Origin of the sequence: Chelatococcus reniformis (assembly GCF_014640075.1) — a bacterium.
Classification (GTDB): Bacteria; Pseudomonadota; Alphaproteobacteria; order Rhizobiales; family Beijerinckiaceae; genus Camelimonas; species Camelimonas reniformis.
On record NZ_BMGG01000002.1, the window covers coordinates 1 to 56935 of the forward strand.

At 67.6% G+C, this 56935-nt stretch carries 53 protein-coding genes and 2 tRNA genes (1 of these 55 cut by a window edge); 23 read left to right on the top strand and 32 right to left on the bottom strand.

Annotated features, from left to right (window positions below):
- The 4 genes from IEW34_RS04620 to IEW34_RS04635 form a co-directional block, all read left to right on the top strand.
- A partial coding sequence (locus IEW34_RS04620; protein WP_188608000.1) for a transposase occupies positions 1-316 on the top strand: 316 nt, incomplete at its 5' end.
- A gap of 927 nt (positions 317-1243) precedes the next feature.
- The gene (locus IEW34_RS04625) at positions 1244-2122 is read left to right on the top strand and encodes a glycoside hydrolase family 108 protein (RefSeq protein WP_188608001.1); all 879 of its coding nucleotides are present in this window, start codon (positions 1244-1246) and stop codon (positions 2120-2122) included.
- A complete protein-coding gene (locus IEW34_RS04630; protein ID WP_188608002.1) occupies positions 2119-2622 on the top strand; it encodes a hypothetical protein in 504 nt (167 codons plus the stop codon). The genes IEW34_RS04625 and IEW34_RS04630 overlap by 4 nt, the downstream gene beginning before the upstream one ends.
- A gap of 14 nt (positions 2623-2636) precedes the next feature.
- Positions 2637-2930, top strand: coding sequence for a hypothetical protein (locus tag IEW34_RS04635; protein ID WP_188608003.1), 294 nt, complete (start codon positions 2637-2639; stop codon positions 2928-2930).
- 141 nt (positions 2931-3071) lie between these two features.
- On the opposite strand, the gene IEW34_RS31215 is transcribed toward IEW34_RS04635, so the two are convergent.
- From IEW34_RS31215 to IEW34_RS04650, 4 genes are all read right to left on the bottom strand, one after another.
- A complete protein-coding gene (locus IEW34_RS31215) occupies positions 3072-3221 on the bottom strand; it encodes a hypothetical protein (RefSeq protein WP_505625267.1) in 150 nt (49 codons plus the stop codon).
- A 129-nt stretch (positions 3222-3350) separates the two neighbouring features.
- Entirely contained in the window at positions 3351-3629 is a 279-nt protein-coding gene (locus tag IEW34_RS04640; RefSeq protein WP_210324447.1) for a hypothetical protein, read from the bottom strand.
- A gap of 148 nt (positions 3630-3777) precedes the next feature.
- Positions 3778-4548, bottom strand: coding sequence for a helix-turn-helix transcriptional regulator (locus IEW34_RS04645; RefSeq protein WP_188608005.1), 771 nt, complete (start codon positions 4546-4548; stop codon positions 3778-3780).
- Between the two features lie 215 nt (positions 4549-4763).
- Entirely contained in the window at positions 4764-5552 is a 789-nt protein-coding gene (locus IEW34_RS04650; RefSeq protein ID WP_210324448.1) for a hypothetical protein, read from the bottom strand.
- Positions 5553-5954: 402 nt separating this feature from the next.
- Between IEW34_RS04650 and IEW34_RS04655 the strand changes: the two genes are divergently transcribed.
- Together IEW34_RS04655 and IEW34_RS04660 are read left to right on the top strand one after the other, a co-directional pair.
- A complete protein-coding gene (locus tag IEW34_RS04655) occupies positions 5955-6380 on the top strand; it encodes a low affinity iron permease family protein (protein WP_280516261.1) in 426 nt (141 codons plus the stop codon).
- Between the two features lie 127 nt (positions 6381-6507).
- Entirely contained in the window at positions 6508-7797 is a 1290-nt protein-coding gene (locus tag IEW34_RS04660) for an acyltransferase family protein (RefSeq protein WP_188608008.1), read from the top strand.
- A 50-nt stretch (positions 7798-7847) separates the two neighbouring features.
- Here IEW34_RS04660 and IEW34_RS04665 read toward each other — a convergent pair whose 3' ends face one another.
- Positions 7848-8426: an NUDIX hydrolase gene (locus IEW34_RS04665; RefSeq protein ID WP_188608009.1), complete on the bottom strand. Its 579-nt coding sequence runs from the start codon at positions 8424-8426 to the stop codon at positions 7848-7850.
- A 391-nt stretch (positions 8427-8817) separates the two neighbouring features.
- On the opposite strand from IEW34_RS04665, the gene IEW34_RS04670 reads away from it, so the two are divergent.
- The 7 genes from IEW34_RS04670 to IEW34_RS04700 all read left to right on the top strand — a co-directional run bounded on the left by IEW34_RS04670 (position 8818) and on the right by IEW34_RS04700 (position 13085).
- The gene (locus tag IEW34_RS04670) at positions 8818-9186 is read left to right on the top strand and encodes a hypothetical protein (RefSeq protein WP_188608010.1); all 369 of its coding nucleotides are present in this window, start codon (positions 8818-8820) and stop codon (positions 9184-9186) included.
- 169 nt (positions 9187-9355) lie between these two features.
- Positions 9356-9727: a hypothetical protein gene (locus IEW34_RS04675; protein ID WP_188608011.1), complete on the top strand. Its 372-nt coding sequence runs from the start codon at positions 9356-9358 to the stop codon at positions 9725-9727.
- Between the two features lie 317 nt (positions 9728-10044).
- The gene (locus tag IEW34_RS04680) at positions 10045-10296 is read left to right on the top strand and encodes a hypothetical protein (RefSeq protein ID WP_188608012.1); all 252 of its coding nucleotides are present in this window, start codon (positions 10045-10047) and stop codon (positions 10294-10296) included.
- A 312-nt stretch (positions 10297-10608) separates the two neighbouring features.
- Entirely contained in the window at positions 10609-12018 is a 1410-nt protein-coding gene (locus tag IEW34_RS04685; protein ID WP_188608013.1) for a class I SAM-dependent methyltransferase, read from the top strand.
- Positions 12019-12250: 232 nt separating this feature from the next.
- Positions 12251-12327 (top strand) — tRNA-Pro (locus tag IEW34_RS04690).
- A 363-nt stretch (positions 12328-12690) separates the two neighbouring features.
- Positions 12691-12900, top strand: coding sequence for a Thivi_2564 family membrane protein (locus tag IEW34_RS04695; RefSeq protein ID WP_244641794.1), 210 nt, complete (start codon positions 12691-12693; stop codon positions 12898-12900).
- 113 nt (positions 12901-13013) lie between these two features.
- Positions 13014-13085: transfer RNA gene (locus IEW34_RS04700), tRNA-Gln, on the top strand.
- Here the strand turns inward: IEW34_RS04700 and IEW34_RS04705 are convergent.
- Positions 13055-13438 (bottom strand): hypothetical protein, encoded by a 384-nt coding sequence (locus IEW34_RS04705; RefSeq protein WP_188608014.1) that lies wholly within the window; start codon positions 13436-13438, stop codon positions 13055-13057. The two genes, IEW34_RS04700 and IEW34_RS04705, sit on opposite strands and share 31 nt — an antisense overlap.
- A gap of 679 nt (positions 13439-14117) precedes the next feature.
- Positions 14118-15923, bottom strand: coding sequence for an IlvD/Edd family dehydratase (locus tag IEW34_RS04710; protein WP_188608015.1), 1806 nt, complete (start codon positions 15921-15923; stop codon positions 14118-14120).
- 605 nt (positions 15924-16528) lie between these two features.
- Here IEW34_RS04710 and IEW34_RS04715 point away from each other — a divergent pair.
- Complete coding sequence (locus tag IEW34_RS04715) at positions 16529-17176, top strand: L-2-amino-thiazoline-4-carboxylic acid hydrolase (protein ID WP_188608016.1); 648 nt, start codon at positions 16529-16531, stop codon at positions 17174-17176.
- Between the two features lie 19 nt (positions 17177-17195).
- Here the strand turns inward: IEW34_RS04715 and IEW34_RS04720 are convergent, their stop codons facing one another.
- From IEW34_RS04720 to IEW34_RS04735, 4 genes are all read right to left on the bottom strand, one after another.
- Positions 17196-17900: a nitroreductase gene (locus IEW34_RS04720; RefSeq protein WP_188608017.1), complete on the bottom strand. Its 705-nt coding sequence runs from the start codon at positions 17898-17900 to the stop codon at positions 17196-17198.
- 83 nt (positions 17901-17983) lie between these two features.
- Entirely contained in the window at positions 17984-18796 is an 813-nt protein-coding gene (locus IEW34_RS04725; protein WP_188608018.1) for an enoyl-CoA hydratase/isomerase family protein, read from the bottom strand.
- Positions 18797-19051: 255 nt separating this feature from the next.
- Entirely contained in the window at positions 19052-19297 is a 246-nt protein-coding gene (locus IEW34_RS04730; RefSeq protein ID WP_244641795.1) for a hypothetical protein, read from the bottom strand.
- Between the two features lie 131 nt (positions 19298-19428).
- Positions 19429-20223 carry an SDR family oxidoreductase gene (locus IEW34_RS04735; protein ID WP_188608019.1) on the bottom strand — a complete coding sequence of 265 codons (795 nt, stop codon included), beginning with the start codon at positions 20221-20223 and terminating at the stop codon, positions 19429-19431.
- Between the two features lie 65 nt (positions 20224-20288).
- Here IEW34_RS04735 and IEW34_RS04740 point away from each other — a divergent pair, with 65 nt between their 5' ends.
- Together IEW34_RS04740 and IEW34_RS04745 are read left to right on the top strand one after the other, a co-directional pair.
- Positions 20289-20900 (top strand): TetR/AcrR family transcriptional regulator, encoded by a 612-nt coding sequence (locus IEW34_RS04740; RefSeq protein WP_188608020.1) that lies wholly within the window; start codon positions 20289-20291, stop codon positions 20898-20900.
- Between the two features lie 268 nt (positions 20901-21168).
- On the top strand, positions 21169-21615 hold the full coding sequence (locus IEW34_RS04745; RefSeq protein ID WP_188608021.1) for a host attachment protein: 447 nt from the start codon (positions 21169-21171) through the stop codon (positions 21613-21615).
- A gap of 139 nt (positions 21616-21754) precedes the next feature.
- Here the strand turns inward: IEW34_RS04745 and IEW34_RS04750 are convergent, their stop codons facing one another.
- The 3 genes from IEW34_RS04750 to IEW34_RS04760 are packed head-to-tail and all read right to left on the bottom strand — an operon-like array spanning position 21755 to position 26713.
- On the bottom strand, positions 21755-22870 hold the full coding sequence (locus tag IEW34_RS04750; RefSeq protein WP_188608022.1) for an ABC transporter permease: 1116 nt from the start codon (positions 22868-22870) through the stop codon (positions 21755-21757).
- 1 nt (position 22871) lies between these two features.
- Positions 22872-25649 (bottom strand): ribosome-associated ATPase/putative transporter RbbA, encoded by a 2778-nt coding sequence (rbbA, locus tag IEW34_RS04755; RefSeq protein ID WP_188608023.1) that lies wholly within the window; start codon positions 25647-25649, stop codon positions 22872-22874.
- Positions 25646-26713, bottom strand: coding sequence for an HlyD family secretion protein (locus IEW34_RS04760; protein WP_188608024.1), 1068 nt, complete (start codon positions 26711-26713; stop codon positions 25646-25648). The genes rbbA and IEW34_RS04760 overlap by 4 nt, the downstream gene beginning before the upstream one ends.
- A 537-nt stretch (positions 26714-27250) precedes the next feature.
- On the opposite strand from IEW34_RS04760, the gene IEW34_RS04765 reads away from it, so the two are divergent.
- Complete coding sequence (locus IEW34_RS04765; RefSeq protein WP_188608025.1) at positions 27251-27943, top strand: CBS domain-containing protein; 693 nt, start codon at positions 27251-27253, stop codon at positions 27941-27943.
- A 531-nt stretch (positions 27944-28474) separates the two neighbouring features.
- Positions 28475-29308: a universal stress protein gene (locus IEW34_RS04770; protein WP_188608026.1), complete on the top strand. Its 834-nt coding sequence runs from the start codon at positions 28475-28477 to the stop codon at positions 29306-29308.
- Between the two features lie 97 nt (positions 29309-29405).
- Here IEW34_RS04770 and IEW34_RS04775 read toward each other — a convergent pair whose 3' ends face one another.
- The 7 genes from IEW34_RS04775 to IEW34_RS04805 all read right to left on the bottom strand — a co-directional run bounded on the left by IEW34_RS04775 (position 29406) and on the right by IEW34_RS04805 (position 37033).
- Entirely contained in the window at positions 29406-29867 is a 462-nt protein-coding gene (locus IEW34_RS04775; RefSeq protein ID WP_188608027.1) for a DUF4010 domain-containing protein, read from the bottom strand.
- A complete protein-coding gene (locus IEW34_RS04780) occupies positions 29807-30235 on the bottom strand; it encodes an MgtC/SapB family protein (protein WP_188608028.1) in 429 nt (142 codons plus the stop codon). The genes IEW34_RS04775 and IEW34_RS04780 overlap by 61 nt, the downstream gene beginning before the upstream one ends.
- A 41-nt stretch (positions 30236-30276) precedes the next feature.
- Entirely contained in the window at positions 30277-30741 is a 465-nt protein-coding gene (locus tag IEW34_RS04785; RefSeq protein ID WP_188608029.1) for an NUDIX hydrolase, read from the bottom strand.
- A gap of 160 nt (positions 30742-30901) precedes the next feature.
- Complete coding sequence (locus IEW34_RS04790; RefSeq protein WP_188608030.1) at positions 30902-32452, bottom strand: AMP-binding protein; 1551 nt, start codon at positions 32450-32452, stop codon at positions 30902-30904.
- Between the two features lie 201 nt (positions 32453-32653).
- Positions 32654-34204 (bottom strand): AMP-binding protein, encoded by a 1551-nt coding sequence (locus IEW34_RS04795; protein ID WP_188608031.1) that lies wholly within the window; start codon positions 34202-34204, stop codon positions 32654-32656.
- Between the two features lie 194 nt (positions 34205-34398).
- On the bottom strand, positions 34399-35631 hold the full coding sequence (locus tag IEW34_RS04800) for an ABC transporter substrate-binding protein (RefSeq protein WP_188608032.1): 1233 nt from the start codon (positions 35629-35631) through the stop codon (positions 34399-34401).
- A gap of 295 nt (positions 35632-35926) precedes the next feature.
- Positions 35927-37033 (bottom strand): AraC family transcriptional regulator, encoded by a 1107-nt coding sequence (locus IEW34_RS04805; RefSeq protein WP_188608033.1) that lies wholly within the window; start codon positions 37031-37033, stop codon positions 35927-35929.
- Between the two features lie 367 nt (positions 37034-37400).
- On the opposite strand from IEW34_RS04805, the gene IEW34_RS04810 reads away from it, so the two are divergent.
- From IEW34_RS04810 to IEW34_RS04820, 3 genes are all read left to right on the top strand, one after another.
- A complete protein-coding gene (locus tag IEW34_RS04810; protein WP_188608034.1) occupies positions 37401-38624 on the top strand; it encodes a thiolase family protein in 1224 nt (407 codons plus the stop codon).
- Entirely contained in the window at positions 38621-40234 is a 1614-nt protein-coding gene (locus IEW34_RS04815; protein WP_188608035.1) for an AMP-binding protein, read from the top strand. The genes IEW34_RS04810 and IEW34_RS04815 overlap by 4 nt, the downstream gene beginning before the upstream one ends.
- A 110-nt stretch (positions 40235-40344) precedes the next feature.
- Positions 40345-41574, top strand: a complete 1230-nt coding sequence (locus IEW34_RS04820) for an ABC transporter substrate-binding protein (protein WP_188608036.1) — start codon at positions 40345-40347, stop codon at positions 41572-41574.
- Between the two features lie 270 nt (positions 41575-41844).
- Here IEW34_RS04820 and IEW34_RS04825 read toward each other — a convergent pair whose 3' ends face one another.
- From IEW34_RS04825 to IEW34_RS04870, 10 genes are read right to left on the bottom strand one after another with little or no spacing between them, the layout of a single operon-like run.
- Positions 41845-42669, bottom strand: coding sequence for an ABC transporter ATP-binding protein (locus tag IEW34_RS04825; RefSeq protein ID WP_188608037.1), 825 nt, complete (start codon positions 42667-42669; stop codon positions 41845-41847).
- Between the two features lie 11 nt (positions 42670-42680).
- Positions 42681-43934: an ABC transporter substrate-binding protein gene (locus IEW34_RS04830; RefSeq protein WP_188608038.1), complete on the bottom strand. Its 1254-nt coding sequence runs from the start codon at positions 43932-43934 to the stop codon at positions 42681-42683.
- A gap of 50 nt (positions 43935-43984) precedes the next feature.
- Positions 43985-45055 (bottom strand): branched-chain amino acid ABC transporter permease, encoded by a 1071-nt coding sequence (locus tag IEW34_RS04835; RefSeq protein WP_188608039.1) that lies wholly within the window; start codon positions 45053-45055, stop codon positions 43985-43987.
- A 2-nt stretch (positions 45056-45057) separates the two neighbouring features.
- Positions 45058-45945 carry a branched-chain amino acid ABC transporter permease gene (locus tag IEW34_RS04840; RefSeq protein ID WP_188608040.1) on the bottom strand — a complete coding sequence of 296 codons (888 nt, stop codon included), beginning with the start codon at positions 45943-45945 and terminating at the stop codon, positions 45058-45060.
- Positions 45945-47966, bottom strand: coding sequence for an AMP-dependent synthetase/ligase (locus IEW34_RS04845; protein WP_188608041.1), 2022 nt, complete (start codon positions 47964-47966; stop codon positions 45945-45947). Before IEW34_RS04845 ends, IEW34_RS04840 begins: the two co-directional genes overlap by 1 nt.
- Positions 47963-48778, bottom strand: coding sequence for an ABC transporter ATP-binding protein (locus IEW34_RS04850; RefSeq protein ID WP_188608042.1), 816 nt, complete (start codon positions 48776-48778; stop codon positions 47963-47965). The genes IEW34_RS04845 and IEW34_RS04850 overlap by 4 nt, the downstream gene beginning before the upstream one ends.
- 9 nt (positions 48779-48787) lie before the next feature.
- The gene (locus IEW34_RS04855) at positions 48788-50392 is read right to left on the bottom strand and encodes an acyl-CoA carboxylase subunit beta (protein WP_188608043.1); all 1605 of its coding nucleotides are present in this window, start codon (positions 50390-50392) and stop codon (positions 48788-48790) included.
- 1 nt (position 50393) lies between these two features.
- The gene (locus IEW34_RS04860; RefSeq protein WP_188608044.1) at positions 50394-50906 is read right to left on the bottom strand and encodes an acyl-CoA carboxylase biotin carboxyl carrier protein subunit; all 513 of its coding nucleotides are present in this window, start codon (positions 50904-50906) and stop codon (positions 50394-50396) included.
- The gene (locus tag IEW34_RS04865) at positions 50906-52393 is read right to left on the bottom strand and encodes an acetyl-CoA carboxylase biotin carboxylase subunit (protein ID WP_188608045.1); all 1488 of its coding nucleotides are present in this window, start codon (positions 52391-52393) and stop codon (positions 50906-50908) included. The genes IEW34_RS04860 and IEW34_RS04865 overlap by 1 nt, the downstream gene beginning before the upstream one ends.
- Before the next feature lies 1 nt (position 52394).
- Complete coding sequence (locus IEW34_RS04870; protein ID WP_188608046.1) at positions 52395-53027, bottom strand: TetR/AcrR family transcriptional regulator; 633 nt, start codon at positions 53025-53027, stop codon at positions 52395-52397.
- 436 nt (positions 53028-53463) lie between these two features.
- Here IEW34_RS04870 and IEW34_RS04875 point away from each other — a divergent pair, with 436 nt between their 5' ends.
- Together IEW34_RS04875 and IEW34_RS04880 are read left to right on the top strand one after the other, a co-directional pair.
- Positions 53464-54447 carry a helix-turn-helix domain-containing protein gene (locus IEW34_RS04875; protein ID WP_188608047.1) on the top strand — a complete coding sequence of 328 codons (984 nt, stop codon included), beginning with the start codon at positions 53464-53466 and terminating at the stop codon, positions 54445-54447.
- A gap of 48 nt (positions 54448-54495) precedes the next feature.
- Positions 54496-54972, top strand: a complete 477-nt coding sequence (locus tag IEW34_RS04880) for a nuclear transport factor 2 family protein (protein WP_188608048.1) — start codon at positions 54496-54498, stop codon at positions 54970-54972.
- 26 nt (positions 54973-54998) lie between these two features.
- On the opposite strand, the gene IEW34_RS30275 is transcribed toward IEW34_RS04880, so the two are convergent.
- On the bottom strand, positions 54999-56935 hold the 3' portion of the coding sequence (locus IEW34_RS30275; protein WP_210324449.1) for a hydantoinase B/oxoprolinase family protein. It continues 1972 nt past the right edge of the window; the window shows 1937 of its 3909 coding nt (coding positions 1973-3909); the start codon falls outside the window, past its right edge; the stop codon is at positions 54999-55001.

Consider the following 56935-nt stretch of genomic DNA (forward strand, 5'->3'; position numbering starts at 1 on the left):
CCACCTGGCCGAGATCGCGACCGAGATCGCGCCGGGCAAGCATGCCGTTCTTCTTCTCGATCAGGCCGGCTGGCACCTCTCCCGCCACCTCGTGGTGCCGCCGACCATCACACTGATGCCTCTCCCACCCAAATGCCCCGAGCTGAACCCCGTAGAGAACGTCTGGCAGTTCATGCGCGACAACTGGCTCTCAAACCGCGTCTTCCAGTCCTACGACAATCTCGTCGACCACTGCTGTGAGGCCTGGAACCGCCTCGTCGATCAGCCGTGGAAGATCATGACAATCGGCGTGCGCGAATGGGCTCACCGGTACTGATCAACGGGACTTGGTATAAGCGATGATTTAAGCAATGATGTATTATTGTTGGCTATTCTCGCTTTTGCTCTCCGTTATATCTTATTTATTCGACAAATTTACTAGTCTTCGTCATTTAATTGTTTTGCATAGAAGAGTACCAATAGTAAGATTGCAAGTGACACTGTGGCGACGAATCCGGGAAGTATTAGAGAGTTTAGGTTCATTTTATCACTTCAAGGTGATTGCGGGATAGGAGCATAGCCCGCTATGCGATCCCTGGGGCCGGAGGCTCCGATTGGGCGGCTGAGCAGTGAGAATTGCTAGCCGGTCGAGGGGGTTGCGCAAATGCGTGCGGTAATGGCCTGATGGGAGTAGAACTCAACGTCGGAGAAGGTAGCTCGGTGACCTCCGACTAAAATAAGCCGCCGGCGCGAAAATCACAATCACAACGAACGGTGCGCCGACGCCCAGTCCGCCGAGGACGTGCATTTTACCTTCGTCGCGCCTCCAAACACGTGGTTGAAGAAATCCAGTACCCCGCGTCCTTCGGTGGTGACAGCTGGGAGGGGATAGACTTGTCCCCCGTCATTCACAAGTGCTGTCGACGTATGCCGCTGATGCGCTTGAGGCGACCCTTGTGCTTGGGCGATTTCCCAGGGCATGCGGCGAGTGCCATAGCCGTGACGAGGTTGCTTTCCGCTGTAAGCGGCACGTTATGACGACGTGCCGCTTATCCGCATGCGCCTGCAGCCGCCGGAAATTGCGCCAAGCGATACGGCGGAGAGCCGCAGCGGCTGCGGCCACGGAGCGGCGAGGCACGCGACAAGACGGGCCGCGGCCGCCGTCCGCGTGGTTCTTGTGTAGCGTGAGAGTGCATTTGGGGTGAGGCAAGCCGGTCTTGGCCACTCACTCAGTTCGCAGATCCAATCCAAGCGGAGAACCAGCATGCAACAGAACCAGGCCAGTGCCCTGGTGCGCGTCCTCGTGTATGAGGGCGGCCGGGTCGACGATCCGCGCGATCCGGGCGGGCGCACCAATCGCGGCGTGACGCAGCGCGTCTACAATGCCTTCCGGCGGCGCAAGGGTCTGGCGAACCGAGATGTCTATTTGATCACAGGCGGGGAGGTCGCCGAGGTCTACGAGGGCCAGTATTGGGACAAGATCAGGGGCGACGAACTGCCTGGTGGCGTCGACCTGGTGGTCTTCGACGGCGCGGTGAACTCGGGACCTGTGCAGGCGGTCAAGTGGCTGCAGCGCTGCCTCGGCGTGAAGGCCGACGGGATCGTCGGCGCGGTGACCTTGCAGGGCGCGCGCGAGCACCCCGATCATGATCGGCTGATTGCCGACATCTGCGAGCGCCGCATGATCTTTCTCAGGGCGCTGCGCACCTGGGCCGTGTTCGGCAGGGGCTGGACGAGCCGGGTCGGCAATGTCAGGGCTGCGGGGCAGGCGCTGGCGTCCGGTGCGGGTGGCCCGGGGCCGGTGTTTTCGGCGGCGGGCAGCGCCAAGGCGCCGATCGAGGCGGCGAGGAGCGCGCCGCCCAAGGGCGTCGCCGATGCGCTAGCAGGCGGCGGCGTAGTCACCACTGCGTTGACGCAGATCACCGACGCGGTGACCCCGCTGGCCGACCGGCTGCCGGCCATGGCCGTCGTCGTCACCGTGCTGACGGCAGCAGGGGCGTTCGCGGTGGCCGGCGGCGTCGCCTACCGGCTGTGGGCCGCCCGCCGGCAGGACGAGCTCGTCGACGCGCTCGACCTGCCAGTGGTGGCAGCACCGGTGCCGGCGGCGACCGCCGCGGCCGAGGCGCCGGGGATGCCGGCATGATCGCCTTCGTCGTGGCCTATTGGCATTGGCTCGCCATGGCCCTGCCGGTCATCGCGGTCCTCGCCGTCGTGGCCCGGGCGACGCGGGATTGGCGGCTGGCGGCGGCGGCCGGGGCGCTCGTCGCTGCCCTGCTGCAGGGGGCGCGCGTGTTCCAGGCGGGCCGCGAGGCGCAGAGCCGGGATCTCGAGCAGGCAAACAGCGCCGCGGCACGGGCGCGGGACGCGGCTGACCGGACGGCGGCCGGCAAGCCCCGAGCGGAGCTGGAGCGGGATTTTGAGCGCTGGGGCAAGCCGGCGCTGCTGCTGGGCCTGCTCGCGCTTGGCGGCTGCGCCAGCCTCGCCGGCGGCGGCGCTGGCGGGGCGTTCTGCGAGACGGCGAGGCCGATCAAGCTATCGGCCGCGGCTCGGGCCGGCCTGTCCGATGCCGAGCTGCGCCGCCTCTGGGCCCACAACGACTTCGGCGAGCGCCGGTGCGGTGCGCGTTGGGTCAGGCAAGGCTGAGGAGGACGGGCGGCATGAGCAAGGATGAACTGCCGAGCGACGGCGGCGGCTATGTCGTGCTGCCCAAGCGCGTATCGTTCCTGGTCGCGACCGCCGTCGTCGCCCAGATCGGCGGCGGCATGTGGTTCGCCGCCAAATCCGAAGCCCGCATCGATGCCCTCGATGCGGAGCGCACACGCAGCGTAGGACGGCTCGACAGTCTCGACCGGGATCGGGACCGCATCGTGCGGCTCGAGGAGCAGGTGCGGCTGCAGACCGACATCCTGCGGGAGATCAAGGCCAGGCTCGACCAGGCCGCGCGGCATTGACCGCACCCGGCATCACCGCGGCGCGCGCCCCTCCTCCCCCTAGGGGGCATGGCCCGGCCGGACGCTCCCTCCTAGTCTAGCGAAGCTCGAGCTGCGGGAGTGTTCCTATGGCAACGTACTATTATGCGGCAAAGCTGAGTATCAGCCGATATCGATCTTCTGGAGTACGTCCTTGGTCGAGTGTGTATACCACTCCGCAGAGGCGTGTCCGGTCAAGATTTCCTTGCGGCGGCGCACCAAGTTCAGCGGGGTGAAGACGCGACAGCTTCCGATGGCAGAGACGGTCAACATGCGCTGTGGCCCTCCATGAAAGGCCGCCGGCTCGAGCCCGGCGGCCGCGGAAATCTTACGGGCGTCCCCACCGCGACGCAAACCAGCTCATCGGACGGGCGGATCGGGCCCGAGGGTATACCACGCTCCTCAGCCGGTGCGGAACCATTCGGTCAACCGCCTGGCCGAGCCCGGCGCGAGCTGGAACGCGATCCAGCCGAAGCCGGGATGGCGGATGTTGAGCGCGATCGCCCCGGTCGGCAGCCGCTCGAGCTGGATGGCCGGATCGTCAACCGGGGCCGGCAGGGCGTCGGGGCGTTTCGGCACGGGCTCCAGCAACTGCGCTCTCAGCGCCGCGAAGGTCTTGATGAACTGGGACACCTGATCGGCGTCGAGCTTCGCCGTGGCCACCGCCTGGTCGTCGACCAACGTCGCGAGCGCGGCGGAACGGCGGTCGTTGGCAGGACTCGCCCGGAATTCGACTTTTGGCATACGCAACCTCCCGTCGGGGAGATGTCAGCACGCGTGGGCGGGTGCCGTCGAGCCCCTCAAGGGCAAAAGGCGGGGGCCGGGCCCCTCAGCCGGCCGCATCCAGGGCCCGCGTCGCCAGGGCGAGCTCGGTGCGGTTTCTCGCGTTGAGCTTGCGCATCATGGCCTTGACGTTGACCTTCACGGTGCTCTCGCTCATGGCCAGATCGTAGGCGATCGCCTTGTTCGAGCCGCCCCGGCGGATGGCCCTGGCGATGGCGAGCTGGCGCGGCGACAGGAGGCTTGCCAGCTCGGCCGCGCGCCGCGCCGGCCCGTCGCCGGCCGGGGCCATCGCCGCGAGCGCGCTCGCGGGTATGAAGCTGCCCCCGGCGCGCACGATGGCCAGCACCTTGGCCGCCACATCCACGCCCATGCTCGTGGGCAGGAAGGCGCGCGCGCCGCTGTCGATCGCGTGGGCGACGCAATCAGGACGATCCAGATCGGACATCACGGCCACGGGCGGCGGCGCAGGCGCTGCGAGCACCTGCTTGAGGCGGCCGGCGAAGACGCCGTCGACGGCCGTGGGCTGATCCGACGCCGACATCCAGAGAATGAGCAGCGCCGTCCTGCGCGCCTCGGCGCTCTGCGCCCACGCGCCCACGCTGTCGAAGACCTGGAAGCGGTGGCCGGGGTCCATGGCCTGCAGCGCGGCGCCGACGCACTCCCGGTAGAGGACCCTGTCCTCGATCATGACCGTGCAGGCCCCGACCGGCGCGGCGGACGCGCGCACCGCGTCGAACCGCGCGGGCTGCGCTGCCGCGCCTGTCGTGGAGCTCACCGATCGCCGCAGGCGGTCGGTTGCAGTAGCTTGGGTGCTCATGGCTGCCCTCCCGTCGAACCGTGCGCCGGTGGAACGGCGCAGGGGCATCCAACAGGACGGCCGCACGAACGGATGTGCGCGGGCGCGCCTGCCGCAAGGCCCGGGCCGGGGGCGGCGGCGCCGGCGAGTGGCCCCAGGTGCTGGCGAGCACGTCGCGGCATGGTCCCGTCACGGGGGCGGAGCGCCAACACGCGCGTGCGCCTCCGCAGTTCATCTCACTCCACGCGGATCTCGGCCGACGCCTGCATCACCTCCAGCGAGCGCATCAGCCAGCTGCGGATGAACTCGATTCGCGTGGCGATCAGGCAGGCCTTGGACGAGGACCAGCCCCAGACGACGCCGGTGACCTTGGCATCCTGCGGCGTCCAGAGCTGCCCGCGGCTGCGCGCCTCGGTGTAGCCCGTGTTCCACACCAGGGAGCCGCTGAAGCCCTTGGGCGCCGGCAGGCCCTGGTCGGCGCTGGGCTCCGCGTCCAGATCGCCCCAATATTGGAGTGCGAAGTGGAAGCGCTCGTCGCCGTATTCGGGCGGCACGGGGGCCTCCTGGGTGACGTGGGCGGCCATCCTGTCGGGCAGCGTCGCGTAGGCCAACGTCTGTCCCTCGCCCAGGTAGCCCTCGAAGAACAGCAGTTCGTTCTCCACCGGGTCGTGGGCCAGCGCCAGCTGGGCTTCCGCAATGGCGGCGCCGGCGGGGGCGTCGCCCCCGGCCTGCGTCCACACCTCCGGGGCGATGCGCGACAGCGCACAATCGATGGGATAGCCGATCGCGTAGAGCGAGTTGTGGACGTGGTAGAACAGCGGGCTGCCGGCGAACATGATGGCCAGGTCGTCCGGCGCGCATGATCTGCCCCGAAAATCGAAGTTGTGGTCGTTGGTGACGAGCATGGTCTGGCCCAGGGCCGACACGTAGGCGCCCGTGCCGTGCAAGGCGCCCTCGCGCTCATTGATGTTGCTGCAAATCGGCGTCACGCAACCCTTGGTATATTCGCGCATTGTGTCAGTCACGCGCCGGCATTCTTCCTTCCAGTCGACGGTATCCGGCAATTTCATCAGCAGTCTCCAGCTTTCTGCCATGTTGATTGGTGTCAAAACGGTCAAGAATGCGATCGGCCACCGGGCCCGGCTCCGCGGAATCGATGGGCGACGGCTTCGTGTAGCACACCGATCATCACCGGCCGCGGGCGCGCGCCCGCGCCGGCGGCGGCACGCGAGGGGCATCACATGGTGACGCATGCCCCGCCGGCGACTGACGCGTCCAGGGTCTCCGCGGGCAGCCACGCACCGTCCGCGCGCGCCTCGCGCCATCGCTCCGGATGCGGTGAGCGGAACCTTTGCAACGGGACGGCGTTCGGCTGCGGCGAGACAGGCGGCACATCCATGCAGGCCGCCGCCATCAGGGAGCGCTCCTTGACCCAGGCATCGTGGTTCAACGCGACATTCGCCAAGTTCGCCACCATGACGGCCCACTTTGCCGGCAGCCCGGCCACGTTCCTCGTCAGCCTTCTCGTCGTCGTCGGCTGGGCAGCGTCGGGGCCCTTCTTCGGCTATTCGGAGACCTGGCAGCTAGTCATCAATACCGGCACCACGATCGTGACCTTCCTCATGGTGTTCGTGATCCAGAACACCCAGAACCGCGATGGCGCGGCCGTGCAGACCAAGCTCGACGAGCTGATCCGCTCGTCCGCGGCGGAGGACGAGTTCATGGGCATCGAGCGGCTCACCGACGCCGAGCTGGAGGAACTGCACGCGCATTGCGAGAGCGCGGCGCAGCGGTCCCATTCGGCCCTGGAGCGCACGCGGGCCGAGCGCGAGGCGCGCCGCGGCCGAAGCTGACCGGGCGGAGCGACGGCCGGGGAGTGTTGCTCGCAAGACCTTGCCTTGGGGCCGCTAGCTCCGGTCTAATACCGGCTCATCGATTTTTCGTCGGTCGGGGGCTGGTTTGGCATCGCGCGAGCGCTTCGTGGCTCTGGACGGCTTGCGGGGAGCGGCGGCCGTCTATGTGGTCCTCTTCCACGTCAACTGGCAGACGCACCTCTCGCGTAGCACGTTCATCGCCAATGGCTTCCTGGCGGTCGACCTGTTCTTCGTGCTGTCCGGCTTCGTGATCGCGACCGTCTACGGCCGCCGCATCGCGGACGGGCTGGATTTCACCCGCTTCATGCTGCGCCGGTTCTTCCGGCTCTACCCGCTGCATCTGTTCGTGCTGGCGTGCTTCCTGGCGCTGGAGACGGCGCGGGCGGTGTGGGTCGGCCTGGGGCACCCGCCCAACGGGCCGATGCCGTTCGCCGGCGAGCGGGGACTGGATCTCGTCGCCGCCCACCTCTTCCTGGTGCAGGGGCTGGGCTTCAACGGCACCATCGGCTGGAACGCGCCCAGTTGGAGCATTTCGTGCGAGTTCGCCGCCTATGTCGCGTTCGGCCTGCTTGCGCTGGCGGCCGCCTCGCGCGGCCGCGGCGCCGCCGGCCATGGCGCGGCCCCCGCGGCGGCTCCCCAGCCTCGGGACCCGGGCGTGGGCGCGCGCGGGCTGATGCTGGCGCTGGCCGCGCTGGCGGCCCTGGCCCTCTATTGGCCGATCGCCGTCGGCGCCTTCGGCACCTTCAGCGGCTCGGCGCGTTGTGCCGCGGGCTTCACGCTCGGCGCGTGCATCGCCGGCTTGGTGCGCCGACCGTCGTGGCGCCGGCTTGCCGACGGGGTCGGCACCGGCGGCCTTGCCGCAGCCCAACTGGCCGTGGCCGCGACGGTGCTCGCGATTCTCGCCTTCGTCAGCGGCCCCTGGGCCTTCGCCGTGGTGCCGTTGTTCGGCGCAGCCCTCCTCCTCCTGGTCGGCGACGTCGGCCCGCTGGCCGTGCCCTTGACCACGGCGACGGCCCAGTTCCTGGGCCGCATCTCCTACTCGGTGTACATGGTGCACGTCTTCGTCGTCATTCCCTTCACCTTCGCCTTGAAGCGGCTGCCGGGCAGCGGCAGCTTCTCACCGCTGCCGGACGGCCGGCTGCTGATGCTGGCGAACCCCGCCATCGGCGACGTTCTCATGGTCGTCTACCTGGCAGTGGTCCTGCTCGTCTCCACCGCCACCTACCGCTACGTCGAAGCGCCGGGGCGGGCCCTGGGGCAGCGGCTCACCGACGGGCCGGGCTACCGGCGGCGCGCTGCCGCGGGGCGCCAGGCAGGCGACGCGACGGCCGTCAGAGCGCTTCCCGCCGATCGGCTGGAACCGCCCGTGCGGAAAGAAGCGCTCCACGTTCAGTAGGCCGGAGCATTCGACCCGATCAGACGATGCCGTCCGATCGGGTCATGCTTTCAGTCCGGCGCTCGCGCCGAGGCGCGGCGAGTCTCGCCTCGCCCGGGGGCGCGAGCGCGCTCAGTCGACCGGCACCGGCCGCGGCCGACATTGTCATTGCTCGCCGGCGGGAGTGCCAGGGTCTTGCTTTGCTTCTTGACGCGGCGTTTGCGGCGGCGCGTGCCTGCCTTCCTGCCGAGGAGGCTCGTAAAGCTCTCGATCAGGGCGGCCAGGCCCGGCTCGTCGACGATCAGCGCCGCATCGGCGGCCGAGAGCCAGCGGCATTGGCGCTGCCCCATCTCCGGCCAGCGCTTGCGCTGCCGGGTGACACGCAGGGGATAGACCTTCACCTCGACGAAACGGAAGTGATCGTCGAGCCGCTTCCAATAGCCGTAGGTGCCGATCGGCCGCTTGCCGATCTTGCCGGTCAGCCCAGCCTCCTCCAGCGCTTCCCGGGCGGCCGCCGCACTGTCCTTCATGCCCTTGATCGGCCAGCCTTTGGGGATCACCGGCCGCCGCGTGCTGCGCGAGGTGAGCATCAGGATCTCGATTCCCTTGCGGGCGCGATACGGGAGTGCCGCGACCTGCTTACCCTTCAATGCTCACCTCCGGCGGCGCGCAAACCTGACAACTGGCGAAGGCGCCGGCGCGGGCAGGAGGCATGGCCGCCCGCATCGGCCGCGGCCGATTCGGCCGCAGAATTCACGGCCGGAACGCGTAAACGGGTCGATGGGTCCGTCAAGAGCGATTGCTTCAATCGATCACTCGGGCGCGATCCGTGGCGGCTCGCGCGGCCGAGGGCGGCGATCGGCGTGCGTTCGCGCGTCGCAGTGCGGCCCCATTGCCAGCGCGGTGAAGCCCTGCGATTTTCAGCGCGGCCGAAGCAGCGGCGAGCTGGGCGCCGACGCATGTGCGATCGGTCCACCCGAGGGGCGACCGGGATGGCCAGCGGGCGCAAACGAGGCAGGGCAGGTCGTGAACAAGTATCTTATGGGCGCGCTGTTCACCGTGCCGTTCGCCGGCATCCTCACGGCCGCGTATTTCAGCGTCAAATCCACGTGCGACAACGTCCCCCAGATCAAGTCGGCGGCACAGGGGGCGGTCAAGGCGCACGCGATCTTTCCGGAGATGGCGAAGTTCGGCGACGATATGACCATCACCGGCGTAGGCACGCTGGACATCCAGGTCACAGGAAGCGTCGATATCCACGACAAACCGGGCGCGGTGTTGCAGAAGGACTTCGTCGTCAAGCTCAAATGCAATCCCGGCGCACACACGATCGAGTGGATCGACGACCGGCTGTCGGACCACGCGGCGGTGCAACCGGCCCAGAGCACATCGGGGCAGCGGCCGAACTGAGGCCACGCCGAACGGCCGGTCGCCTGATCTGATCACCGTCCCCCAAGCCCCTGCAATCGGCGCGTTTTACCCGCCGAGGTGGGGCGCCGACGGCGCGATCGCGGCCCGTGAGTCTTGTCTCCGGGCGGCTTTGCTGCGATCATCGCTATGCAAACAAGCGGGTTCAAGCGTGGACGCATTCATCAAGTCGACGGCCTTCGGTTGCGTCATCCTGGCCATCGCCGCGGTGGTCTATTCCCGCATCCCATCCGTCTGCACGAGCCACGACATGGCGCATAAATCGGCGCGCGGCGCCGTCATGGCGCTGCTGCGGTCGCCCGGCCTCGCCAAGTTCCACGCGGAGGCGGACGTCTCCGGCCTCGGCTCCGAGCATGTCCAAGTCACCGGCGTGGTCGATACCAACGAGCCGTCGCGGGCGACGGAGCGGAAGCGCTTCCATGTGAAGATGTCCTGCGCCTCCCAGCAGTACATGCAGGTTCTGGAGGCGCACCTCTCCGAGCACGACACGGCCCCGCGCGAGCAGCCGGTGAGCGACGGCTGAGCTTCGTCGCGCCGCGCGGGCTGGCCGTCGCCGGAGCGGTGGCGCTGCGCGCTCAAGCCTCGGAAGGAGCGACCTGCGGAGGGGGTGTGGGCACGCGAGCCCTCGATTATCCAGCAAGGTCGTAATCTGCTATGACCATGGCGCAGGCGCGCCGCGGCACGGCAGGCCCCGCCGTTTGGGGACATGGTGTCGCGGTGACCGGCTTGCCTTCCTTTCGCTCGCGTTAACCCATCGGAGCGACAAGAAGGCTGGCTAACCGGATCGGGCCCGTTGGGGAATCGTCCCCATGCGGGCGTTGGTGGAGGCAGGAGAACGCGATGCGCGTGTTGAAGGCTTGGGTTTTCGCCGGGGCGCTGGCGGCCGTGGCCGCATCGTCCGGAAGCGGCATGGCCGCCAAACTGGAGAAGCCCGAGAAGCCGACGCAGGCCGCGGCCAGCGAGACCGGTGAGCGCGATATCGAAGCCTTCATCGCCCGCAACAAGGCGCTCAAGGACGCCGAAGAGCGGAGCTTCCAGAAGCGTGATGCGGAGCTCAAACGCAAGGTCAACGGCATCTGCTCGAATTGTTGAGGCCGCCGCCGCGGGCCGCGGGCAGCGGTCCGGCGGCGCGGTGCTGGACCAACAGCCGCGATCGGGAGGCTGACGGCGCCGGAGGCGCCGCGGCGGCGTCGATCGAGACGAGCCCGTCGATGCGTGTCCCCACGGCGACGACAGGGCTTCAATCCGGCCTTCCCGCGACATTCTGTGCACCGGTCCGGATCGCTTCCGCCGTGCGATGCGGGCCTCACGGCTCGCCTTCGGGCCGGCCGCGAAAAAGACATCTTGTCGGCGGGGGCGGCGGCGGACTACCTTGCCGCGGGCTGATCTCAACTGGCGGGCGTCATGAGTATTGCGACCAGAGTAGCGTCGGGCGATGTGTCGCTGTTTTCGGTGGAGACGCAAACCTCGCCGCACGACAGGCGATCCCTGTTGCTGCTGCAGAACATCGTTGCGTCATACTACGGCGAGCGCGGCTACAAGTACTTCGAGATCGGCTCCCATCTCGGCGGCAGTATCTTGCCGCATCTGCTGGATGAGCGGTGCCAGGGCATCGTGTCGCTCGATGCGCGCACGCCCATGCAGCCCGACGAGCGCGGTGTCTCCTTCCGCTACAAGGAGAATACCACGGCGGCGATGATGGGCACCCTGGCCAAGGCCGCGCCGCAAGCCGATCTCGGCAAGATCAGGGCCATCGACGGCACGTCGGCGCAGCTCACGCCTGCCGCGATCGGGATGGACACCAGGCTAGTGCTCATCGACGGCGAGCACACCAATCGGGCGGCCTTTGCAGATTTCGTCAATGTGCTGAGACTGGTCGGGAAGGACGTCATCATCGCCTTTCACGACGCAAACCTGCTCGTCGACGCGATCTGGAACGTTCCGGCCATGCTGTCGTTCCTCGGGCGGCCCTGCGAGGTCGTGATGCTGCCGGATGTGGTGTGCGCCGTCGCGCTGGGGGACCTGATCGCGCCCACCAAGGCTGCGACGCGCGATGTCCGCATGCATGCCGAGAACTTCTACCAGAATTCCAAGCGCGGGCTGGTCGAATTCCACCAGGGCCTGCCCAAGCGGCCCCCCCAGCAGGGCCTCGGCGTACCCCTGGTGATGAAGCAGCCGGCCGCCGATAGGCCGGCCGAGGGATCGCCGCCGGGCCGGCCGCAACCGGCGCGGCCCGCCGCGCCGCCGGACCGCCGGCCCGACCGACCAACGGCGGACAGGGGGGTGCCGCAGACGGCGCCGGCCGAGCGTCCGCGACCGGCGAGGCCAGCGCCCGCGCGGCCCGCCGCAGACGGACCCGTGGCCGCCGCCGCGGTCGAGCGGACGGTTCCGGTCGAGGGCGTGCCCGAGAGGCCAGCGCCCAGGCGGCCGCAGCCAGTGCGGCCCGTGCCCGCAGACCTCAGCGGTCGTCCGGAGGGCGAGCAGGGCAGGGCGCCGAGCCGGCCGCCCGAAGGGCCGGCTCGCCCCGCCGCAGCCGCGAGACCCGCGCCGGCCAGGCCTGTTTCGGACGGCCCCGCGCCGGCCGGGACGACCGACAGACCGACGGCTGACAAGGGCACGCCCGACCGCGCGCCGGCCCAACGCCCCTTGCCGGGACAGGCGGCCGCCGCGCGGGTGCTACCCGCCCAGCCCACACCGCAGGAGCCGGCTGCCGACAAGCCGACGATGGCCGAGCCGCCGCGCCCGACGTCCGCGGCCTCGGTCGACGCGCCAGACCCGGCGCTTGCGGCGGCAGCGGCCGCCTCCACCGCGTAGGCTCGCGGGAGCTCGTCCGGTCTCAGCCTGAGCGCAGACATCCCGCATCCTGCGCGAAGCCCGATGGATATGTGCGGCAGCGCGAACACGCCGCACTCGGGCTGTGGCGCGGTGTCGCCGGGGTCCCCCTCCTGGGCTGTGCACAAGAGCTTCGACTTGTCCGTTAAGCGGCTTGCGGTGCCGAAGGGACGCCGCTATAAGTCCGCCTCCGCCGGGCCATTCCCGGCGCTGTCGGAGTGTAGCGCAGCCTGGTAGCGCACCTCGTTCGGGACGAGGGGGTCGCAGGTTCAAATCCTGCCACTCCGACCACTAAGCCAATTCCCTCAATATCTTAGTTGATTGGCCTGCTGATGCCGGCAGGCCTGCGGACAGGTTGAACCGCGCTGTCGCGCTATGCCTGACGCGGCTCAGGCGAGAGATGATGCGCGACCCTGCCTTTGGCTTGCCACGGCTTGCCACGGCTTGAGGGGCGAGCCCAGGTCTAGGCGCCTCGACCGCCGCTCGGGCACGGGCCCCATCGAAAGCCGGCGAATCGCAGGCCAGATATTCCAACTCATTGAAATCGGCACACTTTGCGATCGGATGCCTTCACCCGACGGTTTGGCCGCCCTAGGTAGACTGGAGAGGACACGGCCGTCGCCCCCGCGACCGCCAACCGCGGAGGCCGAAGGCTTGATCATCACCGTGCTGACCCATGCGCTCGTGACGCTTCTCATCGCGGGCCTGATCATCTGGCTCATCGCTTTCCTGCCCTTCGACGGCCGCATCAAGATGATTCTGCGAGTCGTGGTCGTCGTGCTGGCGCTGGTGTCGATCGTTCGCTCCTTGGATCTGCTCGCCATCTCGCCGTCGACGGCGCCATCGACGAAAATCACCGAGTAGGGCGGCCGCCCGCTGTCGGGCGGTGCGCCTCCTCGAGGATGTGCACAGCCCCGCCGGCCGTTCGCACCACGCATTGCAAGCCGACGTTCACGCCACTATGGTCCGCGGCGCATTGGGGCGTCGCCAAGTGGTAAGGCAACGGTTTTTGGTACCGTCATTCCCAGGTTCGAATCCTGGCGCCCCAGCGCATCCCGATTATCACGTAGATCCAGTTCGTTTTGATCGGCGCCTGACGTAATACTTCGCCGTCGTGAGGCGGTCGCGGCTTGGGAACGCTGGCTGCTGGAATCGGAGGCGCCACCTGGAACGGCTGCGTCGTGCCACGCGCGAGGGCGAGATCGCCCGTCGCAGCCGCGCCCGGAACCGCACCAGCTTCAAGGCGTACAGCCCGCTCGAAGCTGCCGTATGACACCACCCGCCAACCATTTCGCTCTATGGGACGATTGCCGATCGTCAGGGAGAGCGCCGTGAGCCTGGTCGAGAACGAACGCAAGAGGCTGGCCGCGAACGCCCTGGATCGATGCTCGACGGGCTTCATCACGGTCGGAACTGTCGCGCCGATCGCCGCCTATATTCACCGAACGCGATCCCATTCGATCGGGTCCATATGCTGGGGCCGATTGCTTGGTTGGTCGCGGGTGGCGTGCTAGATTTCGCAGCGCGCCTTGCCCTAAGGGGGCTGAGATGAGCTACGAGGTCTTTGCCTGGATCGTGATGCCACTCGCCGTGGCGGCCGTCGGCGTGGGCTACGCGCTGTATGTGGGCCGCGACCGTGAGCGCATGCACCCTGGCGAGTGATGGACGTCGACTGGCGATACATCCTCGCCGGTTCCCGCGCATTCGCCCGCCCGTCGCGGCGTCGCCGCACTCTCCTGATCGACCAGTGACACGCGCCGAACCGCCGCGAAGCCTAGCCTGAAACATGGAGCCGCGCACGCCCGGTCGGCTTCGAACGGTATCAGCCGTCGGTTGGACCCGCCTGGAGCGTTTTCGAGCGGAGTGGACGCCGGTTAGCGTTAAGAAAACGCGATAAATCAAATAGATAGAGCATTTCGGCGATTCGAAGAAACGCGGAAATGCTCTAGCGGCTCAGCGCAATGAACTTGAGGCCTTTGAGCGGATGCCCGGCCCGCGTTGACAAATCCATCCCATCGCGAAATGCTCTCGGCGCCCCGTCGGATCTCGCGTCGGTGCACCGCATCAATCGCGTGGGCGCGTCAGTGGTTGTCGCGGGGTATCCCCTTCGTCTCGGCAAGGCGTTGGTAGCGCACCGCCGGCTCCAGGACGGCTCCGGTCTCGAGTTGTCCGACGAGGCCGCGCTGGATTTCCTGCCAGGGCGTCTGGTGCGCTGGGTAGGCATAGCCGCCGGCAGCCTCGAGGGCGCGCCGGCGCTCGGCGAGCTCGTCCTCCGGCACCAGCATGTCGGCGGTGCCGCGCGTGAGATCGATGCGCACGCGGTCACCGGTGCGCAGCAGCGCCAGGCCGCCGCCAATGGCAGCCTCCGGCGAGGCGTTGAGGATCGACGGCGAGCCCGACGTGCCCGACTGGCGGCCGTCGCCGATGCAGGGCAGGGCGTGGATGCCGGCTTTGATGAGGTGGGCGGGCGCGCGCATGTTCACCACCTCGGCCGCGCCGGGGTAGCCGATCGGTCCGGCGCCGCGCATGAACAGAATGGTCGTCTCGTCGATGGCGAGGGCGGGGTCGTCGATGCGGGCGTGATAGTCCTCCGGCCCGTCGAACACCACGGCGCGCCCCTCGAAGGCCTCAGGGTCGTCCGGGTTCGAGAGGTAGCGAAGGCGGAACTCCGACGAGATCACGCTGAGCTTCATGATGGCGGACGAAAAGAGATTGCCGCGCAGCACGCGAAAACCAGCCTTCTCCTTCAGCGGGCGATCGTAGGGCCAGATGACCGCCTCGTCGGCGATCGCGGCGCCGCGACAATTGTCGCCGATCGAGCGACCGTTGACAGTGAGGGCCTTCTCGTGGACGAGGCCCTGCGTCATCAGCTGGTTGACGACGGCGGGCACGCCACCGGCGTGATAGTAGTCCTCGCCGAGATAGATTCCCGCCGGCTGAAGGTTGACCAGGAGCGGGATATCCTCGCCATAGGTCTGCCAGTCGTCGATGGTGAGCTCGACGCCCACGTGGCGGGCGAGCGCATTGAGATGGATCGGCGCATTGGTCGAGCCGCCGATGGCCGAGTTGACCCGAATGGCGTTGATGAAGGCCTCGCGCGTGAGGATGTCCGACGGCTTCAGATCCTCGCGCACCATGTCGACGATGCGCAGCCCGGTGCGGTAGGCGATCTCTTGGCGGTCCCGGTAGGGGGCGGGGATGGCGGCGGAGCCGGGGAGCTGCATGCCGAGCGCTTCGGCGAGCGAGTTCATCGTCGTCGCCGTGCCCATGGTGTTGCAGTAGCCGGTCGACGGCGCCGAGGAGGCGACCAGCTTGACGAAGCCCGCATAGTCGATCTCGCCGGCCGCCAACAACTCGCGCGCCTTCCACACGATGGTGCCGGACCCCGTGCGTTCGCCCTTGTGCCAGCCGTTCAGCATCGGTCCAACGGACAGCGCGATGGCCGGGATGTTCACCGTCGCTGCGGCCATGAGACAGGCCGGGGTGGTCTTGTCGCAGCCGATGGTCAGCACGACGCCGTCGAGCGGATAGCCGTAGAGCACCTCGACGAGCCCGAGATAGGCGAGGTTGCGGTCGAGGCCGGCCGTGGGGCGCTTGCCGGTCTCCTGGATCGGGTGGACCGGGAACTCGATGGCGATGCCGCCCGCCTCGCGGATGCCCTCGCGCACCCGCTTCGCCAGCTCCAGATGGTGGCGGTTGCAGGGCGACAGGTCGGATCCGGTCTGGGCGATGCCGATGATCGGTCGGCCGCTTTGCAACTCCTCCTGGCTAAGCCCGAAATTGAGGTAGCGCTCCAGATAGAGCGCCGTCATGTCGACGTTGTCGGGGTTGTCGAACCAGGCCTTGGAGCGAAGCGGGCGGGCTGATGTCTCGACCTTGTCGGCCATGGCGGCGCTCCCTGCGATTCGAGCGGCGGCGACGCGGCCGATGGACCATGCCGGCCCGTCCGCCGGGAGGGTGCCGAAGGAAGAAGCGCCGTCGTCGTCGCGCATGAGGCTAGCGCGAGTCGATACCGCCTGGCGAGCTACGCTTGTCGCCGCCTTCTCGCCAGGCTCAGCTGCCCAGACTGCGATAGACGCACACGCGTCCGCGGTCTTCATATCCTGCCGGGCAGGATTGGACGCAGGCGCCGGCCGCGAATTTCAGCCCCGATGGGCAGTTGGATGAGAGCTGCGCATAGGCCGCACCTCCCGTCAGCCCCCATAGCACCAGAGCTGCGGCGAAGACCTTCGACACCCTCGGCGCGCCGGGACACAACAGCTCACGCCGCATGGCAGCGTTTCCAGGGCAGACAGTCATGGCGCCAACCTCATCTACTGGCCGATCCAAATGTTCGCGATGGGTCACACCATGCGGCCGCACGATCGACTTGTGATGACGTACGTGGGTATGATCCGCTCCCGCAGATCATCGCACGAAATCGTCTTGCCATTGGAGCGGCCGGCGCGCCCGAGCCGCCGCCGGAGGCGGGAGGAGCCGTCGTGAGGGCGTCATGAGCGCATTCCTGGGTGGGGAAATCGAGCGGCAGATCGATGACATGGTGGCGGTGGTGCGTGCCGTGGCGCCGGCGGTCGATGCCGCGCGGCTATCGCAGCGGGTACGCGATGGATACGACGTCGCTTATCGCAGCAATGCGTATCGGCAGCGCACCGAGCAGGATGCCTTCCTGCTCTCCCTCTGCTGTATCGTGCTCGCGTGTTGGCGGGCCCTGCGCGAGGCGCTGGGCTCGGACGCGCGGGCGTTGGTCATCCTGCGGCAGAGCTTCGTCGAGCCGCGCCGTGCCCATGTGCGGGAGTGGCTCGCAAGCCGGATGAAGATCACCCGCGAGGACGCCGGGCACGCCTTCGAGCGTGCCGCCGAGAATTTCAAATCGGGCGGCGAAGCGGTGTTCGGCGAGAGCTTTGCCTACGTTCAGGAGGTGCAGGACGGCGAGCGCAGCTTCGTTAACGTCGAGCGCTGCTTCTTCAACGACTTCTTCCGCGGCAACGGCGCGCCGCAAGTGACGCCGGTATTCTGCGCGCTCGATACGGTCTGGGCCGACGAGTTGAACGCGGGCCCCTATAACGTCACCTTCGAGCGGCCGTCGGTGCTCTCCAGCGGCGCCGACAGATGCCGCTTTCAGTTTCACCGGCGGCCTTGAGGGGCGTGAGCCTCCGGCGCTACGCCTCCGCCCAGGTCACGACCTCCGGCAGCTTGGCGCGGGTCGTCCGAAAGCCGTTGGCCGGGTGGGCATCATCGGCGTAGCCGAATGAGATGCCGCAGACGATCAACCGATCGGGCGGCAGGGCGAAGAACTCCCTGATGAAGGGCGAATGCGAGGCGAGGGCGGCCTGGGCGATCGTCGCGACGCCGAGGCTTGTGGCGGCCAGGCAGAAGGTGCTGACGAAGGCGCCGCAGTCGACGGCCCCATAGGGGCCGAGCGCCTCGTCGCTGGTGATGATGGCCGCGTGCGGCGCACCGAACAGACGGAAGTTCTCCATGGCCTGGACTGTCGAGCCGGCGCGGTCGCCGCGCGCGATGCCGACGCTCTCGTAGAGCTGGAAGCCGCATTCGCGCCGCCGCTCCTGATAGACGCCACGGTATTCGCGCGGCGCTGGAATGTCCGGTTTGGGAGCATTGGCCGCAGCATAGGCTGCGAGCCCCGTGCGGAACCGCTCGGTCTCCGCACCGGAGGTCACGATCACCTTCCACGGCTGGGCGTTGCACCAGGAGGCGGTGCGCTGGGCGAGCGTCAGCATGCGCTCGATCACGGGCCGCCCGACGGGCTCGGGGCGGAAGCCGCGGCAGCTGTAGCGGCGGTTGAGCAGGCCTTCGAGGGTCTCGCTCTCAGTTTCGGCGGGCAGCCCGGCCGGGGTCGTGTCCATCTTTGGTCTCCCATGGGCGGAGCGGCGGGCTCCGCGATGCCGCCGCCGCGGATCTCCGTCCGGGGCGGCGGCCAGTGGTATGGTCAGCTGTTGGTGTAGACCGGCTTGCGCTTCTCGAGGAACGCCTTCAGCCCCTCGGCGAAGTCGTTGGAGCGCGCGCACATCACCTGATTGCGGTTCTCGATCGCCATGGCCGCCTCCAGGCTGGCCGCGTCGACCGCCATGGAGAGACCTTCCTTGGTCATCCGCAGGCCCATCGGCGAGGTGGCCAGCATCTCGTCGAGATAAGGCTGCGCCGCGGCCTCCAGCTGATCATCGGGCACCACCTCGGAGACGAGGCCGGTGGCCAAGGCTCGCTGGGCGTTGATGAAGCGGCCGGTCAGCATCAGCTCGGAGGCGACCGACACGCCCACCAGCCGCGGCAGGAAGTAGCTCACGCCCATGTCGCAGGACGACAGGCCGAGCTTGATGAAGGCGGCGTTCATACGGGCGCTCTCGCCGGCGATGCGGATGTCCGAAGCCAGCACGAAGGCGAAGCCGCCGCCGGAGGCCGGGCCGTGGACCAGCGAGACGATCGGCTGCGGGGCGCGGCGCATCTTGATGTAGACCTCGGCCAGGAAGCCCTGGAAGCCGAAGCCGCCGCCGAAGGGCACCTCCTCGTTGCCGCGGGTGCTGCGTTCCTTGATGTCGAGCCCGGCGCAGAAAGCGCGGCCGGCGCCCTTCAGCACGACGATGCGGGTCTGCGCGTCATCGTAGAGCCCGCCGAAATAGGCGCTGAGCTCGCGCACCATGCGGGTGGAGATGGCGTTGAGCGAATCGGGCCGGTTCAGCGTCACCCAGTCCACTTGGCCGCGCTTCTCGACGCGGATCGTTTCGTATGGGGCCTGGGCGGTCATGGGCGCGCTCCTCTTGCGTTCGGCTTGAGTTTTGTAACGCGTTCATGGCATCGGCGCCCATCGACTGCAAATGCGAAAAAAGCGCAGCGCTTGGCCGCCGTTTCGCAAGGCGGCTGCGGCCAACGCTCGCGACGCGGACCAGCGCTGCCGCGGCGAGCGCGCGTCCCGATTGGCCGGGCGCGACAAGGGAAAGCTCCAGGTACAAGCGGCTGGTAACGTCCCCGCAGCCGCCCTCAGCAGCTCCAACAGCGCTCTCTAGTCACCCATGTTGCGCAGGCGGCAATAGGTCCCCTGGTCCGAGTAGCCGGCCGGACAGGAGGTGACGCAGGCACCGGCCGCGAACTTCTGCCCGCGTGGGCACGAGCCAGCGTAGTATTGCGCGATGGCCGGCCCGGCACCCGCGAGCAAGAGCAACGTCACGATGGAGCCGGCATACACGCCGCCCCGCCAGGCCCGATGCATCCTGGCGGGTCTGGAAGAGCGGCCGATCGACAGGGACATTCGGGTAAGCCTCGTTGACGGGTTGCGATAGATAGCGCCAACCGAGCGGCAAACGGAACCGGGTCGTCGATCAATTCACGAAATTTGGCGGCAGGCCTCATGAACTGGCCCACCGCCTTGCTTCCTCAGGGTCAGGCGAGACCGGTGCCGAGATTGCGGCGCGAGGCATCGCCCAACTGCGAGCCGCCATCGCAATCGAGGATCGTGCCGCTGATGTAGGAGGCAGAGGGGCTCGACAGGAAGACGGCGCACTCGGCCACCTCGTCAACCTCGCCCCACCGGCCCATGGCGATGCGGGCGTAGTGGGCTTCGCGCGTTGCCGGATCGGGCGCCAAGCGGGACATGCCCTCGGTGTTGGCGATCGGGCCGGGCGAGATGCCGTTCACCCGCACGTCCGGACCCCACTCCATGGCGAGCACGCGAATGACCTGGTTGATACCGGCCTTGGCCGCGCAAGCGTGAATCTGGAGAGGAATGGCGTTGACGGCCTGGCCGGCGGTGATGGCGATCAGCGACGCGCCCGGGCGCCGCAACAGGTCGTAGCAGCCGCGGAAGACGTTGAAGGTGCCGTTGAGGTCGATATCGACGACGGTGCGGAAGGCATTGGCCGACATGCCGTTCGCCGGCGCCAGGAAGTTGCCCGCCGCGCCGGACACGACGATATCGAGCGGCCCGAACGCCTGTGCGACCTGCTCCATGGCGCCGCGGATCGCGCCGTACTCGCGCACGTCCGCCGATAGGCCGAGCGCGCCGCCGCCGATCTCGCGGGCCGCGTTTGCGGCTTTCTCGGGGTTGCGGCCGACCACCGCGACCTTGGCCCCGAGGGCCGCGAAGCGCTTGGCGATGCCCAGGTTGATGCCGCTGGTGCCGCCGGCGACGAAGGCGGTCTTGCCGGCGAGAAGGTCGTCCTTGAAGGCGCTGGTCATGGGTCCCATCCTGCTGAACAGTGTTCAGCACTTGCCTACTGAACGCTGTTCGGTATGACAAGGGGGTGCCGCCGCTGCTGACAGACGATCAGGTTCGGGATGCCCGCGGGCGCATCTGCGCCATCGCCGAACGGCAGTTCGCCGAGCGCGGCTTTCCCAAGACCTCGCTGCGCTCGATCGCAGGCGAGCTCGGTTGGAGCGCGGCCTCCCTCTACCGCTACTTCCGCGACAAGGAGGCGTTGCTCGCCGCCACCCGCGCCGCCGCGCTCGAACGCTTTTCCGAGCGGATCGAGAGGGCCTACGCCGAGCCGGGCGACCTGTGGGAACGCTCGCGCGCGCTGGGCCAGGCCTATGTGGACTTCGCCTTCGCGGAGCCGGCCGCCTACAAGCTGATGTTCGCCCTCGACCAGCCCTCCGATGCGGCCTTTCCCGATCTGGCGCGGGCCGAGACGCGCTCACGGCGTACGCTCACGAGCTATGTGGAGGATATGGTTGGCGCCGGCCTGCTCGAGGGCGAACCCGAGATCCTGAGCCGCGTCTACTGGGCGGCCCTGCACGGGCTGATCGTGCTGGAGATGGCCGGCAAGCTGAAGGGCTCACCGCCCTTCGATCTGTTGCGCCGCGAGGCGGTGCGTCTGATCACCCGCGGCGCGCGGCCCGACGACGGGCGCGGCTGAGCCGTCGCCATTGCCGAGCGGCGGTGCGCCCGCAACGCTGTGTTCGCTTGCGTCAGTTCGAGGAGTCATCGGCCGGCTGGCGGAACAGGTCGGGGTCGCCGCGCGTCGGGCTGGGAGGGCCTCGATCACGTCCCGACCAGATAGGGATCATCTGATCACGTGGACATGCTCCAAGTCTCTCAGCCTGGAGCGGCCCGCCCGACCCGTGGTTTGACCCGATCGGTAGGCGCTCCGGGCGCCGCCCCAGTCCGCCGCTTGGAGACGCAAGATGAAGCTCAGAATTCCACACGATGCCTGGATCGTCGTCTGCGACGGCCGCAAGGCGCTGTTTCTGCGCAACGCGGGCGATGCGACTTACCCGAACCTCACCGTCGAATGCGTGCGCGAGGCTGCGGAGAAAGACCGTACCGCTGCGTTGGGGACGGATCGGCCCGGGCGCCTGCAGAACGGGCGCGGCCCGACCAGCGCCGTCGAGGGCACCGATTGGCACACGCTCGCGGAGCAGGCCTTCGCGGAGGAGACGGCCCGCGAGATCGAGGCGCGGCACGCGGCCGACAGCCACCGTGGCTTCGTTCTCGCGGCGCCGCCGAAGACCTTGGCGGTGCTCCGGGCCGCCATCGGCAGCAAGCTCGGCTCCGCGGTGCTGGCCGAGGTGGACAAGGATTTGACCCGGCATCCGACCCACGAGATCGAGCGGCTGCTGACGGCCGTATGAGCGGGGCAGATCGCGGCGACCGCCGCCGCGCGCTCGCGATCGGAGCCCTATCGATGGCCGAGAAATGCTCCAGATTCAAAGAATCGCAGCATTCTCTGCACGTGGAGGATTGGTCCGGTCGCAGGAGCCTGCTCCGGTATCAGCCGAGCGCCGCGACCGTGCTGCGAAAGCGGGCGAGGGCGATGGCGAACAGCGCCGCCCCGATCGCGGCGATGGCCGCCAGCTGCGGCCAGACCACGTCGAGCCCCGCCCCGCGGAACAGGATCGCCTGCGCCAGGGTGACGAAGTGCGTGGTCGGCGCCGCCAGCATGATCGTCTGCACGAAGTCGGGCATGCTCTCCCGTGGCGTCGTTCCGCCGGACAGCATCTGCAAGGGCAGCAGCACCAGCACCAGCAGCAACCCGAACTGCGGCATGGACCGTGCCATGGTGGCGAGGAAGATGCCGAGTGACGTGGCAGCGAACAGGTGCAGCGCGACGCCCGCCAGGAACAGGACGACCGATCCCTCGATCGGCACGGCGAGCAGGCCCTGCACTACGACGAGGAGTGCGACCGCAGAAGCTGCGAGCACCACCAGCCCCATCGCCCAGATCTTGCTGGTCATGATCTGGAAGGGGGTCACGGGCATGACCATCAGGTGCTCCAGCGTCCCGTGCTCGCGCTCGCGGATCAGCGCGGCCCCCGTCAGCACGATCGCCAGCATGGTGATATTGTTGATCACCTGATTGATGGCGCCGAACCAGGTGCGGTTCAGCTCCGGATTGAAGCGTGAACGCATGACCAGACCCACCGGCAGGTCCTGCACGGACCGGTAGCGCTTGGTGAACTCGCGCACCTCGTCGGAGATGATGGTCTGGATGTAGCCGCCGCCGGTAAAGGCCTGGGACATGCGCGTGGCGTCGACGTTGAGCTGCACCGCCGGATTGCGGCCGGCGAGCACGTCGCGCTGGAAGTTGGGCGGGATGACCACGGCGAAGGTGTCGCTGCCGGCATCCATGCGTTTGTCCATGCCGGCGAAGGTGATGAGCTCCGGCGGCTTGAAGTAGGGCTCGTGAAAGGCACGCACGATGCGCTCTGACAGCTGCGAACGGTCCTCGTCGACGATCGCGATGGGGGCGCGGTTGAGCGTTTCCGGCACCGCCTTGGCCCCGGAGTAAATGGCGAAGGTGAAGGCATAGGCGATGAGCAGCAGCATGGCGGGATCGCGCCAGAGGCTGCGCAACTCCTTAATGCCGAGATTGAAGATGTTGGCCATCTCAACGCTCCTGCTTCGGGAGGAAGGCGGCGGCGAGCCCGAGCAGCACGGGAATGGCGATCAGCAGCGGGACGAAGTAGACGGCGAGATCGCGAAACCCGAGCGCCTTGGAGAAGGTCCCGCGGGCGATGATGAGAAAGTAGGTGGCGGGGTAGAGTTCACCGACGAGCCGGCCGGCGCCCTCCAGCGAGGTCACGGGATCGATCAGGCCGGAGAAGCTCACCGCCGGCAATATGGTGAGGACCGCGGTGCCGAAGATGGCGGCGATCTGGCTCTTCAGGAAGGTCGACATCAGCAGGCCGACGGCCGTCGCTGCCGTGAGGTAACAGAGCGCGGCGAGCGCCAGGGTGAGAAAGCTGCCCTTCAGCGGGACCTGAAGGACGACCACCGCCAACAGCACCAGGGTTAAAAAGCTCAGGAACGACAGGGCGACGTAGGGTAGCTGTTTGCCGAGCAGGAACTCCAGCCGTGTCGTCGGCGTGACGTAAAGGTTGACGATCGAGCCGAGCTCTTTCTCGCGGGCCACGCTGAGCGCCGCCAGCATGGCGGGGATCAGCATCAGCAGCACGGGAATGACGCCCGGCACGATGGCCACCAGGCTCTTGATGTCCGGGTTGTAGCGAAAGCGCGTCTCGATGGTCGCCAGCGGCTGCACCAGCTTGTCCTGCCCCCTCGCCGTGGCTTGCGCCGACAGCCATTGCGCATGCATGCCCTGGACGTAGCCGTTGATCGTTTCGGCGCGGGTCGGCATGGCGCCGTCGACCCAGGCGCCGATCGAGGGCTTGCGGCCGCGTGCGGCGTCGCGCGCGAAGCCCGGGGGAATCTCGATGGCGAGGCTGATCTCCCCCCGCCGCATGCGCCGATCCAGGTCCTGGTAGCTGGTGATCGGCGGGCGCTCGACGAAATAGCGGGAGCCGGCGATGTTGAGCGCGTAATCGCGGCTGGTCGTGGTCTGGTCCCGGTCGAGCACGGCGAAGGTCAGGTCCTCCACGTCGAGGCTGATGCCGAAGCCCATCACGAACATGAGGATGACGCTGCCGAGCAGGGCGAGCGTGAGGCGCACGGGGTCGCGCCTGAGCTCCAGCCCCTCGCGATTGGCGTAGCTGGCGATGCGGCGCGGATCGAAACGCCGCCGCATCGTGGCGTGCGCAGGCGTGACAGCGGCTGCCGCGGGCGCGGTCGCCGCGGAGGCATCCGCTCCGCCGGGCGGGTCGCCCGCGCCAGCTTCCTCCAGGTAGAGGATGAAGGCGTCTTCCAGTGTTTTGGCGCCGCGCCGTGCAACAAGCGCCTGCGGCCGGTCGGTGACCAGGACATGGCCGGCGTGCATGAGCGAAATGCGGTCGCAGCGCTCGGCCTCGTTCATGAAGTGGGTGGCGATGAAGATGGTCACCCCATCGTTGCGCGACAGCTCGACCAGGATGCGCCAGAACGCATCGCGGGCCACGGGATCGACCCCGGACGTCGGCTCGTCCAGGATCAGGATCTCCGGGCGGTGCACGAGCGCCACGGCGAGCGAGAGGCGCTGGCGGTGACCGAGGGGAAGCGCCTCGGGAAACTGGTCGGCAATGGATGTGAGATCGAAGTGGTCGATCATCTCTTCGACGCGCCGGGGGATCTCGTCGGCCGGCAGCTGGAACAGGCGGGCGTGCAGCTCGAGGTTCTGGCGGACGGTGAGTTCGCCGTAGAGGGAGAAGGCCTGGGACATGTAGCCGACGCGGCGGCGGCTGCTGAGGTCGGTGGAATCGACGGGCTGTCCGAAGATCCAGGCCTGGCCCTCGCTTGCCGCGAGGAGGCCGGTCAGCATCTTCATCGTCGTCGACTTGCCGCAGCCGTTCGAGCCGAGAAAGCCGAAGATCTCCCCGCGCGTCACGCGGAAGTCCACATGATCGACGGCGGTGAAGTCACCAAAGCGCATGGTGAGGCCCCGGGCTTCGATGGCGACCTCCTCGCTTCCATCCAGGGCGAGCGGCGGGATCACCAGCGGTCCGTCGCCGCCGCGCTTCTGTTCCGGCAGCAGCGCGGTGAAGGCCGCCTCCAGCGTGTCGGTGCCGGTGCGTGCGAGGAGCTCCCGAGGCGAGCCGCTCGCCAGCGGCCGGCCTGCATCCATGGCGACGAGCCAGTCGAAGCGCGCTGCTTCCTCCATGTAAGCGGTGGCGACGATTACGCTCATGCCGGGCCGCTCGGCCCGGATGGTGTCGATGAGCTCCCAGAACTGGCGGCGCGACAGCGGATCGACGCCGGTGGTCGGCTCGTCGAGGATCAACAGGTCCGGGTCGTGGATCAGTGCGCAGCAGAGGCCGAGTTTCTGCTTCATGCCGCCGCTGAGCTTGCCGGCGGGGCGGTCGCGGAAGGGCGACAGCCGCGTGCTCGCCGTCAGCGCCGCAATGCGCCGCTCGCGCTCGGCCTTGTCGTGGCCGAACAGGCGGCCGAAGAAGTCGATGTTCTCCGCCACCGACAGGACGGGGTAGAGGTTCTTGCCGAGACCCTGCGGCATGTAGGCGATGCGCGGACAGACGTCGGTGCGGAAGCTCGCGCTCGCCATGTTGCCGCCGAGAACCTCGACGGTGCCCTCCTGGATCCTCCGCGCGCCAGCGAGCAGGGAAAGCAGGCTCGACTTGCCGACGCCGTCCGGTCCGACCAGGCCCACGGTGCAGCCTCGCGGCAGGTCCAGGGTCACGCGGTCGAGCGCCGTCACCTCGCCGTAACGCACCGTGACCTCGGCGAAGCGCGCGACCGGCCGCCCCGGCGACGCGCCTTCGCTGCCCGCCTCGCCACTCATTTGGGCAGGCTCACATTCAGCCGTGCCGGCCAGGCGGCGTTCTGGTCCAGTCGCACATAGGCGGTGCCGGGCAGCCCGGTCTTGACGTACTTCATATATTCCTTGAGCAGTTCGGGCTTGATGCGCGCCTTGATGCGGAACATCAGCTTCTCACGCTCCTCCTCGGTCTCGACCGTCTTGGGGGTGAACTGGGCGACGTCGGCGACGAAGGAGATCTCGGCCGGGATCACGTATTGCGGCACGGCGTCGAGGACGATGCGGCCCTCGGCCGCGAGCGCCACGCGCCCCGCCTGCCGCGTCGGCAGGAAGAAGGTCATGTAGACGTCGCTCAGGTCCACGAGGTCGAGCACGACGCCGCCCGCGCTCACCACCTCGCCGGGGTGGGCGACCAGGTACTGCACGCGCCCGTCGCGCGGGGCGCGCAACGTGCTATCGTCGATGTCCGCCTTGATGCGCTCCATCGTGGCTTTGGACGCCTCCACGGCAGCACGCGCCGAGACGATTTCCGCGCGCGCGTTGCTGATGGCGGCGTTGGCGGCGGCGACCTGGGCTTCGGCGGCGGCGAGCGCCGCCTTGCTACCCTGGAACGCCGCCGTGGTGTCGTCCAGGCGCTGAATCGAGCCGGAGCCGCTGCTTGCCAGCTCCTTGGCCCGGGACAGGTTCTTCTCGGCCGAATCGAGCTCGGCCTGGCGCTGGGCCACGAGTGCCGTGGCCGCCTGCTGCTGAGCCTCCTGCTGCTTGACGGCGAAGCCCGCGGTCTCGACGCTGATCTGCGCGCGCTGCCAATTGGCCGTGGCCTCCGCGAACTGGGCCCTCAGCACGGCGGTGTCCATCCTGGCCAGCTCCTGGCCGGTGGTGACGAACTCGCCTTCCCGCACCAGGAGTTCCGCGACCCGGCCGGCGATCTTGGCGGCGACGTTGATCTCCGTCGCCTCGATGCGGCCGTTCCCGCTGGCGAAGCCGTCGGGCAGATCGGCGGGGCGCAGGCGCGTCCAGAGGCCGTAGCCGATCGCTGCCAGGATGGCGACGATCGCCAGCAGGCGAAGCGCTCTCGATGCTGTCATTGCTTAAGCCGTCCTCTGCTGGGGAAAGGCGGCGCGGTCGCCGTTACCGGCGGTCCCGCCGGGGGGGACTACCGGCGGCGCGGCGCTGCCGCGCACATCCGGACCGAGGCCTGGCCGTCTCGGTCTCCGAGCTCGCCGTCGGTCGGGCGAGGGGTGCGCGCCGAAGGCCGGCGGAAATGGTCAGGCACCCGGAGGTCAGCGCGGCGTCCAATATGCCCCCTATATCGCTGGACCGACGAAGGCCGCGTTCGAATCGGAGCCGTCGCCTAGCCCGCTTGTCTTAGCACCGATAGGCGGCCCCTGCGGCGTGTCTCCAGTCTTTGTGCCGAGGGCTGTGCCAGCCGGGGGCGTGGGGCGGGTGCCCACCGCCAAGCCGGGCTTGCGCATCGATCAACGGCGGGGGTCACACGCGAGACCTGCCGCGGGACCGCCCGTTCTGCTATCTCATGGCGCATCAGGCGTTGATCGCGATCAAGTTCGTGGATCGATGGAAGCCGTAGCAGAGCTGGAGAGCTCACCGAAGCGGGAGGCAGAACCATGCAGGCGGGCGACGTCATGACCCTTGGGGCGGCCACCGTCCACCCCGACGCGACCGTGCTGGAGGCGGCGCAGCTCATGCTCCGCAACCGCATCAGCGGGCTGCCGGTCGTCGAGACGGACGGCCAGCTCGTCGGCATCGTCACCGAGGGTGACCTGATCCGCCGCGTGGAGCTCGGCACCGAGCGGCATCGGGCGCGCTGGCTCGAGTTCCTGACCGATCCGGGCCTGCGGGCGGACGAGTACACCCGCGCCCACGGCCGCACGGTCGGGGAGGTGATGACCCGTGCTCCGGAAACCATCGCCCGCGAGACGCCGCTGCGAGAGGTCGCGGACCTAATGGAGCGGCGTGGCTTCAAGCGGCTACCGGTCGTCCGTGATGGCAAAATCATCGGAATCGTCAGCCGGGCCAACCTCCTGGCCGCGCTGGCGCGGCGGCTCGAGGCCCTGCCGGAGCCGATTCAGGACGACCTGAGCATACGCAGCCGCATCGTCGAGGAGGTCGACCGCGGCGGCTGGGCCGCGATCGACGCGATCGACGTCAGCGTCCGCGGCGGCAAGGTGGAGCTGACGGGCACAGTCGGCGACGACCGGGTGCGCGATGCCGCCCAGGTCGTGGCCGAGAACGTGGCAGGAGTCGGGCAGGTGGCGAACCGGATCGAGGTCATCCCCATCGTCTTTCCCTGGGCGTGAGCACGGCGCCGCTGTCTCGGCAGCATCCAGTTGACCGGCGGCCTGATCAGCCCTCGTGGCCAGTGCCATCGAATATGGAAATGCGCGTCGCGTCCCGCCGTCTGGTCCTAGCATCCTAGAGCCCAGGGTTGCCGTCGGGCGTGCTCAACGACGTCTCGTATGGGATCGTCGATGGCTGCCGAATACGTGCCGTTCGGCGCGGAAGGCTGGTCAATATAATCAGTAATTAAGCCACGTCGCGATAAGTACTATTGCGGCCGGCGCGATATGGGCACTATAGAATTCTAGTAGAAATATTGTTGATGCAGCAGGAGACGAAGCGCGTCGCGTGCGGAGGCGAACGGTGAGCCGATCGGCTTCGGGCACTCCTCGAACATACTCGCCTCCACATGGCCCGTCGTGCGCGGCGTGGGGCGGGTTGAGGATAGTGGCCCGGGCCGCCACTGGCGCTTTCTTCGCATCGCGTTCGACGACCGAGGAATACCGAGTCACTATGGCTACGCTATCGGCGCGGCAGCCTGGGAGAGCCTGATGATCGCCAATCTGAAGAATCTGCTGATCGGCTTCAGCGCGGACGACAAGAAGCCGAGCTCGGCCGTGCCCTACGGGCTCGGGCTCGCCCGCGAGGCGCAAGCCCATGCCACCCTCCAGGCCGTGTCGTGCGAGTTGCCCGTCTCGCACTCCATCTTCAGCAACTTCGGGTCGGGGCTGATCCGCGAGGAAAACGTCAACAGGATGCTCGCGGCCGAGGCCGCCTGCAATGCCGCGCGCCAGGATGCCGCCGCGCAAGGCGTTCCGTGCACGGCGCAGGCCGTGCAGCGACCGTTTCCGGACGCCGTGAGCACTTTTGGCGTGCACGCCCGGGTGCACGGGCTCGTCATCCTGGACAGCCGACCGGACCGGCTGTCCCTGGAGCGCGCGATGACCGAGGAGGTGCTGTTCAACTGCGGACGGCCCGTCGTGGTCGTGCCCGAGGACCGCACGGAGTTCCGCCTCGACCGTGTGATGGTGGCATGGGACAGGAGCGCCCAGGCGACGAGGGCGCTGAACGACGCCCTGCCGTTCCTCGCTGCCGCGCGGACGGTCAACGTGGTCAGCATTGCCGAGGACGCCAAGGGCGACGCGCTGCCCGGCGCCGAGATCGCGCTCCATCTGTCACGGCACGGCGTCAAGGCCGAGATGCTGGCCCTGAAGGCGGGCGTTGACGGCGCGCTCGGCACATTGCGCGAGCAGGCCCACGCACATCGCACAGACCTGATCGTCATGGGCGCCTTCGTTCACTCCTGGTGGCGCCAGGTCACGCTGGGCGGCGTCACCCAGGCCTTTCTGGCGGAACCGCCGGCACCGCTGTTCCTGGCCCACTGAGGCTCTGACCGGCCCAAGGCGTGCGCGGCAAGTCGACCCTCGACCTCGCAGGCCGCGTCGACCGTGCGCATGACGCGGCGGTCCGCTCAGCCCGTGGTCAAGCCGACCCGACATTCGACACGACCAGGCCGAGTGATCCGGCGCCCAACGCGGCGAGTGTCACGATTGCCAGTCGCAACGCCAACGGGCCGCGCTCGATGAAGCCGGCGTAGCAAGCGCGGGCGATCCCGTTGGAGGCGAGCGCCACCAGGATGGCCGTGGCCGCTGTCGCGATCTCGATGCTCTTGCTGGCGAGACGGGCCGTGGAGACGGAGACCGCATCGACATCCACGAGCCCTGTCACCGCGGCGAAGGGGTAGAGGCCGGCGGCGCCGAAGCGGCTGTTGACCCAGGCCGCAACCAGGCTCACGCTCGCGAGGAGCAGGGCAAAGATGAGAGCGGGCACCAAGTCGAATGGATTGCCCAGCTTCATGTCGGCTGCGGCGCTTTTAGGGGGACTCAAGAAGGTAAGGGCGGCTGGCACCAGGAAGACGGCCGCCGCGGCGAGTGCGGGAAGCACGAGGGGCAGGCCAGCGCTGCGGCGACCTGCATGTCACCGACCACCGCGCACGCCCCCAGGGCGTAGACGAGCATGGCCGCGACGGTGCCGGTGGCGCTGTAGTCCCGGTCATGCTCCGCCTCCGCGCGGCTCAACCACGCGAAGACGGCGCTGAACCCGACGAAGCCAATGCCGATGAGCGCGGGGCCGCCGCTCGCGTTGCTCAGCGCGCCGAAGACGCCGCCGAGTAGGCCGATCAAGCTGAAGGTGCGAATGCCTGCGGTACGGCTGCCAGCCGCCTCGTCCCGTTGCCGCCAGCCGCGCTCCAGGCCGACGATCAGGCCGATACCGAGCGCCAGCGCGAGCTTGAGCGCCAGATCGGTGTTCATGAGGGAGATATAGGTGCCGCGAGACGGAAGGCCGAACCCCGCTATACCTCATTTTCGAGAAGGGCTGCGAGCCGGCCGAGCAGGGGTTGCTGGCCTGACAGGATCTTATTGCGCGCGGCGGCGAAGGTGAACCAGCAGGCGCGGTCGATCTCCGGAAATGTCTGCCGCTCACCGCTCCGCGGCGGCCATTCGATTTCGAATGTGTTGCTGCGCAATCGGCTGGCGTCGATGTCGCCCTCGAGTGCAAAGGCCTCGACCTCCTTGCCGCCGCGCTGGCGGATGCTGCCGAGGGGCCGCAGGGGGCCATCGACCGTCACCCCCAATTCCTCCGCGAACTCGCGGCGCGCCGTCGCTTCGGCACTCTCTCCGGAGGCGCGCAATCCCTTCGGAATGGTCCACGCGCCGATATCTTTCCGCTGCCAGAAAGGTCCGCCCGGGTGGACGAGAAGCACCTGCGTGTCCCCCTTGTCACGTCTGTACATGAGGATGCCGGCGCTCTTCATCATCCCTTCCGCCCCCTCGCACGTCGAGCGACGCGGCGGTAACCGGCAACGCGGCACAATCAGTCACCGCATCGACAGGTCCGCCGCGCCAAGGCCGATGATGCCCGACCGTGACGTCACGGCGGGGCATCATATGGCATGACCGGTATTCGAGCGCGCGCTCTCAGACGATGCGGCTGGTGCGGTTGCCCCAGTAACGGTCGCGCAGCAGGCGCTTGTAGAGTTTGCCGGTGGGCAGGCGCGGCAGCTCCTCCTCGAAATCGACGGAGCGCGGGCACTTCTGCCGTGCCAGGTGTTCGGCGCAGAACGCCATCAGCTCGCGGGCAAGTTCGTCGCCGGCCTCGATCCCCGGCATGGCTTGGACGACCGCCTTCACCTCCTCGCCCAGGTCTTCGTTAGGGACGCCGAAGACGGCGGCGTCCGCCACCTTGGGGTGGGTAATCAGCAGGTTCTCGCACTCCTGCGGGTAGATGTTCACGCCGCCGGAGATAATCATGAACGTCGCCCGGTCGGTCAGGTAGAGGTAGTTGTCGTCGTCCACGTAGCCGACGTCGCCGACGGTCGTCATAGTGCCGTCCGTCGAGCGGGTCTCGGCCGTTTTCTCCGGATCGTTGAAATATTCGAACGGGCTCGCCGTCTTGAACCAGATGGTGCCGGGCGTGCCCTTTGGCAGCGGCTTCATGTCGTCGTCGAGGATGTGGACGTCGCCGAACACGATCTGGCCGACGGTGCCGTAGTGCGAAAGCCACTGGGCGCTGTCGCAGATGGCCAGGCCGTTGGCTTCCGTCGCACCGTAGTATTCCAGCAGCACCGGTCCCCACCATTCGATCATCTGCTGCTTGACCTGGGGCGGGCAGGGAGCGGCCCCGTGGATAGCGATCTTGTACGACGACACGTCGTACTTCCGCCGGATGGCCTCGGGCAGCTTGAGTAGGCGCGAGAACATGGTCGGCACCATCTGGGTGTGCGTCGGCTTGTATTTGTCCGTCAGCGCCAGGAACTGCTCCGCATCGAACCGCTCCATGATGATCGTGGTGCCGCCGCTGCGGATACACAGCGTCAGCGCCCCCAGCGGGGCGGAATGGTAGAGCGGGGCCGGCGATAGATAGATCGGGCTGTCGTGAAATTGCCAGGTCGCCTGCAGGAAGTCGAAAACCGGGAGCTGCTGGGCGGGGGACTGCTCCGGCAGTGGCCGCAGGATGCCTTTTGGCCGGCCGGTGGTGCCGGAGGAATAGAGCATCGCAGTGCCGAGCGTCTCGTCTGCCACAGGCGTGTCCGGCAGCCCTGCCGTCGCCTGGTCGAGGTTGACGATGCGGTCGCCGTCGCCCGGCCCGTCGACGACGACGGCGAACTCGACCTTCGGGCATTGGCCCAGCACCGCCAGCGCGGTCTCCCGCTTCGCCTGGGAGAAGATCAGCACGCGGGACTCGCTGTTGTTGACGATATAGGCAACCTCGTCGGCGGTGAGGAATGAGTTAATGCAGGTATAATAAAGCCCCGTGCGCTCGCCCGCGCAGCAACATTCGGCATAGCGAAGGTGATTTTCCATGAAGATCGAATAGTGGTCAAGTCGCTTGATGCCACGGCTGCGCAGCAGGTGCGCCAGGCGGTTACTGCGCTTCTCCAACTCCCCGTAGGTCAGCGTTTCGCCGGAGGAGGCCATGATGATGGCCGGCGCGTCAGGATGCTGACGGGCAAAAGGTGCAGGATACATGGTGGCGTTTCCTCTCCGATGGGTTCGATCCGCGTTGAACGGTATCGTGTTCGGCGGCCAGGACAGCCGACGGGGCCGGCTCCTGGCAACACATTCTTGCAGGTTCTCAGTCGCTGGGGTGGCAGGGCCGAGATCCGGGGCGGTGAATGGCCGGGCATCGGCCATCTGTCTCGCGAGGCCGCGGTTCCCGCGGCTGTAATATCAGACGATGCGGCTCGTGCGGTTGCCCCAGTAGCGGTCGCGCAGCAGGCGCTTGTACAGCTTGCCGGTGGGCAGGCGCGGCAGCTCTTCCTCGAAGTCGATGGAGCGCGGACACTTTTGCCGCGCCAGGTGCTCGGCGCAGAAAGCCATCAGCTCGCGGCCAAGTTCGTCGCCGGCCTCGATCCCTGGCATGGCTTGCACGACCGCCTTCACCTCCTCGCCCAGGTCTTCGTTGGGGACGCCGAAGACGGCGGCGTCCGCCACCTTCGGGTGGGTAATCAGCAGGTTCTCGCACTCCTGCGGGTAGATGTTCACGCCACCGGAAATGATCATGAACGTCGCCCGGTCGGTCAGATAGAGGTAGCCGTCGTCGTCCACGTAGCCGACGTCGCCGACGGTGCTCATGGAGCCGTCGGCGGAGCGCGTCTCCGCGGTCTTGGCCGGATCGTTGAAATACTCGAATTGTGTCGCCGTCTTGAACCACAGGGTGCCGGGCGTCCCCTTCGGCAACGGCTTCATCTCCTCGTCCAGCACCTGGAGGTCGCCCAGGACGATCTTCCCGACCGTGCCGCGATGGGCAAGCCACTGGGCGCTATCGCAGGTGGCGAAACCGAGGCCTTCGGTGGCGCCGTAGTATTCATGTATGATCGGGCCCCACCATTCGATCATCTGCTCCTTCACCTGGGGCGGGCAGGGCGCGGCGGCATGGATCGCCACTTCGAGCGACGATAGATCGTACTTCCGGCGCACGTCATCCGGCAGCTTGAGCATGCGTGAGAACATGGTCGGCACCAGCTGGCTGTGTGTGGGCCGATAGCGCTCGACGAGCTGGAGATACTGCTCCGGATCGAAGCGCTCCATGATGATGGCCGTGCCGCCATGGCGAATGGTGAGGTTGACCGCCCCCTGGGGCGCCGAATGATAGAGCGGCGCGGGCGACAGGTAGGTCATGCCCTCCCGGTAGTGCCACAGCTTGACCAGAAACTCGAACAGCGGCAGTGGCTGCGCCGGGGGCTGTTCAGGCAGCGGCCGCACGATACCCTTGGGTCGCCCGGTGGTGCCGGAGGAGTAGAGCATCGCTGTGCCGGCCGCCTCGTCGGCCACCGGCGTGTCGGGCAACCCGGCAGAGGCCTCCTCGAGGTTGAGGATGCTGTCGCCGTCGCCCGGCCCATCCACGACGATGGCGAACTCCACCTTGGGGCATTGACGCAGCGCCTCGATCGCGATCTCCCGCTTCGCCTGCGAGAAGATCAGCGCTCGTGATTCGCTGTTGTTGACGATATAGGCTAGTTCGTCCGCCGTCAGGAACGAGTTGATACATGTATAGTAAAGACCTGTTCGCTCGCCTGCCGCGCAGCATTCGATATAGTAAACGTTGTTTTCCATGAAGATGGAGTAATGATCGAGGCGCTTGAGGCCACGATTGCGCAGCAGATGCGCCAGGCGGTTGCTGCGCTTCTCCAGCTCTCCGTAGGTCACCGTTTCGCCGGACGAAGCCATGATGATGGCGGGGCGGTCCGCGTTCCGGGTCGCGTACACTCCAGGGTACATGCGGTCGTTTCCTCTCAGAAGCTGTCCTTGACCGCTGGTGCGGCAGATCGCAGTCCTAAGCAGAGTTTGCGCCACCGCGCCACCGCTGGGCAAGAGCCGTCGGGGTTCAGCCGGCGCGCTCGCCCGGTCGCCGGGTCGGGCGCCTTACCCAACAGCGGAGCGGCCCGGCTTGCGCCGGGCCGCAGGGGCTTGCGTCAGTGCTTGCCCTGGGCCGACAGCAGCGGGCCGTCGGCCTCCCAGCGGTCGCCCTTGAAGCGCATGAGCTGCATCTGCTCGATGGGGAAATGGTCGGTCTTGCTTGTCGACATCACGATGCCGGGGTAGAGAACCGTCGGCGAGAAGTCCTTGAGGCTCGTCGCCACGTTCATGATATTCTCGCGGGTGAGGTTGTCGCCCGCCTGACGGAGAATGTGTTCCAGCGTCTGCCCGGCCGCGAAGCCGTAGACGGTGAGGGCGTTCGTGCGGTCCCCGTCCGGCACGTACTTGTCCATGAATTCCGACCACGCCTTGATGCCGGGGTCGCTCGCCCAGGCAGGGTCCGTTGGGTCCTTGACATAGGTCAGGGTGATGGCGTCCTGGGCATTCTCGAAGCCGGCGGGCTTGAGCACGGCGCCCACGGAGGCCGACACGTTGTTGAGCAGGTGCACCGGCTTCCAGCCGAGTTCGCCGAGCTTGCGGGTGGCCTGGGCCGCGAACTTCGGCGTGGCGAAGTTGACGAAGACGTCCGCGCCCGAGGCCTTCAGCTTCAGCATCTGCGAGTCGACCGTGGGCTCGGCGAGATCGTAGGGCGCCTCCGCCACGATCATCGACGTCTTGTCGCCGAGGCCCTCCTTGAAGCCCTTGTAGATGTCCTTGCCGTAATCGTCGTTCTGGACGAGCACCGCGATCTTGGCGTTCGGCAGCGTCTGGAGGATGTACTGCGCATAGAGGCGCCCTTCCGTCTCGTAGGACGGGTTGAACGGCATGGTCCAGGGGAACTGCTTGGGGTCGTTGCCGAACTTGCTGCCGCCTGACGATACGAAGATCTGCGGCACTTTCTTGGAATTGGTGTACTTCATGATGGCGCTGTTGGACGGAGTCCCCAGCGTCTGGAACAGGAACAGCACCTCGTCGCTTTCGACGAGCTTGCGGGTCTGCTCCACGGCCTTGGGCGGGCTGTAGGCGTCGTCGTACGAGATATAGTTGATCCTGCGCCCGTTGATGCCGCCCTTGTCGTTGAGCATACGGACGTAGGCCGCTTCCACCTTGCCGACGATGCCGTAGGCCGACGCGGGGCCGCTATAGGGCACGAAGTTGCCCACCTTGATTTCCTGATCGCTGGCACCGGGGCCGTAGGCCTTCTGCGCCGAGGCCTGGCCAACCAGTGCCAAGGCGATCGCTGCCGCGCTCGCGCTGATGGCGAGCGTGCGTCCACTCCAACTCCGCATTACGTCTTGCTTCCCTCTGGTCTTCGACAAAACTTGGCCCGCGGACCGGCCAAAAGGCCGTGCGGGTTGTCCGCGCCAATGGCTGCTGAGACTGGGGGAGTCAAGGCGACGGGGCGCCGCCCTCCGGGCGCGCGAGATCACGGCGCTGCGTCTCGGCGAGAGACACACCGCGGCCGAAGCCCAGCCGGGCTTTGGCCGGCAATCTGGCCGACGCTGCCCGGGTGTCCGGCTGGCTTAGCTCGTGAGGAAAGGCCCATGAGAGGCGGCGGCGCGCCTTCCTCGACGGCGGGTTGCGCTATGGCGACGACGCGACCGCTCTTCCTCTTCGATAATTTAGCGGAGAGAAGCCGGTCCAACGCTTAAAGGCGCGTGAGAAGCTCGCAGTCTCGGCGAAGCCGAGCATGTCGGCGATCTGCTCGACCGACAGCGTGGATTTCTCCAGGAGTTCGGTCGCGCGCTGATTGCGGACCTTGGCGAGCACCGCGCTGAAGCCCATCCCGCGATCCGCCAGCCGTCTGTGCAAGGTTCGCTCTGACATCGACAGCAGCGCCGCTGCGGCGCGAGCTGAGGGAAAACCCCGGCCGGACCGCACCATCACCTGATAGAGCCTGCCGAGGAACGCGTCGCCGGCACCGGCGGCGCCGATCAGCCTGCTGCACAGCGACTGATAAGTCTCCTCCAGCAGCGGGCTCGCCATCGGCAGGGGTGCCGCTCCGGCGTTTGGCGCAAAGACCCAGCGCGTCATCTCCGCGCCGAACATCACGGGCACGCCCAACAGGCGCTCGCATTGCTGCCAATCGCGAGGGCGGGACAGGGCGGACTCGATTCGCACCAGCGGAAAGGCCGGCTGGCACATGTCATTGAGAAACGTCGTCACCGAGCCAAGCGAGCGCTCGTGCAAAAACTCGCGCAACTCCGCAGGAGCATCGTCATCGTAAGCGACGAGCGCAACGGGCAGCCCGTCCTCGTACTCGAACTGATAGCGCATCAGGGAGAATGTCAGCGCCTGGAAGCCGTCGAGAACGCGCAGTCCCTCAGCGACATTCGCTGCGGCAAGCACCGCAAGGCCCAAGGGACCATAGGACATGATGCGGTAGCGAAGGCCGGTTCGCATCCACAAGCCGGGGATATCGCGCGTGGCGCCGACGAAGGCCTGCTGGAAGCGCAATTCGTCCGTGCCGCTGACATCGGCCTGCGGCGCGTCAGCGACCGACAAATCGACGCCGGCCCGTCTGAACACGGGGGCCGGATCGATCGCCGCCTCACGCAGCATCGACACCATGATCCGGATGCTCTGGTTCGAGAGCCGAACCGTATCGAGCAGCTCGTTCTTCATCCGCTCTCCGACGGCAGCTTTAGAAAATCTGGCAGCTAAAATCAAAAAAGTGGCGAATTTGAACATTCCAGAAGATCAAGGCCTGCGCAAGAAGGGAGAACGAGGATACGGCCGAAGAGCCGCTTCGATATGAGGGAGGAAGCCCATGAATCGGCAGCCGGCTCGGCGCGCACGCTGAGCGCGGTATCTTCTACTGTGCTGGCCGCGGGCCGAAAGCGTTCAGGAATGTGCCGCGCCGCGGATGTCGACATGGTGTCGCCCCGTCGGTTCGACGGCCGTCGCCCGATCGGGATCTCTGCCGCTGGTTCGTGCGGTCCGCCGGCTGACTGACGCCGAGCATCTTGCCACCCAGTCCGACAAACGATCGCGCGTGACGGCCTGACGCTGACGTCCGAGCCGGCTCGCCTGACCATTCTATCCCGAGGAGCGCCTTGTGAAGCAGAATGCCATCATCGCCGGTGTCGGCATGACGCCATTCGGTCGGCATCTCGACCGCAGCCTATCCAGCCTCGCGCACGAGGCGATAGAGGGAGCCCTCGCCGACGCCGGTTTGCCGCTCGCGCGTGTCCAGGCGGCGTGGGCGGGCAACGCCGGCGCGGGCATCGTCACCGGCCAGGTGTGCATCGCAGGCCAGACGGTTCTGCGCCAGCTCGGCCTGGGAGGCATTCCGGTCGTCAATGTCGAGAACGCCTGTGCCACTGCGTCGACCGCCTTCCAGCAAGCCTGCACTATGGTGACGCTCGGTGCCTACGACGTCGTCCTCGCCTTCGGCATGGAAAAACTCCACCACATGGACAAGGAGCGGCCCATGCACGTCTATGCGGGCTGCACCGATACCGAGCATCCAGAGCAGCTCGATGCCTATGTGACCGGAGACCGGTCGGCCGAGGAGCTCGCGGCGGCGCCGCGAGAGAGGCGGTCCGTGTTCATGGATGTCTACGCCCGCATGGCGCGCGACTACATGGCTTCGAGCGGGGCGACCCAGCGCGACTTTGCAATGGTCTCGGCCAAGAATTCGCGTCATGGCAGCCTCAATCCCAACGCTCAGTTTCGCGACGTCCTGACGGCGGACGATGTGCTCGCGGCGCGCCCCATCTCACCGCCCCTGACCTTGCCGATGTGCTCGCCGATCGGCGATGGCGCCGCGGCGGCGGTCATCGTGTCGCCCAAGGTCGCCCGCGAGCTCGGGATCGCAAGGCCGGTCCGTGTGCTGAGCGCGGTACTGGCGAGCGGGTTCGACGCCACGCCGGGCATGCCGAGCGTGACGGCCGCCACCGCGACCCGAGCCTACGAGGCGGCCGGCGTCGCCCCCGACGATCTCGACTGCGTCGAGCTGCATGACGCGACGTCGCCGGCTGAGTTGATCTACTACGAGGCGCTGGGCCTTTGCCGGCCGGGCGGAGGACCGGCGCTCGTCGCAAGCGGCGCCACGTCGCTCGGCGGGCGCGTGCCGGTCAACCCCTCGGGCGGCCTCGTGCGTAAGGGGCATCCAATCGGGGCCACCGGGCTGGGCCAGATCCATGAGCTCGTGCAGCAACTGCGTGGCTGCGCCGGAGCCCGCCAGGTCGAAGATGCAAAGCTGACGCTCGCCGAGAACGGCGGCGGGTTCATCGGCACAGACGCGGCGGCTCTTGCGATGACGGTGCTCGCCCGATGAGCCCGCCGCTTCGAACCTTGCTCGAGATCGTAGTCGACGGCGCCGCCGTCCGCGCGGAACCGGTGCTCACCTTCGTCGAGGTGAAGCACGACGGCTCGCTCGCCGAGGAGCGGCGGAGCTACGCTGAGCTGTTGGACAATGGATGTCGAATCGCGGGAGCTCTTGAGGCGGCCGGCATGGCGGCGGGCGATGCCTTCGCCATCGTGATGAGGAACCATCCCGAATTCGTCGACGCGATGATCGGCTCCGAAGTCGCCGGCACGGTGTTCGTGCCGATCGATCCCCGCACCCGGGGCGACAAGCTGGCGTACATGCTGCGCTTCGCCCGCTGCCGGGGCGCCATCGTGTCGCCCGAGGTGGTGGAGAACCTTCGCCCGTTGCTCGCCGATCTGCCCGATCTGGAGTGGGTCTGGGTGATCGGCGTGGGTGGGGCGGACGGACGCTTCGAGTCGTTCGCCGATGTCGTCAGAGCATCGCCACCGGCAACGGCGATGACACCGCGGCGTCTCGCCGATCCGATGCAGTTGCTGTTCACCTCCGGGACGACCGGCGACCCCAAGGCCATCGTGGCGTCACATGCCCGCTTCGCGGGCGTTGCAGCTCTCGGCCCAATGTTCGGGCTCCGGCCGGACGATCGCCTCTATACCGGCCTGTCACTGACCCACGCCAACGCGCAGTTCATCACGCTCAGCAGCGCCTTGGCGATGCAGGTACCGCTCGTCATCAGCCGGCAGTTCACCAAGTCGCTCCTGTGGGAGATCGTCACCCGATACAACTGTACGACCTTCAATCTGCTGGGCGGCATGGCGACCGCGATCTTTGCCGAGCCGCCCGGCCCATTGGACCGCGCGCACCGGGTTCGCTTCGTGCTCAGCGCGGGCATGCCGGCGGCCATGTGGCGACCGTTCGAGGAGCGCTTTGGAACCCGCATCTTCGAGTTCTTTGGCACGGCGGAAGGTGGCCTGACGCTAAACCCACCCGCGGCGGGGCCGGTCGGCTCGATCGGCAGAGCCGAACCCGGCCTGGTCTGCGAGATCCTGCTCCCGGACGACAGCATTGCACGTGCCGGCACGCTCGGCGAAATTTGCTTCCGCAACGCAGACGGTTCCGTGACACCGGTCACCTATTTCGGCAACGAGCAGGCATCCGCCGTCAAGACCAGGAACGGTTGGTTTCGCTCGGGCGATATCGGCTGGAAGGACGCGGCCGGCTGGCTCTTCTTCTCGCATCGGGCCGGACAGTCGATCCGCCGCAACGGCGATTTCATCGATGCTCGCGAGGTCGAGGCGGCCATTGCCAACATACCAGGTGTCCTGGACGCCTACGTCTATGGGGTGGCCACCGCTTCCAATACGCCGGGCGAAAAGCAGGTGGTTGCCGCGCTGGTCGTCAGCCCCGGCCTCGTCGAGCCGCGGGAAATCTTCGCCGACTGCGCGAGCAAACTGGGTTCGACGGGCGTGCCCAACTTCGTGCAGATGGTCGCCGAAATTCCCAAGACCGCATCCGAGAAGCCGCAGGACAGGCATCTGATCGCCATGCTGAATGAGGGCAGATGTCAACTATTTGACAGGAACGGGCCGGCTGAGCTCACATTCGCGCATGAAGCATGAAGATCGTTCGTGATAATAATAAATAACAGAAACCGATAGATTTGGAGTCGCATAGTCGAACGTAAAGCCAAATAGACAAAAAGAACCCAAGATCTACAGGGGAGAATGGCATGCCAAGTATTTCAAGGCGCAATCTGCTGCGGGCCGGGGTTGGCTTCGGCGCTGCGGGCGCGCTCGGTCTTCCGGCGGGTGCCGGCGCTCAAGCGCGGACCCGGCCTTTGCGGCTCGGTGTCCTGACGGATATGACAGGCTTCTATTCAAATATCGGAGGGCCGGGATCGGTGGAAGCCGTTCGCATGGCCGTGGAGGATTTCGGCGGGCGGGTTCGCGATCTCAAGATCGAGGTGCTCCAGGGTGATCATCAGAACAAGCCGGATGTGGGATCAGGAATCGCTCGGCGCTGGATCGACGAGCAGGGTGTCGGCGCAATTCTCGATGTACCCACCTCGTCGGTCGCGCTCGCCGTGCAGGCCTTGACCCGGGAAAAGGGCGTCGTCGCGATCTACGGGACCGCTGCGTCGGAGAGCCTGACAAACGAGGAATGCTCACCCACCGGCATACAGTATGTGTACGACACCTACTCGATCGCCCATGTGACCGCCAAGGCGACCATCGCCGATGGGGGTGATACATGGTTCTTCGTGACGGCGGACTATGCGGTCGGTCACGCATTGGAAAAATCGGTCAGTGAGGTTGTCGCGGCGAGCGGAGGCAAGATACTCGGCGCAGTCAGGGCGCCCCTGGGGACCGTCGATTTCTCTTCGTTTCTCCTGCAGGCACAGATGTCGAAGGCCAAAATTGTTGCATTCGCGAGCGCTGGTCTCGACACGGTCAATGCTATCAAACAGGCGCAGGAGTTCGGCTTGGTCAACGGTGGCCAGCGCCTTGTGGGACTCCTCCTGTTCCTCTCCGATATTGATGCGCTCGGGCTTGATGCGGCACAGGGGAGTCTCTTCGCGACATCCTTTTATTGGGACGCCGATGAAGGTAGCCGCGCGTGGTCGAAGCGATACTTCGAGCGCATGAGGCGGATGCCGAACGACGTCCAGGCCGGCCTCTACTCGGCCACGACGCACTACTTGAAGGGCGTGCAGGCTGCCGGGCCGGTCGGCATAGACGCTGTTCGCTGGATGACGAATAACGAGGTGACGGATTTCTTTGCGAAGCCGGGCCGTATTGGACGCAATGGACGATTGTACAAGGACATGTATCTCGCCGAGGTTAAGAAGCCATCCGAGTCCAAGGGACGCTGGGATTGTCTCAAGCTCGTGGCAACTTCACCTGCGGGCCAATCCTTCAAGTCTGAAGCGGACAGCAAGTGCAAGGTTCGCCCGATCTAGAGCATTTTTGAGCGAAGTGACGCCGGTTCGCGTGAAAAAAATGCGACAAAACAGATAAGTAGAGCGTTTCCGCGATTCAGAGAAACGCGGAAATGCTCTAAGGGTCTGAATGCCGTCGGGTCGCGATCCCAGCGTATACGGGCTCGACGGCCGAGCCGTCCGGCCGCCCATCAGTTCCAGACCGCATGCGTCGGCGGCTGAGCCACCTGCCGCATCGCCAGGACGACGAATGGCGATGCGAACCGCCTTTCCGAAGTTGGCACGCTTCTGTCACGACAGCCACCGCCGCCGTTGCCGGTAGTGCTTCACCGCGGCGTAGTCGACCTGATGCCCCCCGCCCAGGTAGGCCGCCTGCACGTCGGGATTAGCCTTCACGGTGGCAGCCGCGCCGCCCATCACGACGCGACCGTTGTCGACCAGATAGGCTTGATCGACGAAGTCGAGGGCTGCGGCGGCGTTCTGCTCCACCAGCAGCACCGCGACGCCGGCCTCTGCGTTCACTTTGCGCAGAATGTCGAAGATCTCGTCGACGAGCAGCGGCGAAAGCCCGAGGCTCGGCTCGTCCAGCATGAGCAGCTTGGGCTCGGTCATCAAGGCGCGGCCGATGGCCAGCATCTGCTGCTCACCGCCTGAAAGGTAGCCGGCCTTGGCCTTGGCCCGCTCGGCGAGCCTTGGAAACCAGGTGAAGGTGCGATCGATCAGGTCCTTCACGCCGCGTCGGTCGCGGTGCATGGAGGTCGCCGCGATCAGGTTCTCGCGCGGCGTCAGGTGCTCGAACACCCTTCGGCCTTCGAGCACGTGCACCAGCCCCAGCCGCACCCGGTCCGGCGGGTCGAGGCCGAGGAGGCTCTCGCCTCGGAAGGCGATGTCGCCGCGAGTGACGGCGCCGCGCTCCGGCTTGAGCAGGCCGCTGATCGCCTTCAGCGTCGTGCTCTTGCCGGCGCCGTTGGCGCCGAGGAGGGCGACGACGCCGCCCTCCGCCACGTCGAGCGAAACGCCCTTCACCGCCAGGAAGACGTTGTCGTAGACCACCTCGATGTTGTTCACCGAAAGGATCGGCGGCGAGCCTGCGGCCGCCGTGGAGATGTCGCCCATCGACCCGCCGCCTATTTGCCCGTCGCTTTGAACTCGGCCGCCTGCTTGCGGATCATCTCCCAGATGATGTCCTGGTTGGCCGCGCCCCACCCGGTGACGGCGACCCATTTGACGCCGTCCCAGCGGGCCACCTTGCCCTGGCCGCCGCCCTGGTGGTCCTCCGGCGTGATGGTGATGGGCGGCAGGAAGCCGCCGAGGTCGAACTTGGAGATGCTGGTCAGACCGGCGTTGAGCCATTCGCCGGTGAAGGGGCCGGTCGGGTTCTTCTCCAGCGCCTTGCGGGCACCCTCGGCCGCGAGCGCTGCGGCCATCACGCCGACGTTGTAGTAGGAGGTGCCGACCTTGTCCTTGGGACCGGCGCCCTTACCCTTGTCGACGACTTCGGCGATGATGTCCTTGATCACCTTGCTGTCGGCGCCCTGCTCGGTGACGGCGAACTTCAGCACGCCCTTTGCCTCGGCGCGGCCGACCACGTCCATGTCCGATTCCGACAGCCACACCCAGGAGGCGATGCGGTCGACGCGGATGCCGTTGCGGATCGCCTCCTTGATCGAGACGGGCTGGCCGACGCCGCCGCCGCCGATGAACACCCAGTCGGGCCGGAAACGGCGCACCTGGGTCCACACCGCCGACTGCTCGTTGCCCGGCGGCGCGTAGGGGTAGGTCTGCAGCTCGAAGCCGTCCTTCTTGGCCAAGGCCTCCCATAGGGGCAACGACTCCCGGCCGAACGGCGTGTCGATATAGACATAGGCGAGCTTCTTGCCCTTGAGGTCCTTCTCCTCCTGCCGGATATAGTCGACCATGCGGGCGACCTGCGACCAGTAGCTTGGCGACATGGGCAGCACGTAGGGGAAGACGGTGCCGTCGGCCGCGTCGCTGCGGCCCGACATGGTGGTGATCAGATTGACCTTGTCCTGCAGGGCGCGCGTCACCAGCGCTCGGCTCACCGGCGTCGACAGCGGATCGACCAGTATGGCGCCGTCGCGCGTGGAGCGCTCGAAGGCTTCCATGCCGCGCTGGATGGCGTTGCCGTGGTCGGAGACGAGCACGTCGATCTTGATCCCGCCGAGGCCGCCGCGCTCGTTGATCAATGTGATGTAGTCCCGATAGCCCTGGTTGTACTCGGCCGTCACGAAGGTATAGACGACGGTGAAATCCTGCGGCGTGGCGAACTTCAGCACCTTGTCCTGCGCCATGACTGGTTGAGCCAGCAGCGGCAAGGCGGCAAGCGCGGCGCATGCGGCTGCACGGATGGTCGTGAGCATGGTGTCTCCTCCGAGTTCGGCCCCGCGCTTCTTGTGGCGCGGGAGGCCGGTTAGCTGCGGGCGTGGCGGAACGGCCAGACCAGCAGATACTTGCGAGCGTTGTCGTAGAGCTTGGCGAGGCCCAGCGGCTCCGCGATCAGAAATCCCACGATGAGCGCGCCATAGAGCACAAGTGGCAGGTGGGCGCGCAGGTCGCTGCCGATGGGCAGCCCGCTGCTGGCGAGGCTCGCCACCAACGCGCTGAGCGCCAGCGGCGCCAGCAGGATCAACGCTGCGCCCAGGAACGTGCCGAGCACGCTGCCAAGGCCCCCGACGATGACCATGGCGACGAGCTGGACCGACGTCTCCAGGTGGAACTGCTCGGGCGAGACGCTGCGGTAGTAGCAGAACACCAGGATCGCGCCGGCGACGCCGCCGATGAACGAGCTGGTCCAGAACGCCATCAGCTTGTAGCGGAAAGCGCTGATGCCGAGGATCTCGGCCGCATAGTCCTTCTCGCGGATGGCCGCCAGCGCCCGCCCGAAACTGGTCCGCCGCAGGTTGAGCATGAACAGCGTCACCACGATGCAGACCACCAGCGCGATGTAATAGCCGCCGACCGGGCCTTCGACGGGGATGCCGAGGATGCGCGGCGTCGGTGTCGCCACGGTCGCCTGCGTGCCGCCGCTGATGGCCGGGATGTGGCCGATGGCGAAGTCGACGATGTACTGCATGGCCAGCGTGGCGATGGCGAGATAGAGGCCGCGGATGCGCAGCGCCGCCGCGCCGAAGATGACGCCGATGACGGCACTGGCGAGGCCCGCAACGAGGAGGCTCAGCTCGAACGGCAGGCCGGCGCGGGCGGCGTGGGTGGCGCTGTAGGCGCCGATCGCCATGACCGCGGCGTAGCCGAGGTGAATCTGGCCGGCGCCGCCCATCAGCAGGTTGAGGCCCAGCGCCGCGATGGACCAGATCACCCAGGGCAGCAGGTAGCTGGACAGCAGCAGGGGGCTGAGCAGCGCCGGCGCGATCAGGGCCAGCGCCAGGATCAGGCCCATCAGCACGCGCTCGATGCCGAGCGGCCACAGCTGCCGTTCGGCCGGGTAGCTGGTGTAGCGGATGCCGGCCTGGCGGTAGAACATCGCTACACCCGCTCGATGTGTTCGCGGCCGAAGAGGCCCTCGGGCTTCACCAGCAGCGTCGCCAGGATGATGACGCACGCGACGATGTCGCGCGTGCCGCCGCCGACGAGCGGGTCGAAGAGCCCGGACGCGATGGCCTCGGCGACGCCGACGATGAGGCCGGCGACGACGACGCCGACGATGCTGTCGAGGCCGCCGAGGATGGCGATGGCGAGCGCCTTGATCAGAAGCAGCGACAGGGTCCAGTCGACGCCCTGGGAGCCGCCCCAGAGGATGCCGGCGGCGGTGCCGGTGACGGCGGCCAGGCCCCACGCGAAGGCGATGGCCCACTCGACGCGGATGCCGACCGACCACGACGCGGTCTGATCGTCCGAAACCGCGCGCAACATGATGCCTATGCGCGAGTTGAACAGCGCGAGGGTCGCCAGGATGATGATGAGGGCGATGCCCGCCGACACCAGATAGGTGCGGTTGATCAGCATGTCGCCGAGAAACAGAGGCGCGTCCGAGATGCCGAGGTCGAGCCGCTTGACGCCGGAGCCGAGCAGGCCGGGCACCAGGCCGCGCATCAGGATTTCCAGGCCGATCGTCACCATGATGATCATGATCACCGGCTGGCCGATCAGCGGGCGCAAGGTGGTGCGCTCGATGCCGAGGCCGATGGCGAACATCACGACCATGGCGACGAGCGCCCCGAGGATCGGGTGGAGGCCGAGCCAGGCGATGGTGATCCAGCCGAGGTAACCGCCGAGCATGGCGATGGCGCCCTGGGCCAGGTTGGCGAGGCCGGAGGTCCGATACACCAGCACGATGCCGAGCGCTGCCAGCGCATACATCAGCCCGACCAGGGCGCCGTTGATGATCAGTTCGCCGAAGAGCGCGAGATCCATCACCGGCCCTCCATCGCCTGCCGCTGCGCACCGTTGCCGAGGCGAACGGGTATGGCCCGGTCCTCGAATGCCGCATCGGCGACGTCGGCCAGCGCCAGCCTGCGGGCGAAGGCGCCGGTGGTGCCATTCTCGTAGGTGATGGTGATCTCGACGTCGGCGTGCTCGGCCCCCGCATAGAGCGCCGCGATCAGTGGCGCATAGCGCTCCTCCACGACGGTGCGGCGCAGCTTGCGGGTGCGGGTGATCTCGCCGTCGTCGGCATCGAAGTCCTTGTGCAGGTTGACGAAGCGGCGGATGCGAAGGGGCGCCGACAGCTGCCGGTTGATGTCGTCGAGGCTGTTGCGGACGAGCTCGCACACCTGGGGCAGCTGCGACAGCTCGGCGAAGGACGAATAGGCGAGGCCGCGCTGCTCGGCCCAGTGGCCCACCGCCTCCCGATCGATGCAGACGATGGCGGCGAGCCACGGCTTGCCCGCGCCCAGCACCGCCAGATTGCGGATGTAGGGGCTGAACTTGATGCGGTTCTCGAGGTAATTGGGGATGTAGCGATCCCCCGCCGCCGTGTGCACGACTTCGCTCACCCGGCCGTAGACGACGAGCTGTCCATCCGGCTCGATCGCTCCGGCATCTCCGGTGCGCAGCCAGCCGTCGCCGGTGAATGCCTTCGCTGTCGCCGCCGGGTCGTTGAAATAGCCATCGACGGTCGATTGGGAGCGGACGAGGATCTCGCCGTCGTCACCGAGCTTGATCTCGACGCCCGGCAGCGGGCGGCCGACCGTGTCGAGGCGGACGTCGTCTGCGAATTGTATGGCGGTCATGGCGCAGGTCTCGGTCTGGCCGTAGAGCTGGGTGAGCTTGATGCCGAGGGCACGGAAGAACAGGAAGGTGTCCTCCCCCAGCGCCTCGCCGCCGGTGAAGGCGTGCCTGGCGCGCGACAAGCCGAGGTAATCCTTCAGCGGGGCGAAGATGACGGCCTCGCCCACCCGGCGCACGAGTTCGTCGCGCGCCGACGGGGCCTCGCCGGCCAGGCGCCGCCGCTCCATGGCGATGGCCCGCGGCATGAAGAAGTTGAACAGCGCGCGCTTGAGCGGGGTGGAATCGGCGATGCCGACCTGCACCCGCGTCAGCATGGCGTCCCAGGCGCGGGGGGCGGCGAGATACAGCGTGGGCGCCACAGCACGCAAATCCAGCATCGCCGTTTCCTGGCGCTCGGGAATGTTGATGGTGAAGCGCATCACCAGCGCCGCGGCGATGCTCAGCAGGTAGTCGCCGACCCAGGCAATCGGTAGATAGGCGAAGGTGTCCTCGCCGGTGGCGAAGGCTCCGGCGCAGCCCCCGCTCCAGGCGGCGGCCACCGCGTTGCGCTGGCGGATGGCGATGCCCTTGGGCGTTCCCGTCGTGCCGGAGGAATGCATCAGGATGGCGATGTCGTCCGGCCGGCTACGGCCCTCCAGGTCAGCCGCCAGGCCCGGAACTGCGGCCAGCCGGGCGCGTCCCTGCTCGATGAGCTTGGCATACGGGACGAGACCGGCTGCCGTGGACTGTGCGAGCCCCCTGGGGTCGTCGTAAACGATATGCCGTGGCCGGCCGATGGAGCTGCGCAGGTCGAGCAGCTTGTCGACCTGCTCCTGGTCCTCGGCGAAGGCGACGGCCGGCTCGCCGTGGCGAGTGTAGAGCTCCAGCTCGGCCGGCGGTACGTCGGCGAACACCGGGGCGGAGAAGGCGCGCAGCACGTTGGCGGCCAGCATGGCGGCGTAGAGGCTGGCCCTGTTGTCGCCGATGATGGTGACGGCGGTGTCTGGGCCGACGCCCAGCTCCTCCAGCCCCGCGGCCAGCGCCAGCACCTCGCCGTGAAGGTCGTGCCAGCTGCGCTCGCGCCACAGCCCGAGCTCACGCTCGCGGATGGCGGTGGTGCCGCCATGGTCGCGGGCGTTGCGCGCCAGCGCGGCTATGAGCGTCGCTGGCGGACCCGTTCCGGCTGCCTCCGGAGCCACGGCGGCAGGGGTGGCACGGGCGTTCACGACACGGCTCGCAGCTGGCGCCGCGCCGCGCTGTGGCCGAGGTAGGCCTCGATTACCTTGGGCGACGCCATGGCCTCGGCGGGCGGCCCCGCGGCGATGGTCTCACCGTAGTTGAGCACCAGCACGCGGTCGCAGATCGCCATCACCACGTCCATGTGATGCTCGATGACGAGCACGCTGACCCCGCGCTCGTCTCGTGCGTCCAGGATGAAGCGGGCGATATACTCCTTCTCCTCCTGGTTCATGCCGGCCATGGGCTCGTCGAGGATCAGCACGCGCGGCTCGGCGGCGAGGGCGCGGGCCAGCTCGACGCGCTTTTGCAGCCCGAGCGGCACCACCTCGACCGGTTCGTGCCGGATCTCCTGGAGCTGCATGAACTCGATGATTTCCTCGACCACGGTGCGGTGCGCGGTCTCCTCGCGCACCGCCGCCACCCAGTAGAACAGCGTGCCGAGCACGCTCGGATGCATGTGGATGTGGCGGCCGACCAAGATGTTGTCGAGCACGCTCATGCCCTTGAACAGCGCCAGGTTCTGGAACGTGCGGGCGATGCCGCGCCGCGTGATGGCATGGGGCGCAAGGCCGGTGATGTCGTCGCCGAACAGCGCCACGCGGCCCGCATTGGGCGGATAGAAGCCCGTGATGACGTTGACCATGGTGGTCTTGCCGCTGCCGTTCGGGCCGACGAGCCCGAAGATCTCGCCCGGCCGAACCTCCAGGTCGACGCCCTTGAGCGCCTTCAGCCCGCCGAACGAGCGCTCGATGCCGCGGCAGGCGAGGGCGGGAGCGTCCGTTGGGGCGAGGCGCGGCATCTGATCCCCTCACATCCGGAAGACGCCGTAGTGCGGCGGCGGGATCGGGGCGTTGAGCGCGGCGCTCAGCGCCACGGCGAGCGCATTGCGCGTATCGACGGGATCGAGGATGCCGTCGTCCCACAGCTCCGAGGTGGCATAATAGGCGCTCGACTGGCGCTTGTAATCGGTGAGGATAGGGTCGCGGATCGCTGCGATCTCAGCGGCGCTCAGGCTGCGGCCGTCCCGGGCGATCTGGCGCAGCTTGACGTCGGTCAGCACGCCGGCCGCCTGCTCGGCGCCCATGACGGACACCTGCGCCTGGGGCCAGGAGAACATGAAGCGCGGATCGAAGGCGCGCCCCGCCATGCCGTAGGTGCCGGCGCCGTAGGAACCGTTGACCACCACCGTGAACTTGGGCACCGCAGCGCCGGCCACAGCCATGATCATCTTGGCGCCGTCCTTGGTGATGCCGGCGCGTTCGTAGTCGCGGCCCACCATGAAGCCGGTGATGTTCTGCAGGAAGACGAGCGGCGTACGGTTCTTGTCGCAGAGCTGGATGAAATGGGCGCCCTTGAGCGCGCTGTCGTTGAACAGCACGCCATTGTTGGCGAGGATGCCGATCTGGTAGCCGTGCAGGTTGGCGAAGCCGCAGACCAGCGTCTTGCCGTAGTTCGGCTGGTATTCATGAAAGCGGCTGCCGTCGACGATGCGGGCGATGATCTCGCGCATGTCGAACTGGACCCGGGTGTCGCGGGGCAGGATGCCGTAGAGCTCGTCCGGGTCGTAGGCCGGGGGCTCGGGCGTGCTGCGCTCGATCGCCTTGGCCGGCCGCTCGAAGCACCCGACGATCTCGCGCGCCATGGCCAGCGCCTCCAGTTCCGAGGCGGCGGCATAGTCGGCCGTGCCCGAGACCGACGTGTGCATGTCGGCGCCGCCCAGCTCTTCGGCGGAAACGTCTTCGCCGGTGGCGGCCTTCACCAGCGACGGGCCGCCCAGAAAGATGGCGCCGGTGCCACGGGTCATGACGCTGTAGTCGCTGAGTGCCGGCACGTAGGCGCCGCCGGCGGTGCAATGGCCGAGCACCACTGCGACCTGCGGCACGCCCATCTTCGACAGGATCGACTGGTTGCGGAAGATGCGGCCGGCGTAATAGCGGTCGGCGAACAGCTCCGCCTGCAACGGCAGAAAGCCGCCGGCGCTGTCGCAGAGGTGCACCACCGGCAGCCGGTTCTCGATGGCGATGTCGAGCGTGCGGATGATCTTCTTGACGGACAGCGGATACCAGGCGCCGCCCTTCACGCTGGCGTCGTCCGCATGGATGATCACCTCGCGGCCGGCGACGACGCCGATGCCGGAGACCTGGGCGGCGCCGGGGACCTCGCCGTCGTAGGCCATGTTGGCGGCGAGCGTCGACAGCTCCAGGAAGGGCGTCTGCGGGTCGAGCAACTGCTCGAGGCGCTCGCGCACCAGGAGCTTGTTCTGCCGCCGCAGCCGCTCGATGTCGCGGACCGGGCGGGCATGGCGCGCGGCGTGCTGGCGCTCCCTGAGCTCGCCGGCGAGCGCCCGGTTGTGGTCCTGATTGGCGCGGAACTCGTCGCTTCGCGTGTCCAGGAGGCTTCTGATGCGGCGCATCTCAGGCCTCCTCGCCGGCGAGCGTCAGGGTGACCAGGACTGCGTCACGGTCGAAGCTCTGTCCGGCGCGCACACGCACTTCGTCCACCGAACCGGAGGCGGTGGCGCGGATCGTGGTCTCCAGCTTCATGCTCTCGATGACGATCAGCCGATCGCCCGGTTGCACCACCGCTCCCGGATCCACCGCGATCTCGAGCACGGTGCCGGGCATCGGCGCCCGGATCAGCGCGTGCCCGCCCGCTTCCGGCGCGCCGCCGGCCTGGATCGGGTCGTGGAGGCGCACTGCGTGGGCCGCGCCGTCGATGAACACATGGACGGTATCGCCGACGGCGGCGAGGACCACGGGATGGCTTGCGCCGTCGACGACCAGATCGTGATGGTGGCCGCCACGCGGCTCCAGGCGCACGGTGTGGCTGGCGTCGCCGAGGATCAGACGAAACGCGCCCGGCTGCCCGTCGCCAGGCGCCAGCCAGAGGCGATGATCAGCGCCCTCGATGTCGAAACGGTGCCGCATCAGTTCCTCCACCCGCCGATGACGCCGTGGAGGGGCGGCACCGCGTCGGCCGCGTCGGTGACAGTCCGGCTCGCCAGCGCCGCGGCGGCCAGGATGGCGCGCAGTTGTTCGGTGCCGAGCGGCGGCTCCGCGGTCAGCGCGGCGTTGCCATCGAGATAGCCGGTGTGAACGGCGCCGGACCGGAAGCCGGTGTCGGCCAGTACCCGGCCGAGGAAGGTGGCGTTGGTCTCGCAGCCGAGCAGCGCCAGCTGCTTCAGTGCGGCCGCCAGGATGGCGATGGCGCCGTCGCGATCGCCGCCATGGGCGACGACCTTGGCCAGCATAGGGTCGAAGGCGGTGGTGATCGCCTGTCCCTCCATGACGCCGCAGTCGATGCGAAGCCCTTCGGCTTCGGGCAGCGCCAGCACATGGACGCGGCCCGTCGTGGGCGCGAAATCGCGGGCCGGCGCTTCGGCATAGAGACGGAGTTCGATGGCATGGCCGCGCGGCGTGACCTCGTCCTGGCGGAACGGCAACGGCTCGCCGGCGGCGATCCGCAATTGCAGCTCCACCAGATCCAGGCCGGTGACCATTTCGGTCACCGGGTGTTCGACCTGCAGCCGGGTGTTCATCTCCAGGAAGTAGAAATCACCATTGCCCCAGATGAACTCGATGGTGCCGGCGTTGACATAGCCCGCCGTCGCCGCGATGCCGCGCGCCACTTCGCAGATGCTGTGGCGCTGCTCAGCCGATAGGGCCGGCGACGGGCTCTCCTCGATCACTTTCTGGAAGCGCCGCTGCACCGAACATTCGCGTTCATGGAGGTGCACGAGGGAGCCGTGCGCATCGCCCAGCACCTGCACCTCGATGTGCCGGGGTTGCTCGACGTAGCGCTCGACGTAGAGCCTGCCGTCGCCGAAGAAGCGCTGGCCCTCGCTGCGGGCGCGCGCCGCCTCGTCGGCGAGGTTCGCCATGTCGCGCACGATGCGCATGCCCTTGCCGCCGCCGCCGGCCGACGGTTTGATCAAGAGCGGGGCGCCGAGCGCTCGGGCGCGATCCAGGAAGGTTTGGGGGTCGTCGTCCTCGACGGCCGACGGCGCGACCGGAAAGCCGTGCTCGGCGACGAAGCGGCGCGCCCGCACCTTGTCGCCCATCAGCTCCATGGTCTGCGGCGCCGGCCCGACGAAGGTGAGCCCGGCGTCGGCGCAGGCGCGGGCGAAGCCGGCGTTCTCCGACAGGAAGCCGTAGCCCGGATGCACTGCCCCGGCGCCGGCCTGCCGCGCGGCGGCGATGATCTGGGCACCGTCGAGATAGGCGGCGACGGGCGTCGGGCCGTGGATCTCGACCGCCACGTCGGCAGCGGCGACGGCCGGCCCCTCGGCGTCCAGGGCGTGGTACACGACTGCGCCGCGCAGGCCGAGCGCCTTGACCGTGCGCAGGATGCGCAGCGCGATCTCGCCGCGGTTGGCGATCAGCACCGTATCGAAGGGGAAGGCCGGGGCGCCCATGTCAGCCGGCCCTGGCGCCGGCGCGGCGCCTGGCGGGCGGCGCCAGCAGGCCGCGGGTGAGCAGAGCGGTCAGCTCGTCGGTGGTCTCCTCCACGTCGAGCGCGCCGCGGCTGTTCACGAAGCGCCAGGCCCGATGCTCGATGGCGCCGAAGATGATGTCGCGCAGCAGGCGCGGGTTGATGTCGCCGCGCACCGTGCCGGCCGCCACGGCCTGGTCGACGATCTTGATCAGCACCGAGGTGTAGGCCCGGTTCAGCTCCTGGATGGCCGAACCGTGATAATCGCTGGCGACGCGCACCTCCGAAATGAACAGGCGGCACAGGTCGGTATCGGCGACGAACACCGAGAGGTGCCGGCGGATCAGCTCACGCAGCTGGGCCTCGAAGGTGGTCTCGGCCATCACGGACCGCTCGAGATCGACGAGGATGCGCTCATAGAAGACGCGCAGGACGTGGTAAAGCAGATCCCGCTTGTTGCGGAAATAACGGTAGACAAGACCGTCAGATACATCTGCCGCGCGTGCGATATCCGCAATGGAGGATCCCTCGTAGCCCTTTTCGGAGAAGACAGTCTTGGCGGCACGAAGAATCGAGTCGGCTCGATCCTGCATCCGCTTGGCGCTGATTACAGGCATAGCTACCGTCTATTATGGGAATGGACCTGCTTGGCCCGCCGAACGTCCTCCCTCCGCGCGTTGTTTGCCGCGCTAGCCATAGTCATAGTGAATATCATTCATTTAAGCTTGTCAACCGCCGGCGGAGTCCGCGCACCGCATGGCCATCGTGGCGCTCGCGGGTGTTCCGGTCGGCATGGGGTGCCGACATCCCAGTCGCCGCGTCGGTGCTGCTCGACGGCTTGGTGCGCGTCCGGGTTGAGGCGCCTCGCCCCCGTGTCCTTACGCTCGATTTGACATCGGTGCAGCGACGCGCGCAGCCTGGAAAGGCCGCTCCAAGAGGCGGCTTGGCCTGCGAATTGCAGAAGCGGACACGCGTGGCCGCTCGCGTCGCCGGTCGATCCAAAAGAACGAGCAGCCGCGCCTTCGGCGAGGTTCTCCTGGGGTGGACGTTCACATGCAGGCCATACTGACGCGCTCCCTGCCCGCGTTCGATGCGAAGACCGTCGCCGCGGGACAGCGCTTGTCCGCCTGGACGGACAAGCTCAACGAACTGTATTACCCGCTCGACACCGAGAATCCGGGCACCGACTTCTCGATCGGCTATCTCTTCAGCACCGACGTGGGGGGCTTGCGGGTCGGCACCGTCGATTCCGATCCGGTGCTGATCCACCGCCGGCGCACGCATGTGTGCACGCGCGCAAGCGACTACTACCTCATTCCCATGCCGGTCGATGCGCCGCTGAGGCTGCATCAGCGCGGCCGTGAGGCGCTGGTGGTCCCCGCCAGCCTCGGCATCGTCGGGACCAGCGACGTCTACACTTACGAGCAGCGGACGCGTAGCGCCTCCAGCACGCTGCGGATTCCGGGCGCGATGCTGCGCGACCGGGTGCTGGGCATCGACGACTGGACCGCCCGGAGCTTCTCGGCGCGGCAGCCCTCCGTCGCCATGTTTCTCGATTTCGCCCGCTCGTTCTGCCGCCATGGTCCCAAGCTCAGCGGCGAGGAGGGGCTGTCGATGGCCCACCATCTCATGGACCTGCTGACGTTGGCGCTGACCAGCTCGAACGAAATCGGGGAAGGCCAGGAGACTGCGGTGCGCGAGGCGCACCGGCAGCGGGCCTTGCGGGCCATCGAGAACCATTTGGGTGAGTACGACCTCACGCCGTCGCGGGTGGCCGACGTCGTCGGCGTGTCCGAGCGGCATTTGCAACGGATCTTCGCCGAGCGTGGCGAGACGGTGAGCGCCGTCATCCGTCGCCGCCGCGTCGAGGAGGCTTGCAGGCTCCTGGGCAGCGCCAAGGCGCGGGGTCGCTCCATCGCCGCCATCGGCTATCAGGTCGGCTTTGCCGATCCCGCCTATTTCAGCCGCGTGTTCCTCAAGGAGACCGGACAGAGCCCTGCGGCCTACCGCAGCGAGCCTGGCGCGCCCGGTCCCTGATCGGACGGCCGGGGCCGCTCCTCGATGCGCAAATGCGGGAGAACGAGCGTGAACTCAATCGAAGCAAGGCTGGCGGATCTGGAGTCGGCTCAAGCCATTCGGATGCTCAAGCACCGCTATATGTTGGAGTGCGACCACGGTTATCCACCGGCCAATCTGGGGCCGATGTTCACCGACGACGCAGTCTGGGAAAACACCCAGCTGTTCGGTCGCCACGAAGGGCGGACTGCCATCGAGGCGTTCTTCGCCGACGTCTCCGCGCAGATCATGTTCGCAGCGCATCTGGCGCTCAACGACATCATCGAGGTCGACGGCGACACCGCGACGGGGAAATGGCGGATGCTGATGCCCTGCACGATGAATGAAGATGGCAAGCCCGTCAGCCGGTTGATCCTCGGCGACTACGAGGAGCGATATGTCCGGAAGAACGGGGTCTGGCTGTTCCGGAGTATCGACTTCTTCATCAACTTCAATACGCCGATCGCCGAGGGCTGGGCCGGCACGGAGGCCGTGCGGGCCCGCTGAGGCTTCGGGCCGAGGGTTCGCCGCCGCTATCCGGCGGCGATCGATCTGCGCAGGTCCTGGCGCCGTCGGCGTGTCGCCTCCCGGTCGACGGCGAGCGTCTCGTCGGCGACGTCGCCGGTGAACACGACTCCATACACGCTCTCGGCTGCGGCGCGGCTGACCCAGCGCTCGATCACGTCCTCGCGCACCCGTTCCACATCGCGATCGAGCGGGTCGCCGTAGCCGCCACCGCCGTTGTCGACGCCGATGACATGCTCGCCGGGGGCGATTTCGAACATGGCGACGTTGGGCATCCGCTCGCGCCGCCCGTCGGCATGCACCTTGTAGGTCCGGGCGGCCGCGCCGTCGTGGCCGCCGCGCACCCCGCGCGGCGGATTGTGCTGGCCGTCGGAGGGCACCACGATGGTCATCGGCAAGCCCTTGGTGCCGTACATCACTTCGCTGCCCGGCGCGCCGCGCAGGCGTCCGGCGCCCCCGGAGTCGGGCACCAGCCGCTGATAGCGGATGTCGAGCGGGTGCTTGATCTCGTCGAGCTCGATCGAATCCCGGTAGATGAGGCCGCTGCAGCACGGCAACAGGTAGGTCACCCAGCCGTCCGCCTGCGGGCTCGCCGGCCCGCCGTTGGTGCCCAGGAACAGCTGATTGATGTAAGGCGCATCGCCGCACCGGGCGTCGAGGCCCGACACCACGGCGTTCGGCGCCCCGATGGCGTTGCCGCCTTGAGCCAGTCCGAAGCCTTCGCCGAACTCGGCGAAAGCCGATTGCGTGACGTTGATGATGCGGTCGGCCAGGTTGGTCGTCGCCATCGAGCACGAGTGTGGAAACTGCGGGATGCCGACGACGCAGTTCTCGCGCAGCTTGATGTCGATGCGCCGGATGCTGCCGGAGTTCTTGGGCACGTCCCAGTCGACGCAGTTGAACACGCCAGTGAGCGTATTGTTGACTGCGCAGGCCTCGGACTGGTTGAGCCCGCAATCGAGGCAATCGGGATTGTCGCGCAGGTCGATCTCGACGCGTCCCGCTTCAGGATCGGTGGTCACCACCACCTTGACGGGGATGCCGTCCGGAACAGCCGGGGTCGGGTCGTGCGCCGTCGTGTTGACGACGCGCCCTTTCGGCAGCTTGGCCAGGGCCATGCTCATGCGGCGCTCGGAATAGTCGAACCACTGCTCGACGAACTTCTCCACGGCGAGCCGGCCATAGGCGGCGACGAACTCCTTCAGGCGCCGCTCGCCGATGCGGGCCGCGCCGACGCCGGCCAGATAGTCGCCGAACCACTGGTCGGGGATGCGGATGCGCGAGCGGCACATGCGGATCACATCCGCGATGTCGTCGTAGTTCTCCTGCACCTTGACGCAGGGGAAGATCAGCGAGCCTTCCTGGTAGACGTCCTTCGCCTCGGCGAAGTAGGTGGTGGGGATGGAGTTGCCGATGTCGGCCTGATGGGCCTTGGCCGACGTCGTGAACAGGTGGACACCGTCGACGAAGACTGGGACCAGGATCGTGTGGTCGGCCGGGTGCGTGTTGCCGAGGTAGACGTCGTTGTGAAGGTAGGCGTCGCCCTCGCTGGGCACATGGAACTGGCGGATCGAGGCGGCCTGCAGGTGGGCGCCGAAGATGTGCACGGGCAGGCCCTCGGCGACCGAGAGCAGCCGGTTGTCGGCGGTCACGATGGCGTTGGAGAAGTCGCGCGCCTGGTTGATGACGGCGGAGCGGCCGGCCTTCAGCAGCGTGTTCGACATTTCGCGCACGATGCCGTCGAGACGGTTCGCCATCACCGCCAGGGTGATGGCGTCGAGGTCGGAGGAGATCGCCGCCGGCGCCGCGATCACTCCGCCGGCCGCAGCCTGAGCCTGGTCGCCGAAGACATCGATGACGTAGCTGCCCGACGGCGAGACCCGCGCGACGGAGCCGGGATAGACGACCAGCGTCGTCGTCGGTTCCTCGATGACCGCCGGGCCGG

Bases quoted from the DNA above. Each gene is read 5' to 3' on its own strand.
- IEW34_RS04670 (WP_188608010.1), top strand. From the start codon at position 8,818: ATGGGCGCGCTGTTCACCGTGCCGTTCGCCGGCATCCTCACGGCCGCG.
- IEW34_RS04865 (WP_188608045.1), bottom strand. From the start codon at position 52,393: ATGGGCGCCCCGGCCTTCCCCTTCGATACGGTGCTGATCGCCAACCGC.
- IEW34_RS04625 (WP_188608001.1), top strand. From the start codon at position 1,244: ATGCAACAGAACCAGGCCAGTGCCCTGGTGCGCGTCCTCGTGTATGAG.
- IEW34_RS04720 (WP_188608017.1), bottom strand. From the start codon at position 17,900: ATGGACACGACCCCGGCCGGGCTGCCCGCCGAAACTGAGAGCGAGACC.
- IEW34_RS04860 (WP_188608044.1), bottom strand. From the start codon at position 50,906: ATGCGGCACCGTTTCGACATCGAGGGCGCTGATCATCGCCTCTGGCTG.
- IEW34_RS04630 (WP_188608002.1), top strand. From the start codon at position 2,119: ATGATCGCCTTCGTCGTGGCCTATTGGCATTGGCTCGCCATGGCCCTG.
- IEW34_RS04745 (WP_188608021.1), top strand. From the start codon at position 21,169: ATGAAGCTCAGAATTCCACACGATGCCTGGATCGTCGTCTGCGACGGC.
- IEW34_RS04715 (WP_188608016.1), top strand. From the start codon at position 16,529: ATGAGCGCATTCCTGGGTGGGGAAATCGAGCGGCAGATCGATGACATG.
- IEW34_RS04790 (WP_188608030.1), bottom strand. From the start codon at position 32,452: ATGTATCCTGCACCTTTTGCCCGTCAGCATCCTGACGCGCCGGCCATC.
- IEW34_RS04825 (WP_188608037.1), bottom strand. From the start codon at position 42,669: ATGGGCGACATCTCCACGGCGGCCGCAGGCTCGCCGCCGATCCTTTCG.
- IEW34_RS04815 (WP_188608035.1), top strand. From the start codon at position 38,621: ATGAGCCCGCCGCTTCGAACCTTGCTCGAGATCGTAGTCGACGGCGCC.
- IEW34_RS04735 (WP_188608019.1), bottom strand. From the start codon at position 20,223: ATGACCAGCGCCTTCAAGGACGACCTTCTCGCCGGCAAGACCGCCTTC.
- IEW34_RS04795 (WP_188608031.1), bottom strand. From the start codon at position 34,204: ATGTACCCTGGAGTGTACGCGACCCGGAACGCGGACCGCCCCGCCATC.
- IEW34_RS04710 (WP_188608015.1), bottom strand. From the start codon at position 15,923: ATGGCCGACAAGGTCGAGACATCAGCCCGCCCGCTTCGCTCCAAGGCC.
- IEW34_RS04725 (WP_188608018.1), bottom strand. From the start codon at position 18,796: ATGACCGCCCAGGCCCCATACGAAACGATCCGCGTCGAGAAGCGCGGC.
- IEW34_RS04855 (WP_188608043.1), bottom strand. From the start codon at position 50,392: ATGCGCCGCATCAGAAGCCTCCTGGACACGCGAAGCGACGAGTTCCGC.
- IEW34_RS04805 (WP_188608033.1), bottom strand. From the start codon at position 37,033: ATGTTCAAATTCGCCACTTTTTTGATTTTAGCTGCCAGATTTTCTAAA.
- IEW34_RS04850 (WP_188608042.1), bottom strand. From the start codon at position 48,778: ATGCCGCGCCTCGCCCCAACGGACGCTCCCGCCCTCGCCTGCCGCGGC.
- IEW34_RS04730 (WP_244641795.1), bottom strand. From the start codon at position 19,297: ATGTCCCTGTCGATCGGCCGCTCTTCCAGACCCGCCAGGATGCATCGG.
- IEW34_RS04785 (WP_188608029.1), bottom strand. From the start codon at position 30,741: ATGATGAAGAGCGCCGGCATCCTCATGTACAGACGTGACAAGGGGGAC.
- IEW34_RS04760 (WP_188608024.1), bottom strand. From the start codon at position 26,713: ATGACAGCATCGAGAGCGCTTCGCCTGCTGGCGATCGTCGCCATCCTG.
- IEW34_RS04870 (WP_188608046.1), bottom strand. From the start codon at position 53,027: ATGCCTGTAATCAGCGCCAAGCGGATGCAGGATCGAGCCGACTCGATT.
- IEW34_RS04840 (WP_188608040.1), bottom strand. From the start codon at position 45,945: ATGGATCTCGCGCTCTTCGGCGAACTGATCATCAACGGCGCCCTGGTC.
- IEW34_RS04770 (WP_188608026.1), top strand. From the start codon at position 28,475: ATGATCGCCAATCTGAAGAATCTGCTGATCGGCTTCAGCGCGGACGAC.
- IEW34_RS04635 (WP_188608003.1), top strand. From the start codon at position 2,637: ATGAGCAAGGATGAACTGCCGAGCGACGGCGGCGGCTATGTCGTGCTG.
- IEW34_RS04685 (WP_188608013.1), top strand. From the start codon at position 10,609: ATGAGTATTGCGACCAGAGTAGCGTCGGGCGATGTGTCGCTGTTTTCG.
- IEW34_RS04830 (WP_188608038.1), bottom strand. From the start codon at position 43,934: ATGCTCACGACCATCCGTGCAGCCGCATGCGCCGCGCTTGCCGCCTTG.
- rbbA (WP_188608023.1), bottom strand. From the start codon at position 25,649: ATGAGTGGCGAGGCGGGCAGCGAAGGCGCGTCGCCGGGGCGGCCGGTC.
- IEW34_RS04750 (WP_188608022.1), bottom strand. From the start codon at position 22,870: ATGGCCAACATCTTCAATCTCGGCATTAAGGAGTTGCGCAGCCTCTGG.
- IEW34_RS31215 (WP_505625267.1), bottom strand. From the start codon at position 3,221: ATGTTGACCGTCTCTGCCATCGGAAGCTGTCGCGTCTTCACCCCGCTG.
- IEW34_RS04875 (WP_188608047.1), top strand. From the start codon at position 53,464: ATGCAGGCCATACTGACGCGCTCCCTGCCCGCGTTCGATGCGAAGACC.
- IEW34_RS04835 (WP_188608039.1), bottom strand. From the start codon at position 45,055: ATGTTCTACCGCCAGGCCGGCATCCGCTACACCAGCTACCCGGCCGAA.
- IEW34_RS04765 (WP_188608025.1), top strand. From the start codon at position 27,251: ATGCAGGCGGGCGACGTCATGACCCTTGGGGCGGCCACCGTCCACCCC.
- IEW34_RS04645 (WP_188608005.1), bottom strand. From the start codon at position 4,548: ATGAGCACCCAAGCTACTGCAACCGACCGCCTGCGGCGATCGGTGAGC.
- IEW34_RS04800 (WP_188608032.1), bottom strand. From the start codon at position 35,631: ATGCGGAGTTGGAGTGGACGCACGCTCGCCATCAGCGCGAGCGCGGCA.
- IEW34_RS04780 (WP_188608028.1), bottom strand. From the start codon at position 30,235: ATGAACACCGATCTGGCGCTCAAGCTCGCGCTGGCGCTCGGTATCGGC.
- IEW34_RS04820 (WP_188608036.1), top strand. From the start codon at position 40,345: ATGCCAAGTATTTCAAGGCGCAATCTGCTGCGGGCCGGGGTTGGCTTC.
- IEW34_RS04705 (WP_188608014.1), bottom strand. From the start codon at position 13,438: ATGAAGCCCGTCGAGCATCGATCCAGGGCGTTCGCGGCCAGCCTCTTG.
- IEW34_RS04680 (WP_188608012.1), top strand. From the start codon at position 10,045: ATGCGCGTGTTGAAGGCTTGGGTTTTCGCCGGGGCGCTGGCGGCCGTG.